Source organism: Nocardia lijiangensis NBRC 108240 (assembly GCF_001613045.1).
In the GTDB taxonomy this organism is placed as follows: Bacteria; Actinomycetota; Actinomycetes; order Mycobacteriales; family Mycobacteriaceae; genus Nocardia; species Nocardia lijiangensis.
In genome coordinates, this window is the sequence record NZ_BDBP01000090.1 from 1 (window position 1) to 43,262 (window position 43,262).

The 43,262-nt window shown below is 68.0% G+C and carries 41 protein-coding genes; 17 read left to right on the forward strand and 24 right to left on the reverse strand.

Features of this window, described 5'->3' with window-relative positions; genetic code table 11:
- The 7 genes from NL1_RS28400 to clpB form a co-directional block, all read right to left on the reverse strand.
- The coding region (locus tag NL1_RS28400) for a lysoplasmalogenase family protein (RefSeq protein ID WP_245673603.1) at positions 1-382 on the reverse strand (382 nt) is incomplete at its 3' end.
- A gap of 1 nt (position 383) precedes the next feature.
- Positions 384-1,442, reverse strand: a complete 1,059-nt coding sequence (locus NL1_RS28405; RefSeq protein ID WP_067845525.1) for a beta-ketoacyl-ACP synthase 3 — start codon at positions 1,440-1,442, stop codon at positions 384-386.
- A 50-nt stretch (positions 1,443-1,492) separates the two neighbouring features.
- A complete protein-coding gene (gene pyrE / locus NL1_RS28410) occupies positions 1,493-2,062 on the reverse strand; it encodes an orotate phosphoribosyltransferase (RefSeq protein ID WP_067845528.1) in 570 nt (189 codons plus the stop codon).
- Between the two features lie 2 nt (positions 2,063-2,064).
- On the reverse strand, positions 2,065-2,877 hold the full coding sequence (locus tag NL1_RS28415) for an SDR family NAD(P)-dependent oxidoreductase (RefSeq protein WP_067845531.1): 813 nt from the start codon (positions 2,875-2,877) through the stop codon (positions 2,065-2,067).
- 25 nt (positions 2,878-2,902) lie between these two features.
- The gene (locus NL1_RS28420; protein WP_245673604.1) at positions 2,903-3,952 is read right to left on the reverse strand and encodes a TtfA family protein; all 1,050 of its coding nucleotides are present in this window, start codon (positions 3,950-3,952) and stop codon (positions 2,903-2,905) included.
- 131 nt (positions 3,953-4,083) lie between these two features.
- Complete coding sequence (locus NL1_RS28425; RefSeq protein ID WP_067845536.1) at positions 4,084-4,866, reverse strand: DUF5666 domain-containing protein; 783 nt, start codon at positions 4,864-4,866, stop codon at positions 4,084-4,086.
- Positions 4,867-5,032: 166 nt separating this feature from the next.
- Positions 5,033-7,588, reverse strand: coding sequence for an ATP-dependent chaperone ClpB (gene clpB / locus NL1_RS28430; protein WP_067845537.1), 2,556 nt, complete (start codon positions 7,586-7,588; stop codon positions 5,033-5,035).
- Positions 7,589-7,876: 288 nt separating this feature from the next.
- On the opposite strand from clpB, the gene NL1_RS28435 reads away from it, so the two are divergent.
- The 4 genes from NL1_RS28435 (at position 7,877) to NL1_RS28450 (ending at position 12,090) form a co-directional block, all read left to right on the forward strand.
- Entirely contained in the window at positions 7,877-8,812 is a 936-nt protein-coding gene (locus tag NL1_RS28435) for an NADP-dependent oxidoreductase (protein WP_067845538.1), read from the forward strand.
- Between the two features lie 17 nt (positions 8,813-8,829).
- Positions 8,830-9,720, forward strand: a complete 891-nt coding sequence (locus tag NL1_RS28440) for an LLM class flavin-dependent oxidoreductase (protein ID WP_067845540.1) — start codon at positions 8,830-8,832, stop codon at positions 9,718-9,720.
- A 387-nt stretch (positions 9,721-10,107) separates the two neighbouring features.
- A complete protein-coding gene (locus tag NL1_RS28445; protein ID WP_067845543.1) occupies positions 10,108-11,265 on the forward strand; it encodes an FAD-binding oxidoreductase in 1,158 nt (385 codons plus the stop codon).
- A gap of 48 nt (positions 11,266-11,313) precedes the next feature.
- On the forward strand, positions 11,314-12,090 hold the full coding sequence (locus NL1_RS28450; RefSeq protein WP_067845544.1) for an FAD-binding oxidoreductase: 777 nt from the start codon (positions 11,314-11,316) through the stop codon (positions 12,088-12,090).
- Positions 12,091-12,188: 98 nt separating this feature from the next.
- On the opposite strand, the gene NL1_RS28455 is transcribed toward NL1_RS28450, so the two are convergent.
- The 5 genes from NL1_RS28455 to dnaK form a co-directional block, all read right to left on the reverse strand.
- Complete coding sequence (locus NL1_RS28455; protein ID WP_067845546.1) at positions 12,189-13,358, reverse strand: globin domain-containing protein; 1,170 nt, start codon at positions 13,356-13,358, stop codon at positions 12,189-12,191.
- Positions 13,359-13,866: 508 nt separating this feature from the next.
- Positions 13,867-14,298, reverse strand: a complete 432-nt coding sequence (locus NL1_RS28460; RefSeq protein ID WP_444980023.1) for a heat shock protein transcriptional repressor HspR — start codon at positions 14,296-14,298, stop codon at positions 13,867-13,869.
- Positions 14,265-15,422 (reverse strand): molecular chaperone DnaJ, encoded by a 1,158-nt coding sequence (dnaJ, locus tag NL1_RS28465; RefSeq protein ID WP_067845550.1) that lies wholly within the window; start codon positions 15,420-15,422, stop codon positions 14,265-14,267. The genes NL1_RS28460 and dnaJ overlap by 34 nt, the downstream gene beginning before the upstream one ends.
- A 102-nt stretch (positions 15,423-15,524) precedes the next feature.
- Positions 15,525-16,187: a nucleotide exchange factor GrpE gene (gene grpE, locus NL1_RS28470; protein ID WP_067845552.1), complete on the reverse strand. Its 663-nt coding sequence runs from the start codon at positions 16,185-16,187 to the stop codon at positions 15,525-15,527.
- Positions 16,184-18,031, reverse strand: a complete 1,848-nt coding sequence (dnaK, locus tag NL1_RS28475; RefSeq protein ID WP_067845554.1) for a molecular chaperone DnaK — start codon at positions 18,029-18,031, stop codon at positions 16,184-16,186. The genes grpE and dnaK overlap by 4 nt, the downstream gene beginning before the upstream one ends.
- 293 nt (positions 18,032-18,324) lie before the next feature.
- Between dnaK and NL1_RS28480 the strand changes: the two genes are divergently transcribed.
- From NL1_RS28480 to NL1_RS28490, 3 genes are all read left to right on the forward strand, one after another.
- Complete coding sequence (locus NL1_RS28480; protein ID WP_067845555.1) at positions 18,325-18,903, forward strand: TetR/AcrR family transcriptional regulator; 579 nt, start codon at positions 18,325-18,327, stop codon at positions 18,901-18,903.
- 70 nt (positions 18,904-18,973) lie between these two features.
- Complete coding sequence (locus NL1_RS28485) at positions 18,974-19,756, forward strand: SDR family oxidoreductase (protein WP_067845557.1); 783 nt, start codon at positions 18,974-18,976, stop codon at positions 19,754-19,756.
- Positions 19,757-19,905: 149 nt separating this feature from the next.
- A complete protein-coding gene (locus tag NL1_RS28490) occupies positions 19,906-20,160 on the forward strand; it encodes a hypothetical protein (protein WP_156095097.1) in 255 nt (84 codons plus the stop codon).
- 555 nt (positions 20,161-20,715) lie between these two features.
- On the opposite strand, the gene NL1_RS28495 is transcribed toward NL1_RS28490, so the two are convergent.
- Complete coding sequence (locus NL1_RS28495; protein WP_067845560.1) at positions 20,716-21,216, reverse strand: hypothetical protein; 501 nt, start codon at positions 21,214-21,216, stop codon at positions 20,716-20,718.
- Between the two features lie 251 nt (positions 21,217-21,467).
- Here NL1_RS28495 and NL1_RS28500 point away from each other — a divergent pair, with 251 nt between their 5' ends.
- The gene (locus NL1_RS28500; protein WP_067845561.1) at positions 21,468-22,199 is read left to right on the forward strand and encodes a dienelactone hydrolase family protein; all 732 of its coding nucleotides are present in this window, start codon (positions 21,468-21,470) and stop codon (positions 22,197-22,199) included.
- A 197-nt stretch (positions 22,200-22,396) separates the two neighbouring features.
- Here NL1_RS28500 and NL1_RS28505 read toward each other — a convergent pair whose 3' ends face one another.
- Genes NL1_RS28505 through NL1_RS28515 form a run of 3 tightly spaced genes read right to left on the reverse strand, consistent with a single transcriptional unit; the run spans position 22,397 to position 23,907 of the window.
- Entirely contained in the window at positions 22,397-23,317 is a 921-nt protein-coding gene (locus tag NL1_RS28505; protein WP_067845563.1) for an alpha/beta hydrolase, read from the reverse strand.
- Positions 23,318-23,626 carry a hypothetical protein gene (locus NL1_RS28510; RefSeq protein ID WP_156095098.1) on the reverse strand — a complete coding sequence of 103 codons (309 nt, stop codon included), beginning with the start codon at positions 23,624-23,626 and terminating at the stop codon, positions 23,318-23,320.
- Positions 23,623-23,907, reverse strand: coding sequence for a hypothetical protein (locus NL1_RS28515; RefSeq protein ID WP_245673605.1), 285 nt, complete (start codon positions 23,905-23,907; stop codon positions 23,623-23,625). The genes NL1_RS28510 and NL1_RS28515 overlap by 4 nt, the downstream gene beginning before the upstream one ends.
- A gap of 333 nt (positions 23,908-24,240) precedes the next feature.
- Between NL1_RS28515 and NL1_RS28520 the strand changes: the two genes are divergently transcribed.
- Complete coding sequence (locus NL1_RS28520) at positions 24,241-24,540, forward strand: hypothetical protein (RefSeq protein ID WP_067845566.1); 300 nt, start codon at positions 24,241-24,243, stop codon at positions 24,538-24,540.
- Positions 24,541-24,543: 3 nt separating this feature from the next.
- Positions 24,544-24,780: a hypothetical protein gene (locus NL1_RS28525; protein ID WP_067845568.1), complete on the forward strand. Its 237-nt coding sequence runs from the start codon at positions 24,544-24,546 to the stop codon at positions 24,778-24,780.
- Positions 24,781-24,901: 121 nt separating this feature from the next.
- Here NL1_RS28525 and NL1_RS28530 read toward each other — a convergent pair whose 3' ends face one another.
- The 3 genes from NL1_RS28530 to NL1_RS28540 form a co-directional block, all read right to left on the reverse strand.
- A complete protein-coding gene (locus NL1_RS28530; RefSeq protein ID WP_218024500.1) occupies positions 24,902-25,591 on the reverse strand; it encodes an esterase/lipase family protein in 690 nt (229 codons plus the stop codon).
- A gap of 122 nt (positions 25,592-25,713) precedes the next feature.
- Complete coding sequence (locus NL1_RS28535) at positions 25,714-26,496, reverse strand: DUF1963 domain-containing protein (protein WP_067845570.1); 783 nt, start codon at positions 26,494-26,496, stop codon at positions 25,714-25,716.
- A 111-nt stretch (positions 26,497-26,607) separates the two neighbouring features.
- Entirely contained in the window at positions 26,608-27,189 is a 582-nt protein-coding gene (locus NL1_RS28540) for a CGNR zinc finger domain-containing protein (RefSeq protein ID WP_245673607.1), read from the reverse strand.
- A gap of 101 nt (positions 27,190-27,290) precedes the next feature.
- Here NL1_RS28540 and NL1_RS28545 point away from each other — a divergent pair, with 101 nt between their 5' ends.
- From NL1_RS28545 to NL1_RS28555, 3 genes are all read left to right on the forward strand, one after another.
- Positions 27,291-28,154 carry an SDR family NAD(P)-dependent oxidoreductase gene (locus NL1_RS28545; RefSeq protein ID WP_067845574.1) on the forward strand — a complete coding sequence of 288 codons (864 nt, stop codon included), beginning with the start codon at positions 27,291-27,293 and terminating at the stop codon, positions 28,152-28,154.
- 373 nt (positions 28,155-28,527) lie between these two features.
- The gene (locus tag NL1_RS28550) at positions 28,528-28,950 is read left to right on the forward strand and encodes a hypothetical protein (protein ID WP_067845577.1); all 423 of its coding nucleotides are present in this window, start codon (positions 28,528-28,530) and stop codon (positions 28,948-28,950) included.
- 275 nt (positions 28,951-29,225) lie between these two features.
- A complete protein-coding gene (locus NL1_RS28555; protein WP_067845579.1) occupies positions 29,226-29,663 on the forward strand; it encodes a DoxX family protein in 438 nt (145 codons plus the stop codon).
- Positions 29,664-29,954: 291 nt separating this feature from the next.
- On the opposite strand, the gene NL1_RS28560 is transcribed toward NL1_RS28555, so the two are convergent.
- A complete protein-coding gene (locus NL1_RS28560) occupies positions 29,955-30,419 on the reverse strand; it encodes a PHP domain-containing protein (RefSeq protein WP_245673609.1) in 465 nt (154 codons plus the stop codon).
- 379 nt (positions 30,420-30,798) lie between these two features.
- Positions 30,799-31,422, reverse strand: a complete 624-nt coding sequence (locus NL1_RS28565) for a TetR family transcriptional regulator (RefSeq protein ID WP_067845581.1) — start codon at positions 31,420-31,422, stop codon at positions 30,799-30,801.
- Between the two features lie 129 nt (positions 31,423-31,551).
- On the opposite strand from NL1_RS28565, the gene NL1_RS28570 reads away from it, so the two are divergent.
- The 4 genes from NL1_RS28570 (at position 31,552) to NL1_RS28585 (ending at position 35,491) form a co-directional block, all read left to right on the forward strand.
- A complete protein-coding gene (locus NL1_RS28570) occupies positions 31,552-32,385 on the forward strand; it encodes an SDR family NAD(P)-dependent oxidoreductase (RefSeq protein WP_067845583.1) in 834 nt (277 codons plus the stop codon).
- 232 nt (positions 32,386-32,617) lie between these two features.
- Entirely contained in the window at positions 32,618-33,331 is a 714-nt protein-coding gene (locus NL1_RS28575; RefSeq protein ID WP_218024501.1) for a hypothetical protein, read from the forward strand.
- 223 nt (positions 33,332-33,554) lie between these two features.
- A complete protein-coding gene (locus NL1_RS28580) occupies positions 33,555-34,712 on the forward strand; it encodes a zinc-binding dehydrogenase (RefSeq protein ID WP_067845587.1) in 1,158 nt (385 codons plus the stop codon).
- Positions 34,713-34,855: 143 nt separating this feature from the next.
- On the forward strand, positions 34,856-35,491 hold the full coding sequence (locus NL1_RS28585; RefSeq protein ID WP_067845588.1) for an HhH-GDP family DNA glycosylase: 636 nt from the start codon (positions 34,856-34,858) through the stop codon (positions 35,489-35,491).
- A 127-nt stretch (positions 35,492-35,618) separates the two neighbouring features.
- Here NL1_RS28585 and NL1_RS28590 read toward each other — a convergent pair whose 3' ends face one another.
- The 3 genes from NL1_RS28590 to NL1_RS38285 all read right to left on the reverse strand — a co-directional run.
- Positions 35,619-37,199 carry a dynamin family protein gene (locus tag NL1_RS28590; protein ID WP_245673610.1) on the reverse strand — a complete coding sequence of 527 codons (1,581 nt, stop codon included), beginning with the start codon at positions 37,197-37,199 and terminating at the stop codon, positions 35,619-35,621.
- Positions 37,200-37,293: 94 nt separating this feature from the next.
- Positions 37,294-39,156 (reverse strand): dynamin family protein, encoded by a 1,863-nt coding sequence (locus NL1_RS28595; protein WP_067845590.1) that lies wholly within the window; start codon positions 39,154-39,156, stop codon positions 37,294-37,296.
- A 17-nt stretch (positions 39,157-39,173) separates the two neighbouring features.
- Positions 39,174-43,262 (reverse strand): beta strand repeat-containing protein (locus tag NL1_RS38285; RefSeq protein WP_373862605.1); only part of this gene is annotated, 4,089 nt, incomplete at its 5' end.

Genomic DNA, 43,262 nt, shown 5'->3' on the forward strand with positions numbered 1-43,262 from the left:
GCAGGGCGACCGCGGCGGCGGGCCGCGCGCCGCGCCGCCACCACAGCGTCGAGTAGCCCGCCTGCATGACCGCGAACGACGACGCGCCCGCGATGAGCCGGCGGTCATTGTCGGGTTCGATGAGCAGGATGTCGCCGACGGTCGCGGCACCGAGCGAGCCGAGCAGGATGGTGCGCTCGGTGGGCTCGATGTCGACGCCGCTGGTCGCCACGTCGGCGGCGAGCAGCGGCATCATCAGCGGTTTGGCGACCCACTGGAGCCGGTCGCGGCCGGTGACCGCGCCGAGCACGGTCACGGCCGCGGCGGCGAGGAATCCGGCGCGAAAGGGACGCCCCGAGCCGGGGAACGAGGTGGTCCGCGCCGGGGCTGCGGTGGAACTCATGTCAGAAGCTCGCCTCGGTCGGCGCGGGCGGCAGTGTCACGACCTGACCCGCGTAGCTGAGGCCCGCGCCGAAGCCGAGCAGCAGCGCCAGCTGGCCGCCCTTGGCCTTCCCCGTGACCAGCATTTCCTCCATGGCCAGCGGAATCGAGGCGGCGGAGGTGTTGCCGGTGTTCTCGATGTCGTTGGCCATCGGGATCTCGTCGGCGAGGCCGAGGTTCTTCTTCATCAGGTCGTTGATGCGGGCGTTGGCCTGGTGTGGGATGAAGACCTCGATGTCCTCCTTGGCCACCCCGGAGGCCTCGAGCGCGTCGGCCAGCGCGCGCGGCAGCGTGACGGCCGCCCAGCGGAACACGCGCGGGCCTTCCATGCGCAGCGACATCCGGCCGACCGGCTCGACCTCGGGGTCGGTGCCCTGCAGGGCCTGGGCCTTGTTCATGAACTCCAGGAAGTCGACGTCCTGGGCGATCGCTTCGGCGTTCTCGCCGTCGCTGCCCCACACCGTCGGGGAGATGCCGTTCTCCTCGCTCGGGCCGACGACGACCGCGCCGGCGCCGTCGCCGAAGATCATGGCGGTGCCGCGGTCGGTCGGGTCGAGTCCGACGGTCATCGTCTCGGCGCCGATCACCAGCACGTAGTCGGCCGAGCCCGCCCGGATCAGGTCGGCGGCGACGCCGAGGCCGTAGCCGAAGCCGCCGCAGCCGGACGTTAGGTCGAAGGCCGGGATCCCGTTGATGCCTAGATCGGAGGCGACGGTGGGGGCGCCGTGCGGGGTTAGCTTCAACCAGCTGGAGGTACACAGGATGAGCGCGCCGATCTTGGACCGGTCGATGCCGGTGTTCACCAGCGCGCGTTCACCCGCGGCCGCGGCGATCGACCGCAGCGTCTCGTCACCGCTGATCCAGCGCCGGTTACGGATGCCCGTGCGCTCGTAGATCCACTGGTCCGTCGAATCGAGAACCTCGCACACCTCGTCATTGCTGACGATGCGCTGCGGCCGGTAAGCACCGATTCCGAGCATCGCAACATTTTCGCGACTCTTGTTTACTGCAATGCCCACCACGGTGACTCACACGTCCTTCAACTTTCGGACAACTCGAACTGTCGTCCAGGCTAACCCAGCGCAAGATCCTTGAGACCGAGGATCGAGCGATACTCCAACCCCTCGGCGGCGATCACCTGGTCGGCGCCTGTCTCCCGATCCACGACGGTGGCGACACCGACCACGGTCGCACCCGCCTCGCGCAGTGCGCGCACCGCCGTGAGCGGGGAATTTCCGGTGGTGGTCGTGTCCTCGACGACGAGCACCCGCTTGCCGACGATGTCGGGCCCCTCGATCTGACGCTGCATGCCGTGGCTCTTGGCGACCTTGCGCACCACGAACGCGTCGATGGGGCGGCCCGGCGCGTGCAGCACCGCGAGCGCGACCGGGTCTGCGCCCATGGTGAGCCCGCCGACGGAGTCGAAATCCCAGTCCGCGACCAGCTCGCGGAGCAATTTGCCGATCAGTGGCCCCGCGCTGTGGTGCAGGGTCGCCCGGCGCAGGTCGACGTAGTAATCGGCCTCCTTGCCGGAGGACAGCGTCACCTTGCCGTGCACGACGGCGAGCTCGCGCACCAGCGCGGCCAATTTCTCACGGTCGGTGCCGAGCACGGAATCGCTGGTTGTCGCCTCGTCGATCATGTCTAAGTCCTTCCGCGTGAATTGAACAGGCCCCGATTCATTCGGACCTGCAGGGTTCGCGGGATGAGTCCGGCCATCGCCGTGATCGCTTTGTACTGCGCACCGGGCACGCTGATCACCCGGTCCTTGTCCAGATCACTCAGCGAACCGGCGACGACCTGCTCGACGGAAAGCCACAACGGTTTCGGCAGCGAGGACATCTCGATACCGGCTCGCTCATGGAATTCGGTGTGGACGAATCCGGGGCACAACGCCTGGATCCGGACCCCGGTTCCAGCGAGTCCGCCCGCCAACCCTTCCGTGAAGGATACGACGTACGACTTGGAGGCCGAGTAGGTCGATCCCCGACCCGGCACCAGGCCTGCGACGCTGGCCACATTGACGATCGACCCCTTGGCCGCGGCGATCATCGACGGCAGCGCCGCGTGAGTGAGCTGGAGCACGGAAGTGACGTTGACGTCCAGCTGCGCCTGCAACTTCTCGTAGGGCAGCGTCCAGAACTCCCCGGAGTGCGCGAATCCCGCGTTGTTGACCAGGAATTCGATGCCGTCGGCGGCGCGGGCGGCGACCCGCTCCCGGTCCGCGGCCTGCGCGAGATCGGCGGCGAGCACCTCGGAGCGGGTGGCGTATTTCCGTTCGACCTCGTCGGCCAGCGCCTCCAGCCGCTCGGCGTCCCTGGCGACGAGCACCAGGTCGTAGCCCAGCGACGCCAGCCGCAGCGCGAACCCGTGACCGATGCCGGAGGTCGGTCCGGTGATCAGCGCGACGGGTCGGGTGGCGCCGGGCAGGCGCGCGGGAACGGAGCTGTCGGTCATCGCGGCACAAATCCAATCGAGCGTGTCACTGCGGCACGGGGCCCTGGTACGGACGGAATCCGGGGTGGAAGGGGCCGCCGGGCCGGTCCGGCTCGTCGGCCGCGGGGCGCGGCTCCTCGTCCCAGTCGGCCTCGGGCTCGTCGCCGGCGGACCAGCGGTCCTCGCGCACCCTGGAATCAGGGACGACGGCCAGCGAGGGTCGGCGCGACTGCTCGCCCGCGGGCTCGGCGCGCAGTGACGCGCGCTCGTCCGGTTCCTCGAGGAAGTCCTCGTCGGCGAAGTCGCTGTCGGAGAAATCCCGATCGTCGCGGTCGTCGTAGCCGCGGTCCCGGTCGTCGCCGTCCGCACCGGGCGGAAGCACACGGGAGGAGCCGCGGGCTTGCCCGCGTGACTCCTCGGCGCGGCCGCGGGTCTTGGGGTGCGGACGGCCAGGGTCGTGATCGGCGTTGTCCCCCCCGCGCGGGTCGCTGACCGGTGGCAGCACGTGCAGCAGACCGGACAGCCGCAGCACCGAGTCGATCGCGGACTCCCAATCCTTCGCCGCCGTGCCGACATTCAGCATGCCGAGGGTCCAGTTGCCTTCGCTCCATAGCATCTGCACGGTGTCGGGCAGCGTCTCGATGAACGCGACCATCCGCTGATCGACCGCGTGCCTGGCGATCTCCGGGTTCGTCGCGAAGACGACCCGGTCGCCGATGGCACCGAGCAACTCCAGATCCGCGTCCTTCGGCGGGGACGCGGTCTTGAGCCGCATGTCGACATCGATGTCCGAACCGATCTGGCGGCGCACCGCGACCAGCGTCGCGGCGTCCTCCAGATCGAACAGAACGAACTTCTCGCCCTTGCGAATACCGGAGACCACGTCGACCGCCGACAGGTAGCCGAGTTTGGCCAGCGCGCCGCGCCGCCACGTCGACGGGAGTGCCGGTTCCACCGACACGTAGGTGTACCCCTGGGCCTTCGCCCAGACCTGGCGCGCGTGACCGGTCCGCTGTCGCTGGACCCGATCGAAATACAGCAGAACGATCGCGCCAACAAGCGCGATCGCCGCCAACCCGAACCACATAGCCGTCATCGCGGTCTACCCTAATAGGCCCGGCCGGTGGAACGCCTTCTTTGGTGCCGCGCCGGGCCGCGCATCTTGTGCCGCCGCACGATGGCCTGCCTCGATCCTCCGCCCGGACCGGGCGGAGGCGAGGGCGCCGCTCATCTTGTGCCGCCGGGCAGCGCGGTGCTGATGATGATCTTGGCGCGGATCGATCCGTCCTGGCCCTTGTCGCCCTGCACCATGACCATGTCGCCCACGGGCAGATCGGCGGGCTTGGCTCCGGACAGCGAGATCACCTGGGTGAGCTCGTCGGTCAGCACGTTCATCGTGTTGCCGGAGAGGGTGTCGATGATGAGCTGGCCTGCCTCGTTGGCGCTGATGGTGCCCATGGTCGCGCCGATGCCGTCGATTCCGGGCAGACCGGGCATCTCAGGCAGCTTGCTCGGGCCGGGCTGTCCGGGCGGGTGATGGGTCGTCGTGTGCGTGGCGGTCGCGGCTGCCGTCGTGGACGACGAGTCCCGCTCGCCGAGCACCAGCCCGGCGACCACTCCGGCCACCGCGACGAGCGCCACGACGCCCAGGGTGAGCGCGACCCACAGTCCTGTATTGCGTTTGGGCGGTTGCTGATCCATCGGTGGGCCGCCCGGCGGCACGGCGCCCGGCGGAACGCCCCCGGGCTGATTCATTCCCTGCGCACCGGGGAACTGGGGTCCTCCTGGATATTGATTGCCGTAGCCGCCTTCGTAGCCGCCCCACTGGCTCTCCATCGGCGGGAGCTGTTTGGTGGCGTTCTCGGGCGGCGGGCCCCACTCGAATTGTTCGGGCGTGGGGTACCGGGTGGTGTCTCCGGACGGGTCGTAGCCGGACGCACCCGGCGGACCGAGGTGTTCGGTCGGCGTATCCCCCGGCCGCTGCCCCCAGGGATCCTTAGGGTTCGTCATGCTTCCAGAGTAGGCGCACCCAGACCTCTGCTCCGGCCGTCCGCGAGCATTCGACGGACTCGATCCGACAAGCGCCCGCTGGGCCGCCGATCCCCCACGTCGAAGTAAGCCACCTGCCGAATACGCGAACGCCCCCGCCCACCTCGGGCGAGGGCGTCCTGCGCATTCAGCGGCCGACGATCAGGCCGTCGCCGTCCTTGCTCACGCCGACCTTGACGGTGTCGCCGTCGGCGACCTCGCCCGCGAGCAGTTCCTTGGCGAGGGTGTCGCCGATGGACTGCTGGATCAGCCTGCGCAGCGGGCGGGCGCCGTAGACCGGGTCGTAGCCGCGCACGGCGAGCCAGAACCTGGCCGAATCGCTGACGTCCAGCTTCAGCCTGCGCTGCGCCAGGCGCTTTTGCAGCTGGTCGAGCTGGATGTCGACGATCTGTTCCAGCTGCTCCTCGTCGAGCGCGTGGAACATGACCACGTCGTCGAGGCGGTTGAGGAACTCGGGCTTGAACGCCGAGCGCACCGCGTTCATGACGAAGTCCTTGTCACCGCCCGCACCCAGGTTCGAGGTGAGGATGAGGATGGTGTTGCGGAAGTCCACCGTGCGGCCCTGGCCGTCGGTGAGCCGTCCCTCGTCGAGCACGGCGAGCAGGATGTCGAACACATCCGGGTGCGCCTTCTCGATCTCGTCGAACAGCACCACGGTGTAGGGCCTGCGCCGCACCGCCTCGGTGAGCTGGCCGCCCTGGTCGTAGCCGATGTAGCCGGGAGGCGCGCCGACCAGGCGGGCCACCGAATGCTTCTCGCTGTACTCGCTCATGTCGATCCGAACCATGGCGCGTTCGTCGTCGAACAGGAAGTCCGCCAACGCCTTTGCCAGTTCGGTCTTGCCGACGCCGGTGGGGCCGACGAACATGAACGAGCCGGTCGGCCGGTTCGGATCGGCGACGCCCGCGCGCGCCCTGCGCACCGCGTCGGAGACGGCCTGCACGGCCTCCTTCTGGCCGACGACGCGACGCCCGAGCTCCTCCTCCATGCGGAGCAGCTTCTGGGTCTCGCCCTCCATCAGCCTGCCCACCGGGATTCCGGTCCACGCGGACACCACCTCGGCGATGTCATCGGGGCCGACCTCCTCCTTGAGCATCACCTCGCCGTCGGGCGCGGCGCCGTTGACCTTCTCGGCCTTGGCAAGCTCCTTCTCCAGCGTCGGGATCCGGCCGTACCGCAGTTCGGCCGCTTTACCGAGATCGCCGTCGCGCTCGGCGCGCTCGGACTCGCCGCGCAGGCTCTCCAGCTGCTCCTTGAGGGTGCGGACCTGGTCGATGGCGTTCTTCTCGTTCTGCCACCGGGTCATCAGCTGGTTGAGCTTCTCGCGGTCGTCGGCCAGTTCCTGGCGCAGCTTCTCCAGGCGCTGCTTGGAGGCCTCGTCGGTCTCCTTGCTCAGCGCCACCTCTTCGATCTCGAGTCGGCGCACCGCGCGCTCGACTTCATCGATCTCCACCGGGCGCGAGTCGATCTCCATGCGCAGCCGCGAGGCCGACTCGTCGACCAGGTCGATCGCCTTGTCCGGCAGGAACCGCGAGGTGATGTAGCGATCCGAGAGGGCGGCCGCGGCCACCAGCGCGGAGTCGGTGATGCGCACGCCGTGGTGCACCTCGTAGCGCTCCTTGATGCCGCGCAGGATGCCGACGGTGTCCTCCACCGAGGGCTCGCCGACCAGCACCTGCTGGAAGCGGCGCTCCAGGGCGGCGTCCTTCTCGACGTGCTTGCGGTACTCCTCCAGCGTGGTCGCGCCTACCAGGCGCAACTCGCCGCGGGCCAGCATCGGCTTGATCATGTTGCCCGCGTCCATCGCCGATTCGCCGGTCGCGCCCGCGCCGACGATGGTGTGCAGCTCATCGATGAAGGTGATGATCTGTCCCGCGCTGTTCTTGATGTCCTCGAGCACGGCCTTGAGCCGCTCCTCGAATTCACCGCGATACTTCGCGCCCGCCACCATCGCGCCGAGATCCAGTGACACGACGGACTTTCCGCGCAACGACTCCGGGACGTCGCCCGCGACGATGCGCTGGGCGAGCCCCTCGACGATCGCGGTCTTGCCGACGCCGGGCTCGCCGATCAGCACCGGGTTGTTCTTGGTGCGGCGGCTCAGCACCTGGACGACGCGCCGGATCTCGGTGTCGCGCCCGATGACCGGGTCGAGCTTGCCGGAGCGCGCGGCCTCGGTGAGGTTGGTGGAGTACTTCTCCAGCGCCTGGTAGGTGCCCTCCGGGTCGGGGCTGGTCACCCTGGCGCTGCCGCGCACGGTGGTGAACGCCTCGCGCAGCGCGTCGGCGGTCGCGCCGTACTTGGTGAGCAGCATGGTGACGTCCGTGTCGCCCTGGGCGAGGCCGACCACGACGTGCTCGGTGGAGACGTACTCGTCGCCGAGTTCGGTGGCCAGCCGCTGGGCCGCGGTGATGGCGGCCAGCGCCTCGCGCCCGAGTTGCGGCGTGGTGGTCGCGCCGGTCGCCCTGGGCAGCCGGTCGACGATGTCCTGTGCCTCGCGCCGAATCGTCGCGGGGTCGACGCCGACGGCCTTCAGCAGTGGGGCGGCGATGCCGTCGGTCTGATCCAGCAACGCCACCAGCAAGTGCGCCGGACGAATCTCCGGGTTGCCCGCGGCCGACGCCGCTTGGAGGGCTGCGGTCAGCGCCGCCTGGGTCTTGGTGGTGGGATTGAACGAGTCCACGAGTCACCTTCCTCTAGTCGATTCCACAGCATCGAGTGCCCTTCCCGCGCGAGATGACGCGCGGGCTCGTGCTGTTCCTATCGGTCCAACGTGGGAAAGGTTGAGTCTGTTCCGCTCAAGTTTAAAAACTTTCCGGCGGCCCGCCACCCGGCCGTTCCAGCGGCTCAACGCTACGCCGCGCCATCGTCGAATGCGATGAATCGCAGCGCCGGTGGTGTAGGGATGCATACAAGCACCATGACCGGTTAGTTGATGCATCACCCTTCAGCCGAACCGAGGAGCGAACCGATGCGCGCGATCGTGATACGGAAGTTCGGAGATCCCGTCGAGATGGCCGAGATGCCGGTGCCCGAGCCCGGCACGCAAGCGGTCAAGGTGCAACTCGACGCAGCGGGCGTCAACCCCTTCGACCTCAAGATGGCCAAGGGCATCCTGGAAGGCAAGCTGCCGCACGACTTTCCGGCGATCCTCGGCGTAGACGGCGCGGGCAGCATCGCCTCGGTCGGCCCTGGCGTCACGAAGTTCACGGTCGGCGACCGCGTCGTCGGCAAGTTCCTCGTCCCGCCCGTCGGCCACGGCAGCTTCGCCGAGTATTCGGTCCTACCCGAGGACGCGACGCTGGTGCCTATCCCGGAATCGGTCACCACGCTGGCCGCCGCTGCCCTGCCGACCGCGGGCGTCACCGCGCAGGACCTGGTCGACGCGGCCGAGATCCGGCCCGGCCAGAAGGTGCTCATCGTCGGCGCGACTGGCGGCGTCGGCTCGTTTCTTGTACAGCTGGCCAATATCGCGGGCGCGCACGTCATCGCGACCGCGCGCGGCGACACCGCCGATCGGATGGCCAGGCTCGGCGCGGCCGAGACGGTGGACTACAGCCAGGCGCCCGTCGCCGATTCGGTGCGCTTCACCAACCCCGACGGCGTCGACGTGCTCTTCGACCTGGTCAGCCCGCCCGAGGCGCTCGCGTCGCTGACCGAACTGGTGCGTGCGGGCGGCGCGGTGTACTCCATCGTCTTCTCGGCCGACGAGGCCGCGCTGCGCGACCGCGGCCTGCGCGGCGGCAACTTCGAATCCAAGGGCCGCGCACCGGAACTGACCAGGCTGCTGGCGCGCGTCGCGGCGGGCGACGTGGTGGTGCCGATCGACGCGACCGTTCCGCTGGAGCAGGCGCCCACCGTCCTCGGCACCGCGGGCGCGCGCGGCAAGACCGTGCTGGCCATCTGAGCGAGCGAGAGCGCGAAATGAGCACCCGCCCCGTCGAATTCGGCCTGTTCCTGATCCCCGACGCCGACGACTACGGTCAGCTCACCGAGGTGGCTGCCTACGCCGAATCCGCCGAACTCGACCTGATCGGCATCCAGGATCACCCCTATCAGCGCCGCTTCCTCGACACCTGGACGCTGATCACCGCGCTCGCCGTGCGGACCGAACGGATCACCTTCTTCCCCGACGTCGCGAACCTGCCGCTGCGCAATCCCGCGGTGCTCGCCAAATCCGTTGCCTCACTGGACATCATGACCGGCGGACGGATCCAGCTCGGGCTCGGCGCAGGCGCGTTCTGGGACGCCATCGCGGCCATGGGCGGCGAACGGCTGAGCAAGGGCGAGGCGGTGCAGGCGCTGGCCGAGGCGATCCACGTCATCCGCGCGATGTGGAGCGACGAGCGCGCGGTCCGGGTACCGGGCGCCTTCCACCGCCTCGCGGGCGCGCACCCGGGCCCTCCACCGCAGCACGCCCCGGGCATCTGGCTCGGCGCGATGGGACCGCGCATGCAGACGCTGACCGGCACGCTGGCCGACGGCTGGCTGCCCTCGGCGGCCTGGGCGCCGCCGGAGTTCCTCACCGAAGCGGGCAAGCGGATCGACGAGGCCGCGGCGAGCGCGGGCCGGGACCCGCTCGCGATCCGCCGGGTCTACAACGTCTCGGGCACCATCACCGACAACAGCGTGGACCGCGGCTTCCTGGAGGGGCCGGTGAGCCGCTGGGTGGACGATCTGACCGCGCTGCACGCCGCCCAGCGCATCGATGCCTTCGTCTTCTGGCCCACCGAGGGCGATCCGAGGCAGCAGATCCGCCGGTACGCCGAGCAGGTCGCGCCCGCCGTTCGCGCCGCCGTTGCCGGGGCATCCTGACATCGGGTCGCCGGTGATGCGGTCAACTTGTGCGTAGATGGCGCACGAGCGGCCCCTGTCCTCCCGTTGCGGGTACCCATTCAGAGAACCACACCGTGCGCAGGTTCACCTGCCCCCGCTATTCTGGTCGGAGGCCCAACCATGGGGCCGAGCGCAGCGAGGCAGCAGCGGGCGCGTGAGCGCCGTGAGCCAGCCGGGCGGACATCCCGAGCTGCCGACTTAGCCGAGGGATAACCCGGAGCGGTCGAGAGCATGCTGCGCATACCCACACGACCACGGACTTTTCGGGGATACTTGTCTCCGGAGGACCGCCGGTTACGGGCAAGTCCCTGCGCAGCAGTCGATAGCGGATGCGCAGCTATAAGCGGGAAGGAAGGACATCTCGTCGTGGATGCGCGTTCGGCAGCGCTGGTCCGCGCCAACTTCCGTTGGGTGAGCGAATCACCAGGCGGACCCGAGCGGTTGATCAGTGCGTTCTATGGTCATCTGTTCGCCGAGAACCCGCGCCTGCGCGAGCTGTTCCCGCCCGCGATGGACATGCAACCGAAGCGGCTGGCCACGGCCATCCAATTCGTGCTCGACCACTTGGAACATTGGGATCGCGCGCAGAGGTTTCTCGAGCAGCTGGCGCGCGACCATCGCAAATACGGTGTAGAGGCCGCCCATTATGACCAGGCGGGCCGTGCGCTGCTCGCCGCGTTCCGCGTGTACAACGGCGCGGCATGGACCCGTCAGCTCGAGGAGGGCTGGCGCGACATCACGATCTTGATCTCGGCCTCGATGGCCATCGGCGCCAACTCCGACAAGTCCCAGCCGTACTGGGAGGCGACGGTGGTCGGCCACCGCAGGGTGCTCGAAGACCTGGCCATCGTGCGCTTGCAGTCCGATAGCCCCGTGCCCTACCTAGCCGGGCAGTACGTCCCGGTCGCGGTGCCTCAGCGGCCCAAGATGTGGCGCTACTTCTCGCCGGCGATTCCGTCGAATCCCTACGGCGAGATCGAATTCCACGTGCGCAAGATCCGCGGCGGGTGGGTGAGCCCGGCCATCGTCAACGAGACGCAGGTGGGCGACCGCTGGCTGATCGGCGGCCCGCTCGGCGGGCTGCACGTGGAGCGCGACACCGGGCGCGACGTGCTGCTCATCGGCGCGGGCACCGGCATCGCTCCGCTGCGTGCCCAGCTCATCGAGATGAGCCAGCGCGGTATCAACCCGCGCGTGCACTTCTTCATCGGCGGCCGCTACCCCTGCGACCTCTACGACGTGGAGAACATGTGGCAGCTCTCGCAGAGCAATCCGTGGCTCACGGTGGTCCCGGTCTGCGAGCAGAAGACCAATCCGTGGTGGTACCCGCACCCGGCCACCGACGCGCCCTACGGCATGCACCGCACACTGGTCGGCAATCTGGGCGCGGTGGTGGCCAGCTTCGGCGCGTGGGCCGACCGCCAGATCCAGATCGCGGGCTCGGCGCGGATGATCGCCGACACCCGCAGGGCGCTCATCGCGGTCGGCACCCCGGAACACGTCATCAGCTGCGATCCCGTCTGATCCACCGCGGCCCCCGCCGCGATGCCCCACAACACCAGAGGAGTTCCCATGACGGAGCCGGGCGCGCTCGGCAACGGAGTCGCGCAATCGGAGTGGACCTCGACCGTCGTCGGTCACCACCGTTTGCGCCACGACCTGGCGGTGATCCGCCTGATCGGTGAGTTCGTTCCGTTCATCGCAGGCCAGTCCGTCGAGGTCCGGGTGCCGCAGCAACCCGGCGTGCACCGCAGGCTCTCCCCCGCGCTACCGCCCTCGCTGGACGGCAAGCTGGAATTCCACGTGCGCACCGTGCCGGGCGGCTGGCTCAGCGGCTCGTTGGTCGCCGACACCCAGCAGGGCGACGAGTGGCGCATCGCCGCGCCGCAGGGCGCGTTCACCGTCGATCCCGAGGGCGACGAGGTAGTGATGATCGCGGGCGGCACCGGCCTCGCGCCGATGCGCGCGCAGATCCTGGAACTGGCCAGGCAGCCCGAACCGCCGAACACCTACCTGTTCGTCGGCGGCAGCTCCCCGCGCGATCTGTACGCCTCCGACATGCTGTACCTGCTCGCCGAGGAGCTGGACTGGCTCACCGTCGTCCCGGTGGTGGAGAGCCTGGACGACCCGGGCTGGGAAGACGAGTGGTACGAGCAGACGCGCGTCGACATCGGATTCCCCGCCGACGAACTGCTGCAGGGCACCCTGGCCGATGTGGTCGGCTCGCACGGCGCGTTCGATCGTCATCAGGTGCTCGTGTGTGGTTCACCCGCGATGACGCGGGCCACGCTGGATCGGCTCGTCGAGACCGGCACGCCCGCCGAACGCATTCAGTACGAAGGGCTTTGACCGCCATCGTTCCGGCGAAGGCCGGGATCCAGTCGCAGACCCGCGGATAGTCGTCACCCGCTTGGATCCCGGCCTTCGCCGGAACGACGAGCGCCCGCCTAGAACAGCGGGTCGTGGCGGATGCTCTTGGTCTGGGTGCCCGCCGCCATCAGGCGGAACTTGGTGGTCTGCACCATCGAGGGCGAGCCGACGATCTGCACGTCACGATCGGCCCAGGGGCCGTAGCTGGCGACCACCTTGCCGATCTGGCCGGTCATGCGCGGCTCCAGCCCCGGCCATATTCGCTCGACTTCCCCGGATTCGTAATGCCACCACGGGTTTTCGTCGCTCTCGCTGACCGGCGTCACGGTCAGCCAGCGGTTGGCCATGGCCAGATTGCTCAGCGTCTCCAGATCGTAGAGATCGCACGGGTGGTGGCCGCCGATGAACAGGTGCACCTTCGGATTGGTTCGCCGCAACGCCATCTGCATGAGCTGCGCCCGCAGCGGTGCGATACCGGTACCGCAGCCCACCATGAGCATCTTGCGTTTGGTGTTGCGCGGCACGCCGAGCCCGCCGAGCGGCGAGCCGATCAACCACTGGTCTCCCACCTGCGTCTGGCCGACGATGGCCGGGCTGACCCAACCGCCGAGCACACCACGCACGTGGAATTCGATCTCGCCATTGGCATTCGCGGGCACGGCGGGCGAGAGATAGCGCCACATCCGCGGCCGCGACGGGATCTGCACGCTCATGTACTGACCGGCGGCGTACTGCATCGGCTGGTCCAGCTGTAATCGCACGATCGCCAGATTGCGCAGCACGAGCCGGTTCTCGAGCACACGGCCGGACCAGACGGCGGGCGTGGCCTCCTTCTCGGCGGCGCCCATCATCGTGTCGCTGATGACGGTCAACCCTTCGTCCCATGCCTTCTCGACCTCGTCGGTCCACATCTCGGTCCCGGCGAAGCGGCGCATCGCGGCCTTCAGCGAGGTGGCCACCGCGACATAGTGTTCGGCCTGCACACCGTACTTGCGGTGATCGCGGCCCAGCTGAGCGAGGAACGGCAACAACTTGTTCGGCTCCTCGAGCCGATCCAAGGCATAACCAATGGCTTTGACGAGACGGTCGCGCTGAGAATCCATTGCGGCGGGGAAGAAATCGCGGACCTGCGGATAGTCCGTGAACAGGATCGCGTAGAACGTCCTGGCTAGTCTTTCGGGCCCGCCCTCTTCCGCAGCAACCGCCTTGAACGTCGTTCTGATCAAAGCGACAGTCCGCGAATCCATTTGTCTCACAACCCCATTTCGCACGAGAACGCAACGCGCGCCGGCGAGTGAAGTGCTGCGGGACACTCGACAGCAGCCGATGCCAAGGAGTGTAGGCGAGGTTAGCCAGCAACGGAATGCAACGATTAAACATCACGCATGGAATTCCATGGAAACAAGAATCGGAAGCGAAAAAAGCCCAAATAACAGACCGAAAGACCGTACTAGAGTGGCTAATTCGGTCGCGCACTCACCGAATTCGCGTGCCCCGCTTTGCAAGACTCGTCCAGTTGACTTGGGCTGAGCGATCCTGTGGCAACACACCGGTCGGTACCGATTGCCGCGGTGGAGCAATCTTCGCGCATCCCACAGAGGGCAACAAAGCAGACTGGTCGGTTCTACGGAAGGTGACGCGCAGTCCGCGGAATGGACTGCGTCCCAGCAAACTCGGGTACTCGCGTAGCAAATAGTAAAGGGCCTCGCCGCCGACTCGAAATCGAGTCGGTGGCGAGGCCCGAATACCTTCTCGCTAGCGCTGGTTGCGCGGTTTCCACACCACCAACGCCGTACTGCGTTGCGGCGGAGTGAGATCCGGACGATAACCCGCCCGTAGTCGCTCCAACTCGACACGCATCTCGGCGAGCTGCTCCCGCAGTTCCTCGACCTGGTTGGTGAGTTCGATGATGCGTTTGATGCCCGCCAGGTTGACGCCCTCGTCCTGGGACAGCCGCTGCACCTCGCGCAGCAGCTCGACGTCCCGCGCCGAATAGCGTCGACCACCGCCCGAAGTGCGTTGCGGCGTCACCAGTCCCAGGCGGTCATAGGTGCGCAGCGTCTGCGCGTGCATGCCCGCCAGTTGAGCCGCCACCGAGATCATGAAGAACTCGGTTCGCGACCCACCGGACGCCTTCTTCGGATCAGCGGACATCACGCACCTGCCCATCCCGCACGAGGATCGAATCCGCTGGACCGCTCCGCCTCCTGGTAGCGCTTGAGCGCGTCGGTGGCATCGCTGTCCAATTTCTGTGGCACCGCGACCTTGACGGTGACCAGCAGGTCACCGGCGCCGCCGCCGCGCTTGGGGACGCCGCGGCCGCGCACCCGCAGGATCCGGCCATCGGCGGTGCCCGGCGGCACCTTGACGCCGACGCGCCCTTCCAACGTTGGCACGGAGACCGTTGTGCCGAGCACCAACTCAGCGTAACTGACCGGAAGCACCAGGGTCAGGTCGTCGCCGTTGCGGCCGAAGACCTTGTCCTGGCTGACGTGCACGCTGACAAACAGGTCGCCCGAAGGCGCACCGCGCAGTCCCGCCTCGCCCTGTCCGGCCAACCGGATCCGCTGGCCGTCACTGACGCCCGGCGGAATTCGCACCGTGATGGTGCGGGTGCGGTTCTGGATGCCGTTGCCGTGGCAATCGACGCACGGGTCGTCGATGATCGAGCCGGAACCCCGGCACTCGTCGCACGGTTCGCTGAACCCGAACGCACCCTGGTTGCGGCTGACCACCCCGGTTCCGTTGCAGCTGGCGCAGACTCGGGGACTGGTCCCCGGCTTGGCGCCGCTGCCGTGACACGTGGTGCACGGCGACGGACTCGTCATCCGCAGCGGAACGGTGACGCCCTGCGCGGCCTCGCGGAAGCCGAGCGTCGTCTCGGTCTCCACGTCGGCCCCGCGCCGCGGACGGCTGGAGGTGCGGGCGCCGCCCCGGTTGAACAAGCCACCGAGCAGGTCGCCGAGCCCGCCGTCGCCCGCGGATGCGCCGCCGAAGATGTCGCCGATGTTGAAGTCCTGCGAGAAGCCGCCCGCACCGCCGGGGGTGAACCCGCCGCGCGGATAACCGCCGCCCGCGAAGAGCTTTCGCGTGTCGTCGTACTCCTTGCGCTTGGCCGGATCCGACAGCACGGCATGCGCCTCGCTGACGGCCTTGAAGCGCTCCTCGGCTTTGGTGTCACCCGGATTGGCGTCCGGATGCAGATCGCGGGCGAGCTTGCGGTAGGCCTTCTTGATCTCGTCCTGCGAAGCGCCGGAGGAGATACCCAGCTCCTTGTAGAAGTCCTTTTCGATCCACTCCCGTTGGCTCACCGAGTATCTCCTCCTTCCGCTGTGTTGGATTTGCTGCGCTCCCGGGCCCCTACGTGGCCACGCTTCGCTACCGCCTCCGGGTCCGTCGCTCGCGCAGCGGCACTATTGATCTTCAGCATTGGCATCTGCATCCGATGCCTCGTTGTCGGCCAGATCGGCCACGCCATCGGTGACCCCGACAAGCGCGTGCCGAAGCACCCGATCGCCGAACCGATAGCCCTTGCGCATCACGACACCGAGCACAGGATCGGCGCCGGAACCCTCGTGCTGCACGGCCTCGTGCAGAGTCGGGTCGAAGGGCTCACCCTCCGTGCCGAACTCCTCGAGGCCTTGCTTGCGCAGCGCTTCGACCAGCTTGTCCGCCACCGACTTCAGCGGTCCGGACTCGAGGTCGCCGTGGGCCCTCGCGCGATCCAGATCGTCGAGAACGCCGAGCAGCTCGCTGACCACCGCCGCCTTGGCGCCGTCGATGGCAGTCTTGCGATCGCGCTCGACGCGGCGCCGGTAGTTGGCGTACTCGGCGGTCAGCCGCTGTAGGTCGGCGGTGCGCTCGGCGAGCTCGACACCGATCGTGTCGGCCAGCGCTTCGGCTCCCTCGGGAGTCACCACGCCATTGCCTTCCGCACCGTTCCCGCCCTCGGGGCCGGGCCCGGCCGCGGTGTCCGCGACCGGTTCCCGAACCTCACCGGTGGCCGGGTCGACCTTGCGCTTGTCGACGAAGGTGATCGGCTCCTGTGCCGATTCGCCCTGGTTGCCCTCTGTCACTTCTTCTCCGTGTCGACCGGCTCGTCAACGACCTCGGCATCGACGACCTGGTCGTCGTTCGCGGAGCTGGACGCGCCGTTGGGGGACGCGGCCTGCTCGGCGGCGGAGGCCTCGTAGATGGCCTGGCCGAGCGCCTGCGACTCGGTGGCGAGCTTCTCCACCGCGGACTTCACGGCCGCGATGTCGGTGCCCTTCAGCGCCTCGTTGGCCTCGGCGATGGCCGCCTCGACCTTGGACTTCACGTCCGCGGGCACCTTGTCCTCGTTCTCCTTGATGAACTTCTCGGTCTGGTGCACCAGCGACTCGGCCTGGTTGCGGGTCTCCGCCTCCTCGCGACGCGCCTTGTCCTCGGCCGCGTGCGCCTCGGCGTCCTTCACCATCCGGTCGATCTCCTCCTTGGACAGGCCGGAGCCGTCCTGGATCTTGATCGTGTTCTCCTTGCCGGTGCCCTTGTCCTTGGCGGTGACGTGGACGATGCCGTTGGCGTCGATGTCGAAGGTGACCTCGATCTGCGGCACGCCGCGCGGGGCCGGCGGGATGCCGGTCAGCTCGAAGGAGCCGAGCAGCTTGTTGTGCGAGGCGATCTCGCGCTCACCCTGGAACACCTGGATCTGCACCGACGGCTGGTTGTCGTCGGCCGTGGTGAAGGTCTCCGAGCGCTTGGTCGGGATGGTGGTGTTGCGCTCGATGAGCTTGGTCATCACGCCACCCTTGGTCTCGATGCCCAGCGACAGCGGGGTCACATCGAGCAGCAGGACGTCCTTGACCTCACCCTTGAGCACACCGGCCTGCAGGGCGGCGCCGACGGCGACGACCTCGTCCGGGTTCACGCCCTTGTTGGGCTCCTTGCCACCGGTCAGCTCGCGGACCAGGTCCGAGACGGCGGGCATACGGGTCGAGCCACCGACGAGGACCACGTGGTCGATGTCGGCGACGTTGATGCCCGCGTCCTTGATCACGGACTGGAACGGCGCGCGGGTGCGGTCCAGCAGGTCCGAGGTGATCTTCTGGAACTCGGCGCGGGTCAGCTGCTCGTCGAGGAACAGCGGATTCTTGTCCGCGTCGACGGTGATGTAGGGCAGGTTGATCGAGGTCGACTGCGACGAGGAGAGCTCGATCTTGGCCTTCTCGGAGGCCTCGCGCAGACGCTGCATGGCCATCTTGTCCTTGGTCAGGTCGATGCCCGAGGTGCCCTTGAACTTGTCGACCAGCCAGCCGACGACCCGCTCGTCCCAGTCGTCGCCACCGAGGTGGTTGTCACCGGAGGTCGCGCGGACCTCGACGACGCCCTCGCCGATTTCCAGCAGCGAGACGTCGAAGGTGCCGCCACCGAGGTCGAAGACCAGGATGGTCTGTTCCTTGTCGCCCTTGTCCAGGCCGTACGCGAGCGCGGCCGCGGTGGGCTCGTTGACGATGCGCAGCACGTTCAGGCCGGCGATCTGACCGGCTTCCTTGGTGGCCTGGCGCTGCGAGTCCTCGAAGTACGCGGGCACGGTGATGACCGCGTCGGTGATCTCCTCACCGAGGTAGGCCTCCGCGTCGCGCTTGAGCTTCATCAGCACGCGCGCGCTGATCTCCTGCGCGGTGTACTTCTTGTCGTCGATGCCGACGGACCAGTCCGTGCCGATGTGGCGCTTGACCGAGCGGATGGTGCGGTCGACGTTGGTGACGGCCTGGTTCTTCGCAGGCTGACCGACCAGCACCTCGCCGTTCTTCGCGAAAGCGACGATCGACGGGGTGGTGCGCGATCCTTCCGAGTTGGCGACGACCACCGGCTCGCCGCCTTCGAGAACGGCGACGACCGAGTTCGTGGTCCCGAGGTCGATTCCGACCGCACGAGCCATGTTGATTCCTCCTAGTTGACTTACTTATCTGTGTCGGTGCCGGGCGAGAAGCCCGCTCTGCGGGGTGTTCTGCACCGCCGCGAGACCTCGCCCCTAGCACCTCACGGAGCACGGTCCCAGCAACGCTGAGCGTGGTCGGCTCAATCCTGCACCCAATCCACACCGGGCGTCAACTGAAACTTGAGTCCGACACGCTCAATGTCGTCCGAAAAGCTCAACCTGCGACCCGCGTGCGGTATTCCCGGGGCCAAGAAATTGACCCGTGGGTACAAAACGGTGTTAGGCTCGGATCCGTGGGCAGGCCGAAACAGTTCGATCCGGACGCCGCCGTGGCGCGGGCGACCGAGGTGTTCTGGCGCAAGGGCTATGCCGATACCACTCCGCAAGACCTCGTGGACGCGCTCGGCATCGGAAAAGGCAGCCTGTACAACACCTTCGGCAGCAAGCGGGCGCTGTTCGAGCGGGCGCTCGAGCACTACCGGGACAATCAGTCCACGACCGTCACGGAGCTACTGGAGCAGCCGGGGCCGGTGAAAGAGCGGCTGCGCGCCGCACTGCTACTGGTCGCCGAGACCAATCTCGCCGATCCCGATCGGCGCGGCTGCTTCGCGGTGAACACCGCCGCGGCGCTCGGCGGGGCGGATGCGGAGGCCACCGAGCAGGTCCGGCGGATGTTCGACCGCACCGAGTCGGCATTCCAGTCCGCCATCGAGGAGGGGCAGCGTGCGGGCGAGATCGCCCGCGGACGCGATTCGCGAGCGACGGCGAGCATGCTGCTCAGCACATTGATCGGGATGCAGGTGCTGTCCAAGACCGCCGAAGGTCCCGAGCGTTCGATGCGCACGATCGATGCGGTGATCGACGCCCTCTGAGGCTTCCCTTTTCCGACCCACACCTTCGCTCACCCATATTTTGTACCTCTAGTTAAAGAATGGAAGGCACATGGATCTCCAGCTCAACGGCAAGACCGCGGTCGTCACCGGAGCCAGTCGCGGCATCGGGCTCGCGACGGTGCGCCGCTTGACCGCCGAGGGCGTGCGCGTCGTCGGCGCGGCGCGCAAACCCACCGCCGAACTCGAGGCGACGGGTGCGGCGGCGGTGGCGGTGGACCTCGCCGCGCCCGGAGGTGCGACCGAACTGGTCGAGCGCGCGGCGGCCGAACTCGGCGGCATCGATCTGCTGGTGAACAACGTCGGCGGCGGCGACGCGGTCGACGTCGGCGACTTCGCGACCATCGACGACGCGCGCTGGCGAGAGGTGTTCGACCTCAACTTCTTCGCGGCGGTGCGCGTCACCCGGGCGGCGCTGCCGTTCCTGACGTCGGGCGGCGGCGCGATCGTCAACGTGTCCTCGATCGGCGCACGGCGTCCGGCCGGACCGCCGCTGGCCTACCACGTCGCCAAGGCCGCGCTCACCGCGTTCGGCAAGGGGCTCGCCGAGGAACTCGGACCGCAGGGGGTCCGCGTCGCGACCGTCTCGCCCGGACCGGTGCGCACCGACATCTGGGAAGCGCCGGACGGTTTCGGCGGGAAGCTGGCCCAGGCCGTCGCCCTCGATCAGTCCGAATTTCTCACCCACGTCCCGGCGCGGATGGGCATGGTCACCGGCAGGTTCACCGAACCCGACGAGGTCGCGGCGCTGATCACCTTCCTGCTCTCGGATGTGGCAGGCAGCATCACGGGCTCCGATCACCTGATCGACGGTGGGATCATCAAGTCGATCTGAAATGCTGTAGAGCCCACGGCATTTCGTGCGGCGGGAAGCGAAAATTCCGACGCCACTCGGCGGTACATCTCATCGATTCCGCTGTGTAACAACCTTTTCCGCGTTGCCGATGCAGGGCAGGTCAGCGTCATGCTCGGGGAAGAGGACGAATGCAGATCGCAATCGGGATAGTGATGATGGCCGTGGTCGGCACGCTCGCCTACAAGAAGGGACTGCAGCCGTTGACCTGGCTGCTCGCGGCCGGTCCGCTCGGCTTCATCGTGTTGTTCTTCCTGCCTTCGGCCAAGGAGGAAGGGCTGGACAAAGCTACCCGCGCGTCCCGGATCAAACTGGGAAATACGACCGGACTTGCGCTCTCGGTTCTCGCCGTCCTCGCGACGTTGGTCGTCTTCGCCGTCAGCTAGCGCCGTCGGTTGGGCGAATTCATCTGCCACGGATGTGGATTCGGCATCGCGTCGGCCGAATTCGCCTCCACAGCAGCGTGATCGGACGAGCGGCGGCGTGATCCACTCACGCCGCCGCGGTCCGCTCCCCGCAAACGGGTCGCAATGTGTCCAAAGTCCAGGCGCCACGGTTCGCAGACCGGAGTGCCGACCCTGCCCGCGCCTGAGTAGACCTGAAGTAGGTCGACTAACCGTTGCACCATCCCGGAAGACGGGTGGTCATTCGGCTCACCTGACGGCACACCTCCCATGGAGGCGGGACGCTCCCATAGTAATCGAACATACGATCGAATCAAGTGCCTTCTAGCGCCATGCGCTCGCAGATTCGACGTTATCCACCTTCACCGTGGACGATCGCTCCGAGTTCGTTGTGCTGCAACGATGCTGCCGGTGTCACGAACCAGGCACAGGGGGGATGTCGCTGGAATCGCGAAGCGCGGACTGGCTCGGTAACCCCCTCACCAACGACAGCGAAAGCCATGTGTCGGTCTGGCGCAAACCGGCCGGGTTGTCGGATCAGTAGCTACGCGCGCTGGCTCCATCAGCGAAGCGCAGAGGCGTACTACGGCGATCTCTCATCCGAGACAAGAATTCCAGCAGTTCTGCCTCCTGATGGTCGTGCGCCCACCGGGACAGTTCCCCGATTTTGGCCTGCAGCAAGTCGTCCAACTCGGTCAATGCGCAAACGCAACTTGCTTCCACGGCGCCGCCCTCCTCAGGGTCGGCGCCTTCGTGCACCGCGAATACTTCGACATACCGCGCATCAGGAGCAACCGGTATGGGGACGAGCTTGACGAAGAAGTTCCCTTCCCAGAAGTAGAAGTCGGCTTCCTCGCCGCTGCGAGCCTCCCCGATCGCGGTACGTAGCGACCCCAGAAACGGCAGCACCTCGTCGGTCCAGCCGTGTCCGGGAAAGTCGTAGCCGTCGATGGTGATCCAGACTTTGCCGGAGACGTAGAGCTGTGGCCGGCGGGAGTCGACAACCACGTCTTCTATTGGGATGTTCAGTTCGAACATGAGCCCGATTATCGGTCACTTCGCCCAGTTTCTCTTCACTGAGAAGCAGGTCGACCCGATCAACCCCTTGCCTCCGTAAAACCTGATGGCAGACGGCGGCGACCACTGCTACGTTTCGAGAGACCGTGCCAGAGACCGAGGAGGTGGTACCCGTGAACGCAGTATCGACATGGGCGCTCCCCTCTGGGGTCGCGGTCGGGCGATAGGTCGTCCGGGAGTGCCCTTCAAGAGCACTCCCGAAAGGCACGACCATGCAATTCGTTTCCGAGCAGCGCCTCGACGACGGCGTCCTCGAACGCGCATTCACCCTCGGCGAGATCCCCGGCATCCTGTGGACGCCCGGATCCGCATCCGCACCGGCGCCGCTGATCCTGGTCGGCCACCCCGGCGGACTGCCCATGATGTACCCCCGACTGGTGGCCCGGGCCCGGCACGCCGCGGCGGAGGGCTTCGCCGCGGCCACCATCGAGCTCCCCGGGAGCGGTGACCGGCCCCGTTCCGCCGCCGCCGAGGAGGCCCGCGCCGACCTGCGCCGGGTGCTGGAGGCCGGCGAGCCGGTCACCGACGACATCGTCGACCGGCTCATACTTCCTTTGCTCGACCCGGCGGTCTCGGAATGGCAGACCGCTCTGGACGCCCTGCTCGCGCTGCCCGAGATCGGCGGCCCGGTCGGGTATTCGGGAGGGGTGATCTCCATCGGCACACGGCTGGCTGTGGTCGAACCGCGCATCACGGCCGCCGTCCTGTTCGCGGGAAGTTACGTGCCGCGCACCATCATCGAGGAGGCCCGGCAGGTCACCATTCCGCTGTATGTCCTGCTGCAGTGGGACGACGAAGGAAACGACCGGCAGATGGCGCTGGACCTGTTCGACGCCTTCGGCTCCAAGGAGAAGACGCTGAATGCCAATATGGGCGGGCACACCGGAGTCCCGCAGCACGCGGGTGAGGAGGCGAACCGGTTCTTCGCCCGGCACCTGAAGTGAGGCCGGCCCGTCAGGCCAGCGGCAGACAATAGAGCCGTCGGCCAGGACGCCGCTCATCGAGGACAGGTCCCGGCCCTCCTCTACGGCGGTGGCCAGCGGATGCACAACCGCCCCGGCCGCGGCGGTACCGCGGTACCCCCGGTCGGGGCGGTTGGCCACCAGCGCCTCCAGTCCCAGCCTCCAACAAAAGCTGGGAGCTATTTCCTGGCCAGACGGTGGGCAAGCCATGATTCGATATCCCGAAGGGCGGTGGCAGCCATACCGGTTGGGCGGTGGGTGAATGCGTGTGTGGACTCGGGGTACACGCGGATGTCCACATCGTTTCCCGCCGCGGAGAGCCGGGCGGCCATAGCCAGGTTGTCCTCGAGGAGAATATCGAGACGACCTACCACCAGCAGCGCAGGCGGTAGGCCACCGAGATCGCCGTAGAGGGGAGATATATCGGGGTCGGTCCGGTCGGCGACGTGCCCGGCATACGCCTGGATGAAGAACTCGTCGGCGTACAGCTTGCCGCCGGGAGATTGCCCGCTGAGGTCATAGGCGCCGAACTGAAGGACGACACCGGCGAACGGATCGGCCATGCCCTGGTCTCGTAGACGTAGCAGGGTGGTCATGGCCAGAGTGGATCCCGCCGATGCTCCGCCGATCGCCAGTTCCGTTGTCCCGAACAATGATTCCGCCTGTTCCAGGAGCCAGAGGGCAGCGGTTTCGCAGTCGTCGGGAGCCGCGGGCCATGGATGCTCGGGCGCCAGCCGATACTCGACGCTCACCACGGCCACTCCGAGGGAGTCGGCCAGCCGAGCATTGCGAGCATCCCCACTCGCCGCCGATCCGAGATAGAAGCCTCCAGGGTGGATGTCGAGATAGGCGCCCCGGATCTCGGTTTCGCGGGGAACGATGACCCGCACCGAGACTCGACGCCCACCGGCTTCGGCGGTGCACTCGACAGCCCTGTCGCCCAACGGCTGGAGGGACCTGGCCTGCCTTTCCCGAACCTGCCCTAGCTCCTCGACAGTGGCCGGGCCTGCAACAGCTTTCGAGGCCGCGTTGAACTGCCGACTCTCCTCGACGTAAGCGTGGAGCTCCTCATCGATCAGCCGCTTCAGTCCGATCTCCATTCAGGCGGGCTTGGCCAGACCGGACAGGGCGCGGATAGCGTCGGTCAGCGAGATCGGATGGTCGTGTTCGATCGCGGCGAGCCCGGTCTCGAGGAGCTGGCGCATCAGCATGGATTGGGTGATGCCTCGATCGGCGGCCGCGGCCTTGATCCGCGTGTCGAGCTCGGTCGGCATCTTCAGCGAGCGCGACACCATGATGCCCTCGGGGCCAGGAGTCGGGGGCAGCTCGACCGGTTCGTCGCTGTACTCCAGACGCGCGGCGAGAGCGGCCATCTCTTCGGGGGTGTCGGGCCATTCGGTGCTGCTCATCGCGTCTTCTCCCACTTGCTGAATTCCTGGAGTTGATCCGGCGTCATCATCTGGGCCGCGACGATCTGACGATCGAGGCCGTCCAACGCCCGCAGGGTGACGATCAACGGGCGCCCATCATCGGTGCGACCCCAGATCGTCAGCGCCGAGAGCCCGGTCACCGGGTCGACACCACGACGCGGCCAACGACGATCGGCATAGAGCACCTCGATCACCTCGTGGCGCTCGATCCCGGCCAACGCCAGGACCGTGACAATGCCGTACCACCATTCGTAGGCCACCACCCGATCCTACCGGTTGCGTACCACCCGCGTGGTACCTCACTCCGGACCCAGTCCACACCTTGGCTATGGCAGGTGGCCAATCCTGTGGCTCGACAGGTTGGTTGTCGCAGGGGAGGCCGTCAGATGCTGTTGCTGATCAACGAGGATGCCGAGCTGTCACCAGCCGAGCAGCGGTTCGCCGAGTGAATGGTGCAGTGGAGCCCCGCGCAGCCGGGCTTGGTGTTGGCGATCCAAGATTGTGGAAACCAAATCGCAAGGGCGTGCGTCGAATATGTGTGAGGAGCCGGACAAACGGACCCGGCCACAATGGGGAGGAACTCTCACATGCGTATGCGGAAGCTGATCGTCGCCCTCGCTCTGCCGATGGCAGTCGCTACCGGGTTGATCGGAGCGGCCAACGCATCGGCGGTGCCGACGAATACAGTGGAGTCGGTCGTTCAGGCAGATCCGATCGCTCGATTCACCGCCACTGTCAAGTGCCAGCTGGTCAAGCACGGTGGCGAGACACTCGGATACATCACAGGGACCGGAAGCGGAAAGACCAAGCCGGATGCGGTTGCTGCCGCGAAGAAGGATGCTGACCGCAGCGTTCCGCAGGGCCACTACAAGCGTCACTGCAAGGAGATCTGAGTTATGTCGGACGAGAAGCGATTGTGGGAGATCCGCCTGGGCGTGATTGCGTCCGAGGAGCAAGCACGCGCAGTCGCCGAGCAGGTCGAGCGACTCCTGTGCCCTGACCCCGACCACGCTCCTCCGTGCCCGATCCCGTGGAGCCTCGGCATCGATGCCGAGGAAGAGATGAGCGAGGACCGCCGACGGGAATACGACGACGTGGTGGAGCAACACCGGATCGAGTCCGGCACCGCCTGACAAAGACCGCCGAGCAGAGTCAGAACCCCCGGGGCACCTTCACCCCGGGGCACCTTCGAAGGGCCGCCGAGACAAGAGTCTCGGCGACCCTTCAGCAACTCCGTCGGCAGGGTTCAGCCGACTACTTCACGAAGTCGCGCACGCCCTCGAAAACCGTCGACGACGACAGCAGCGTGAGATGTCCGGGGCACAGCGTCTGAGTGTTGGTGGCACCGCTGAGAATGGTGCTCTGATCGGGGTTGATGATCTCGTCGCACGGTGACCACCAGGTGCCGTAGTTCACCAGGCCGGGGGTTTCGTCGCCGCTGTTGAGTTCGGCCAGGAAGGCTGAGCCGGGCCGCATCTCAACACAGGAGGCGTCGGCGCATCCGTTGGCGACTTCGGTGCCGTGGTTGGGGCCGCCGATGGAGACCCAGTCGTCGACGAAACCCAGGCCGTCGAGGTTCTTCAGGTACCAGCGACTGTTGAGACCGCCCATCGAGTGAGTGATGATGTCGACCTTGGCGGCACCGGTTTTCGCGCGTAGCGCATCGACCTGCGCTTTCACCTCCAGCGCGATGTCCGTGTTCGACTGTGAGCTGTCGTAGCTGAATCGCGCCAACTCTTTTGCGGGGTACCCCGCGGCCAGGAATCGGCCCCACATGTAATCCCAGTTCCACGCCCCTCCCTGCCATCCGTGGACGAAAAGGATCGGATCCCGTACCGGCGCAGCAGCGGCCGGTGGCGTGGCGATGCCGAGTGCAGCGGTGGCCGTCGTGACCAGGGTGATTGCGGCCATCCCGAGGCGGCGCATGGTCGATGTGATGTGCATGTGTTTTGACTCCGATCTGCTCGCTCCATTGCGAGTAGACAGAAAACTAGCGCCGCAAGGTTAATCCCGCGCACTGTGGAACTGAGCTATTTCAACTTGCCGCCGTATCCGGGGATCTCTTTTCATGTGCACTGGATGCGCAGCCCGGTGCGCCGGGTGTGCGTCCGGCACATGAACAGATACAGAGTTCCGACGTCACCCCATGTCGCATCGGTGAGCTCACTCGGCCGGATCTGAAGCAGCAGCTCCATCGGCCGTCTGCATTCTGTGCAGACCGGCGTCTCGTCCCCGCCGTTCGCCCAGTGCGGGTATCCGCCGATCGCCACCCCGGTATTGCGCATGTGCGGTTGCCGGGGGCGTTGCTGCGTCAGATGGAGTGCCGCACGGTCGACGACGTCCCAGTTCGCCCGCGCTTCCCGGGACCCGCCCTCACCCGGCACGAGGGCCCACAGCTCAGGGCAGTGCAGGTGCATTCCCACCCCGTCGGGCAGCGACTTCTCCAGGCGTGGCACCGCGTGGCGTTCCTCGAAGTCCGGCGCGGTGCCGTGCACGAGAACCTTGGGGCGCCGCAGTGCGGTGTAGGAGCGCACGAGCCATCCGCCCCGTTCACGTTCCCGTCCCCACGGGTAGCACCTCCAGCAGTAGAAGAACGTGAAGAACGAGATGGGGAGCCTGTCGTGCAGGCCGTCGCGGGAGTAGTCGACCTGCGCGACGAACGTGAGGTTCTCGGCACAGCCGTCGCACAGGGGCCAGGTCTCGCCCTCCTCCACCGTCGGGAACCCGCCGAACCGAGTGGCGGCGAATTCCCGTGTCTCGGGCGGGCTTTGGGCTGGCTCGAGTACGGTGCGCGTCCGCAGCAGCGGCCGCAGCAGCCGCACGACGTGTTCTTCCTGAAGTGCGGGCACGCACGCATCGTATGCGGCAGACCAGGCCCCTGGCTCCCATCCCGATCCGGCGGCTCTCGATGCTCTGGCGAGCATTGCCGCAGCGGTCGATGTTCTGGTGGACAGAGTTGTTCAGGAGCCGGCTTGCTTGCGGCGCTGCCGAAGAGCGCGCATCGACACCTGCGATCCGCATCCGGGGCTGCAGTAGCGCGCCGTCCGGTTGCGGGTGCGATCGATGAAGCCGAAGTGGCACGGCGGATTGCAGCATGCCTTGATCCGCATCCAGTCGCCGCGCTGCGCCGTTTCGGTCACCGCGGCGAGAACGGCACTCAAAGCGCCTGGGACGCCGGACGATCCGGCGAGGAGCTGCGCCGTTTTCGCAGTGACGACCGTTGCGAGCGGATAGCGAACACCGGCCTGCAGCAGATACCGTTCCGCCTCGGCGACCAGGGCGTCACCGATATCTGAATCACCCGCGTGTGTCAGCAGCATCGTGACCAGTGCGTCGCGAAGCTCACGCGCGGCCACCGCATCGGAGTCGGTCACCACGATGGTGGCGGCAAGCAGGCCCTGCTCGATCGCCCAGTCCGCGAATCCCGAAGCCGTGTCGAAGACCTCGACGCGCCCCGCGCCGTCGGCTCTGGTGTTGACGAACTGCAACACCAGAGCAGCGGCATCGTCGCTCCACTTCGGTGCCTCACGCGTCGCCTCCACTCCTCCACGATACCAACACTACAAGCGGCTAGCCCGTTTAGTCACAACGCCTACGCCGAAACCACTTGAAATGTTGTGAGCTAATCGATTACGGTCACAACATGACGAATGCAGGAAACACCCCACCGATCTGGTTCATCACCGGCGCCTCCTCGGGTATCGGACGCGAGCTCGCAGTTCAGGCGCTGACGGCCGGAGAAGCTGTGGTCGCTGTGGCTCGACGCGCCGAAACCCTCGGTGAACTGGGAGAACACGACCGACTGCTCACGATCGAGGCAGATGTGCGCGACGAGGCAGCCGTCGCGAAGGCGGTCGAGCAGAGCGTGGCTCGCTTCGGCCGCATCGACATCGTCGCCAACCTTGCCGGCTACGGACTCTTCGGGGCCGTCGAGGAAGCAGCAGACGTGCAGGCACGGGCGATCTTCGACACCAACGTCTTCGGCGTACTCAACGTGCTGCGCGCGACACTGCCGGTGCTGCGGGGCCAGCGGTCCGGGCGCATCCTGCAGGGCTCGTCCTACTACGGCCAGACCGCAGATCCCGGCGTCGGGCTGCTCGCAGCCACCAAGTATGCCGTCGAAGGACTCTCCGACGCGCTCGCGGCCGAAGTGGCGCCACTCGGGATCCACGTGACTCTCGTTCAGCCCGGCCTCACCGCAACACCTTTCCTGTCCAACCTCGACACGGCTGCAGCAACCCACGCCGACTACGACCAGACGGTGCGCGCCCTACAGCAGGCGATCCAAGCGCTGCCGGCATCGGCGTTCTCCGGCGTCGATCGCGTGGCCGCCGGCATCCGCACAGCCGTGGCCGGCGACAATCCGCCCCGCCGCCTCGCCCTGGGCATCGCCGGCGCCGACAGTATGCGCACCGCACTCACCGCACGCCTCGCCGAACTCGACGAATGGTCCACCGTCACCAACCTGGTCGACGCCGGGCCCAGCGTTCCTGTCCACACCGGATAGACAAGTGGGCAGTAGTGGCAGCGTGCAGGATCCGGCGCTACGCCGTTGGGGGCGAAAGTGTCGGTGTCCGGCAGTAGCGTTGACCGACAACGTCACTCGTGGCGAATGGGGGGGATAACGGCCAATTCCTCACCGAGGAACGGAAATTGGCCGAGTTCGACCGGCGACAGGGCTTCATAGGACTCGGTGTAGCTCCCCCAGCCTTCGATAGCGGACGGTGGCACCCAGATAACCTGTGCGGCATGCAGGTTCCGTCGGCCACCTCATCGGTCCGGCGTCTCGGAGTTGCTGCTCGAGCTGCCCTGCCGGAGGCGCTGCAGGAAGCGATCCAGGCCTGGTCAGCCATATGATCAACTTCTGATACATTTGCCCCGTGAACGGCTCGGTACCGGAGAAACAACCTGGTACCGGGCCGTCTTCGCGTCGCCGGTTCATCGCGTTCGCGGTCTGCCTGGTGCTGGCAGTAGCGGGTGCTCTGGTTTTCGCCGATACCTCGATGCGCGATACCGAGCAGCTGCAGCGATTCGAGCAGCCTGCCGATATCCGTTACGCCGACGGGTCGACCCACTACATCGGCCTGATCGAGGTTCGCAGTGCGCTGTTCCACCGGCAGCTGCCGTACGAGATCTACGCCGGTCGTTACCCGCACATGGGATACGGCCACTTCGTGGACGTCCCGAGCGACCATCGACTCGTCATCAGCGTCGTAGACTGGCAACCTGCAGGCGTGCGCGTGCATTTCGATTCCGCCCCCGCATTGTTCATCCCCGCAGAGAATTTCACCTTCGGTCGCTGACGCAGTATGGCGGCTCGCGCCGCCGGAGTGAGCAAGCCGGTCTCGAAGTCGATCGGCTCGATCGGCGGGGTGGCGGTCGATGGTTCTGCGGGACGCCCCTGCGGCTACAGCCCGGGGTGCGACCACTTCGGCATCCCGCGCAACCTCCGACGCGATCACTTCAGCCGATCCCGTCCGAAAAACTTTTCGCGGACAGCGATGACTTCTCGGACGGTGCTCCGTCATATCGGTTGAACGCGCTACCAACCCGGCGCGACCGACCAGGAGGACCAGAAATGACCACCGCCAACCCCACCACCAACTTCTCCAGCGACGTCACCAACCGTCCCGGCAAGATCCGCAACCGCGCGCTGTGGACCCTGCAGATCCTGCTCGGCCTGTTCTTCATCATCGCCTCCGGCGGACCGAAGCTCGTTATACCGAACACCCTGGCCGACAACGCCCCCGAGAATCTGACCATCCCCCTCGGGCTGCTCATCTTCATCGGAGTTGCAGAGGTCGCGGGCGGTATCGGCCTGATGGTGCCGCGGCTCAGTGCCCTTGCTGCCGCGGGTCTGTCCGTTCTCACCGTGCTCGCCGCCGGGACGCAGGCTTTCATCGCCGACAAGCCCTCGATGGCGATCTTCCCACTGGTGCTCGCCGCGATCTTCGCCTGGATCGCCTACGAGCGCCGCGCCACCATCTCCGATCTGCGCAACTCGCTCTCGCGATGACAAATCCATAAGTACGACCGGTGATCGGTGGCCCACCCACCGATCACCGGTCGCGCGTTCCCGGATCGATCGCCCGTCGGGTTGGCGGCGATCGATCCAGCGGCCATCTGGTCCACGGCGCCCCCGCCCGGGCGCCACACCAGGTGGCCGTTGTCGCGGCCGGGCGTAAACGACTCACCGAGCTCGTGCGCCGGCGTGCTGTTCGGTATTCGGTGCTGCGCTCAAAGGGTCAGTGCATCACTGCACTGCAGACGCGGCGTCAGTGCGCGTCTGCTGTCTTGGAAGCGGACTTTATCGGGTCCAGAAGTCTTCGGGTTGGCGTCCGGGGCGGAATCCGAAGTGCTCGATCATGGCGATGGCTTCGGGGAAGTTGTCGGCGAGCGCTTCGGGGACGTGGGCGTCGCTGCCGAATGTGACTGCGCGGCCGCCTTCTTCGGCCCACCATTGAGGTATCCAGGGCCGCAGGCAGCGGGTGTTCATCTCGAGTGCCCGTCCGCTGTCGGCGATGGCTCGCATCGCCGTGCGGAAGCCTTCTTCGAACCTGCGCGGGTCGAACGGACCGGCCGTGACGCTCGGCCAGGCGCGCACGGCGTAGTCGATGTGACAGAACACCGCGAACGTGTCCGATCCTGCGACGACGCGGAGGATCTCCTCGAGATAGGCCCACATCACCTGCTCGGCAGGCCAGAGACGAAACAGGGTGTTGGGTTCGCTGCGGTCATCGTGGATCTGCAGGGTGTGCAGGGAGCCGTTCACACGGTCCAGCGCCGCTAGGTCCAGCAGCCGGGCTGCCTGGTCGCCGAATAGATGCGGCTGTCCGCTCGGTCAAGCTCAGATGCACGCTGCGACGTCGCAGCGGCGGCTGTCGGACGCCACCAGTTTGGGCCAGAAACCGCCGCACATGATGCACCGGCACACCAGCAGATCGTGCAATGACGCTGAATGGCTCTCCAGCACGCCACTGCCGCCACACCTCTTCCTGCTGACCCGCCGACAACCCGTAATCCCGCAACACACCCTCCGCGCAACATGATCATCCACGCGGTGATGCATTGACCACTTGAGCCCAAGATCGTTTGACGACAGGCACGGAGGCCAGGGACATTCTGTGGACATGCCCTCGCGCATCGTCTCCTTACGAGGAGACGGCCTCCATGGCTTGGCGGAGGAGTTCGAGGAGGTCGTGCTTGCCGTCTGAGCCGGTCCAGGCGTCGAAGGCCACTCCCAGGCAGGCGAAGGCGGCGGCGGTCAGCGCGTTGGTCCGGGTGTCGTCGGCCTCGTCGCCGGCGAGGGCCAGGCGACGTGCGACTTCGGGGGCGAACAAGGGCCGCCAGTCGCGCTGTTTTTCCAGGTTGCGGGCGTGGATCTGCGGGTTGCCGCAGACGATGGCGACGACCGGCAGACCGACTTGGGGTGTGCCGGCGGCGGTCAGGGCGTCCTCGAAGGCGCGGGTGAACGCCTCCCAGGCGTGTTCGGTGTCGGGACGGGCGCACAGGGAGTCGAGGACTTGCGGGCCGAACCGTTCGTTCTGGAACAGCACGACGTCTTCCTTGGTCGGGAAGTACCGGAAGAACGTTGTCCGGGACAGGCCGGCCTCGGCGGTGATCTGCTCGACCGGTACCTGATCGAACCCATGCTCCAGGAACAGGCGCATTGCCACTGCGCTGATTTCCTCTCGGACCAGCTGCCGCTTGCGGTCGGCGATGGTCGGGTGGGCAGCCGGGGGCCGAGGCGGCGTGGTCGTCGACTTATCGCGCATGTCACACAGCGTACTCCATTCCTGTTTCGGTACTCAGTACCATCTACGTGTTAGCGTCCCTTGAATGGGGCTGCGACACGCATCCCTGCGGGTGTATGCCCGGCGAGATCACGAGAGCGAGAGCACGACATGAGCAAAATCTGGTTCATCACTGGTTCCTCGCGGGGCCTCGGCCGCGCGTTCACGGCCGCTGCTCTGGAGCGCGGCGACAAGGTGGCGGCCACCGCGCGCGACACCGGGGCCCTCGACGAGCTGCGGGATGCGTATGGCGACGCGGTCCTCCCGCTGGCCCTGGACGTCACCGACAAGGCGGCGGTGGACGTCGCCGTCAAGCGCGCCTACGAGCACTTCGGGCGCCTGGACGTGGTCGTGAACAACGCCGGCGCCGCGTTGTTCGGCGTTGCGGTCGAGGAACTGGCCGAGGAAGACCTGCGTGCCGTGATGGAGACCAACCTGTACGGGCCGCTGCGTGTGACCCAGGCGGTCCTGCCCTACCTGCGCACCCAGGGAAACGGCCACATCGTCCAGATCTCCAGCGCGTCCGGCCTGGTCGCGCACCCCACATTGGGCGGCTACAACGCGACCAAGTGGGCCCTGGAAGGCATGAGCGAGGCCCTGGCCGCGGAGGTCGCGCAGTACGGGGTGAAGGTCACGATCGTCGAACCGGCGCAGTACCGCACGGACATTGGCACCACGCCGCCCGCACACTTCGTCCCGAACCCTGCCTACGACGGCCTGCGCGCGGCGTTCGCGAACGCCGCCGCTCAGGCGACGGTCCCGGACCCGCTGCCCGAGGCCGCAGCCCCCGCGATGCTCAAGCTGGTCGACGCCGAACACCCGCCGCTGCGCGTGGTGTTCCGGTCCCAACCGCTCCCGATGATCCGCCAGGCGTACGCAGAGCGGCTCGCCACCTGGGCCGACTGGGAGCACCTGTCGAGGGAGGCCGAGGGCGTACCCGCCTGAGCCGGGCGTTCACGTGGCCTGCCCGCACCACGCCGCTTTCACCTCGCGCAAATAAGGGTGAAGGCACGCAAGATGGTCTCGGCTCGGAGAGGTGCAGGATGCACGCCTTCACCCTTCCGGCCGGACCGCCTCACCGAGCAACGAGAGAGATCCCGTGAGTTTTCCTGGCATCCAGCCGTCGGCTCTCCAGGCCATCGGTGGTTCTATCGGTGAATCACGAGACCGTCGATCGGTGAATGTCAGTACCGGTCCGGTTCGGAAGTTGTTGGTATCGGCGAATTTTGGCACCACTGACCGGTTGCGGTGGCAGGATCACCCTGCTATCAATCTGCAACGGCCCGTGACGTCGTTGGTACAGCAGCTCCCCGCCCTGATCGGAGTGCTGCTCGGAGTTGCCGCCACCTACTTTTCGACGTCGGCCGCTGAGCGAGCACGATGGCGCCGAGCCCAGGCGATCCGATGGGACGAGAAGAGACTCACCGCCTACACCGAGTACGCCCACGCGGTGAAGAAAGTGATCGGTGTTTCGGTCCGGATCGCAGCACACCAGGGGATGCACCCCGACATCGACAAACTCCCGCTCGATGAAGGGCTGATCGCCCTCGCCTCCGCGGAGGAAGAACGAACGATGAAGTGGGAGTCGGTCCTGATGTTGGGAAGCGAAGACGCGGTCGACGCCGCCCGCAAGTGGCACGAGAGCGCCTTCCGCCTCCAGCTGATAGCAACCGGCAGAATCTCCGATGTGCCATGGGTGCAAGCAGTCGAAGCGGCAAGCCGAGCGCGCCGTGGCTTCTATGAGGTGGTGCGGAAAGACATCGGGCTCGCTATCCGTGGTTCATCACAGAGCTACGAATGGCAACTGGCCCGGTTCATCCAGATCGCGAGCACGTCCGACGAAGCTGAGCGCCGAACGCCGGAAATCCCACCACCTGCGCCGAATCGCTAGCTGGATGGGCCACTTCCCGAGCTTTGGGCTGATAGGGCTCGAGCGGGCCGCCCGCAGAGGCGGCGAACGGATCGAAGGCCGAAGGTTCGGCGCGAGCCGCCGGGGTCAACCGCGCTTGCCAACGGACCCGATCACCCACCCGTAGTACACAGACGTCGTTCGGCCTCGGCAGTAGGCCGGGCGGTGATAGGTTCGGCGCGGGGTGTCCGAGAGGAGTTCCGTTATGCGCGCCGCTGTCGTGACGAAGACGAAGTTCCAGGTCGAGGAGTTGCCGACGCCGCGGCCCGGGCGCGGGCAGGTGCTGCTGAATGTGGTGCGGTGCGGGATCTGCGGGTCCGATCTGCACGCTCGCACGCATGCCGACGAGATGGCCGAGCTGGCGAGCGCGACCGGGTACGACGAGTTCATGCGGGCCGACCAGAGCGTGGTGCTCGGGCACGAATTCAGCGGGGAGATAGTCGAATACGGTGCCGGTTGCCGGAAACGGTGGAAGCCGGGGACGAAAGTGGTTGCGTTGCCGATCATCCGGCACGACGGGCAGCCGCATCTCACCGGTTTGTCGACGGCCGCGCCGGGCGGCTACGCCGAGCAGGTGGTGGTGCAGGAATCCATGACCATGCCGGTGCCGAACGGGCTTTCGGCCGAGCTCGCCGCGCTCACCGAACCGATGGCGGTGGCCTGGCACGCCGTCCGCAAGGGGCGAGTCGACAAGGGGCGCACCGCGTTCGTGATCGGTTGCGGGCCTATCGGTCTCGCGGTGATCAGCATGCTGAAAGCGGCGGGCGTTCGCACGGTGATCGCGAGCGATTTCTCGCCGCGCCGCCGCGAGCTGGCCGCCACGTGCGGTGCGGATCTGGTGGTGGATCCGGCTGCCGAATCGCCGTGGGAGGCGGCGCCCAAGAAGGGGATCGGCAGCGTCACGGAGCTGCTCGGTCTTGGATTCGACACTATGCAGCGACTGCGCCGGGTCCCGAAACTGCCGTGGTGGTACGTCTTTCGTCTCGCGCACAGGTTCGATGCGGGACCGGCCGGGCCGGTGATCTTCGAATGCGTCGGCGTGCCGGGCATCATCGACCAGATACTCACCGCGGCTCCCCCGCTCTCGCGGGTCGTGGTGGTCGGCGTCTGTATGGAGACCGACCGCTTTCACCCGGCGATGGCGATCAACAAGGAGATCGAGCTGCGCTTCGCGCTCGGCTACGACCCCGGCGAGTTCCGCGACACGCTGCACATGATCGCCGACGGCAAGGTCGACCCGGCGCCGCTCGTCACCGGCACCGTCGGACTGGAGGGCATCGACAACGCCTTCACCGCGTTGGGCAACCCGGAGCGGCACGCCAAGATCCTCATCGACCCGACCAGCTCGGCGGTCGCTCCCTGAGAGCCTGCTTTACGGGAGTCGAAGGGTTTCGACGGGAGAGATGGTGGTTCCACACCCGCCGAAGGGTTTCTCTCCGTCGATTCCGTCGTGCATCAACGCAGCGGGCCGGGGTACGCGTCCGGTAGTCGAGCGAGGAGGGTGCGATGAGTGATCGTGAAGTCGTGCGGGCCCTGCTGGATCGCGCGGGCACGGGGTACGCCGCCGAGGCGGGCATCAAGCTCGCGGACAAGCCCGCGCCGCTGTTCCAACTGCTGATGCTCGCGGAACTCATGAGCACGCGGATCTCCGCGGATATCGCGGTCGCCGCCGCCAAGGAACTGGTCGACAGCGGTTATCGGACACCGCAGAAGGTGGCCGACGCCGACTGGCAGGACCTGGTCGACGCCCTCGGCCGCGCTCACTACAAGCGCTACGACGAGAGCACCGCGACCCGGCTCGGCGCGAACGCCAACCGGGTACTCGAGCAGTACCACGGTGACCTGCGTGAACTGGCCGCCGCGGCGGAGGAGGATCCCGACCACGCCGCCGACCTGCTCCAGGAATTCGACGGCATCGGTCCCACGGGTAGCGACATCTTCCTGCGCGAGGTCCAGGACACCTGGTCCTGGGCGCGACCCCACTTCGACGACCGCGCCCTGCGTGGCGCCCGCCGCGTCGGCCTGCCCGCCGCCCCGGACAAGCTGGCCGATCTGGCTCCCAGGGACCACGCCGCCGACCTGGCCGCGGCGCTCGTCCGCGTCACCCTCGACGACAAGGTGGCCGAGGGCCTGCCCACCTGACCGGCCGATTGGCCCTACCGCATCGCTGCGTGAGGTCGCCCGGCTCCGAGCCACCGTTCGACTACCGCCAGCACCATATGACTCCCGTCGATAGAGAAATGGTTGGTGGGCCTGCCGACGAGGTGAGTCAGCGACGCCCCATGCGCATTTCGGGCGCCGGGGGCAACATGCTCAGGGTTCCCTCCGCGCTGCGCGCGGCGGTCAGGCAGGCGAGGGTGGTGAGTTGGTCGGCCAGCGGGTGGCGGGCGCGTTCGCGCCATTTGCGCACCGCGGCGACGGCCTGCGCTCGCTGCGCCTCGTGGCCCGCGTCCGCCGGGAGGCCGAGACGCAGGTGCGGTGCGATGCCGGAACCGCCGATCAGACGGTGCAGTTCGGCGAGATCGGCTGGGGGCAAAGTCAATTCGTCAGTGCGCAAGCGGCCGAGCAGACGCAGCTCGGCGAAACCGTGCACGTCGGCGAGCAGGGTGCGAACCCGGGGCAGGAGTTGGTCGGCGGAGGTGCCGGGATAGACGGTCAGCACCCGGGCCAGGGCGGTCAGCGCCGAATGCGCCTTGAGCTGGTCGGCGCGCTGGCCGAACTGCACGTCGAGCACGGAGCGCAGCTCGTCCACCCCGCTGCGACTGGTCAATTCGGCGGCGAGCGTTGCGGAATCGCGGACGCCGAGCCGAATCAGGGTGACCGCCATACGGATACCGAACATGCCGAAGCGCTCCGCCAGCTGGGCGCGCAGCTCCGGCGGCACGGGCAGCTGAATGTCGGGGCGCGCGAAGCGGTCCGCCGACAGCATCGCCGCGGTGAGCTCGTCGACCGGGACGCCGGCCAATGCCTGGAAGGCGGCGAACTCCTGCTGGCGCAGCGTCGCCGCGGCGAAGGCGAGCAGCCCCGCGACGGGAATGACGGCCTGGCACAAGCCGGTTCGCTCCAGCTCCGTGGCGAAGCGGGACGCGACATCGCGGGCCGAATCCAGTGCGTCGATGCGTCCCGCACCGATCTCGTCGGCCCGCGAGACCACGCCGACCACGCCGAGCGGACCGGCCAGGCCCGAACCGCCCTGTCGCGCACCGGTTCCCGCGCCGATCCGCTCGAGGAAGCGGACGTCGGTGGCGTCCAGCCTGCGCAGCAGGTAAACGACCGCGTCGGCGCCGGGAACGGCGACGTGCTCGGCGGCCGCAGCCTCGGCGTCCTCGTCGTCGGGCGTCAGCAGGCGGGCGGTGCGGCGGGACACCTCACGGGACAGCGATGACGTGCCGGGGGTGTCGATGATGGTGGTGTGCGCCAGCGCGGCCGCGGGCCATTCGACCTCGAGGTGGTCGACCTCGCGGGGGCCGGGCGCGTTCCAGTTCAGTCGTTGCAGGTCGAAGGTCAGGCCGTGGGTGCCGCCGCCGCGGCGCACCACCACGTTCGCGGCGGCACCGTCGGGGGCGTAGGCGGTGACGCTCGGGGTCGGGCCGTTGCGATACCAGGTGACGACCCTGGTGCACTCGGTCGCGTCGGTCGGCGCGATGTCCTGGCCGACCAGCGAGTTCAGCAGCGTGGACTTGCCCGCCTTCAGCGAACCCGCCAGCGCGACACGCAACGGCTGATCCAGCCTGCGCGCACAATCCGCGAGCAGGGCCCGTGGCCGCGGTTCACGCGCGAACGCCTGCCTGGCCGCGTCCACCAAGCCGTGCGCCTCGACGACGATGCCGGGCGCGACTCTCGTGGTCACCGGCGCCCCGCGGCGCGCACGCCGATTCGGGCCTCGACGGGCATGCACCGGAAGGAGGCGGCGCCCCTGGTCGAGCGCGAGTGGGGTGTCGTGATCACCCCGATACCGTACCGAGGGCTCCTCGCACGGGCGCGGCGATGGGCTGTTGCATGGTGTCGGCGTAGCGACGCAGCTCCGCGACGAAGCGCAGCTGTCGTTCCAGCACCGCGCACCGCTCCGTGCGGCGCGCGGTCTCCATATTGGCCGCCTCATGCGCGGCTCGCAGCGAATCCTCGATGGACCGCAGACTGCGCTCGGCGACGCCGCTGTAGTGGTCGCGCAGCGCGCGGTGGATGCGGTGCAGGCGGTCCTTGGACTCCTTGCCCGCCTGGAACGCGATGTCGTCGACGAAGCGGCGCACCGCGTTCTTGGCCTCCGCGCGGCGGCGCGCGAGGCGGGCCTGCTTGTCGTCGCGAAATGCCTTGCCGCCCACGATGACACCCGCGCCGATGGAGATCGGATTGAGCATGGCCAGCCCGGCGAAGGTGCTGGCCAGACCGACCATCAGCACGCCGCCGTAGGAGCCGCGCATGCCGACGAGCAGCTTGCTGGCGAAACCGATGTCCGGTTCCAGATCGGCGAGGGTGGCGGTGCCGGTCTGGCTGTCCTCGGCGTTCAGACCGCCCTTCACGTCGGGCAGATCGACAGCGCCGACGTGGGTGAAATGCTCGGCGACCTGCTCGGCCAAGTGCACCGCGCGCTTGTGGGTCCACAGCAGGTTGTCACCGAGCGCGCTGTCGACGGTGCCGGTGAGCCATTCGGAGATGGCGTCCCAGTGCCTGCCGGGGTCGTGGTCGTCGATCCACTCCTCGCCGGTTCGGGTCAGGCCGCGCAGGCGATCTCGCAGATCGTGGTCGACATCGCTTGCCAGATCGGTGATTCCGTCGGCGAGCGTCTGCTGCCAGGCGGCGGTGCGCCGATGCAGTTCTTCCGCAGCGGTTTTCGCGGCTTGGAGCTCCCTGATCGCTGCCGCGCCCTGGTTCGGGTCGCGCAGCGCGACGAGTTCGCTGCCCAGCGCGAGCGCCAGATGTTCCGCGACCGACTGGATGTCGCGGGCGACGGCGGCGCGGGTTGCGGCTTGGTCGCGAGCAACGACCTGCTCGCGCAGGAACTGGTACAGCACACCGAAACCCGACTCGCTACCGAGCTGGGCGTCCTGCAAGCGCATGGCGTGCTCGCGCAGCAGCGCTGAGACCGGGATGATCGGCACATCCAGGCCGGCACGGTGCAGGTGGCCGACGTTCGCTTCGTGGACCTGCCGCCAATGCGGGTACAGGTCGGTCTTGGTGAGCAACAACGCGACCGTCGGGCACAGCTCGCGCACCTGGCGCAGGAAGACCAGCTCGGGTTCGGTGAGCTCGGTGGAGGCGTCGGACAGCACGAACACCGCGTCGGCGGCCGGGACTATGCCGAGAACCGTTGTGGCGCCTGCAGTTCCGTGCCCTCCGACACCGGGGGTGTCGATCAGGACGATGCCGTCCGCGAGCAGCGGGTTCGGCAATTGGATCTCCACGCGCAGCACTCGCCTGCCCTCGGCGAGCGGGGTCCGGGCGTCGATCGCGGGGAGTTGTTCGATCGGCACCGGGATCCGCGTTTCGCCGCCGCCGTACGGGTCGGTGAGCAACAGCTCCGCGTGCGCCTGCTCGCCATTCGCGAGCGTGGCGGGGACGGCGGTGGTCGCGTCGTCGCCGACAGGGCAGATGTCGACGTTCAGCAGCGCGTTCACGAAACGGCTCTTGCCCTGGCCGAGCTGGCCCGCGATCACGATGCGACGCCGCGGGTCGCGGACCCGGTCGGCCGCCGTCTCCAGGCGGCCGACCAGATCGGTGCGACCCGCGGCGCGCGCCGCGGCGATGGTTTCACCCAGTACCGACAGCAGCGGTACCGCGGGCGCGGAAGCGGATACGGGTGTCCCCATCGCGTTGTCGACCTTTCTCAGTGCAGGAACGCATCACCCGACAGGTCCGTCGACCCGCCGACGTCGATGCTCGACTCGCCCTCGGCGAACAGCGAGGACTCGCCGGTCGCGCCGAGGCCGCCGTCGAAGCCGGAGCCGAATGCGCTCGAAACGTCCAGCGACGACCAGGTGTTCGCGGTGGTCTCCGCCGTGGACCCGATGCTGCCACCCAGGTCCGCACCGCCGCCCACCGCACCCTGCGCTCCGGCGCCGAGCGAGCCCGTGGTGTCCGCGCCGCCCGCGAACGCGCCGGAAGCTCCGGTGGACAGGCCGGTTTCCAGGCCGCCACCGGCGTTCGCAGCACCGCCCACGCCGGTCTCGAGACCGCTGCTCAGACCCGCACCAGCGTTCGCAGCACCGCCCACGCCGGTCTCGAGACCGCTGCTCAGACCCGCACCGGCATTCGCAGCACCGCCCACACCCGCTTCGAGACCACTGCTCAAACCAGCACCCGCGTTCGCCGCACCGCCCAGACCGGTCTCCAGGCCACTGCTCAGACCCGCGCCCGCATTCGCGGCACCGCCCACACCCGCTTCGAGACCACTGCTCAGGCCCGCACCGGCATTCGCCGCACCACCCAGGCCCGTCCCCAAACCGCCGCCGAAGCCCGCGCCTGCCGCACCACCCAGACCGGTCTCCAGGCCACCGCTCAGACCCGCACCCGCATTTCCTGCGGCGCCGAGTCCGGCCGAAAGACCCGATTCCAGTCCGGCCCCTGCCTGACCCGCCGCGCCGATGGCACCCTCGAGCCCGGCCGTGAGACCGGCGCCTGCCTGGGTGGCCGCGCCGATGCCCGCCGACAGGCCCGCTTCGAGTCCGGACACCGCGTGGCCGCCCGCGTCCAGTGCGCCGCCGAGGCCGCCCGTCAGATCCCCGCCTGCCGCCGCGCCGGATTCGATACCGCCGGAAAGCCCTGTCTCCAAACCGGTTCCGAACTCGCCGCCCGCCTCGACGACGGCCTCCGCGCCACCGGACAGGTCACCGCCGAACCCGGTCACGCCACCGACCAGACCCTGCAGACCCCCGCCCAGTTCGGCGCCGCCCTGCGCGCCGCTGGCGAGCACGCCGCCGAGTTCGCTGTTCAGCCCGGCACCGATCTCCTGCTCCGCACCGAGCACGGTGCCCAGCCCCGCCGACATGCTCGACTCCAGCCCGGTCACCGCCTGACCACCCACGTTCGCCCCGCCGGACACACCGGACCCGACACCCGCGGCAGCCTCCGCCGCCCCCTGCAACCCGCTCTCGAGACCGGCCCCCAACCCGGCCCCGGCTTCAACAGCACCGTCGATGCCACCGGCGAACTCCCCACCGAACTCCGCCGCCGTCCCGAGCCCAGCCGCCAATCCGGCCCCGGCCTCAGCCCCCGCACCGAGCGCACCGTCGACGCCACCGGCCAATTCACCACCGGCCCCGAGCGCACCTTCCAGCCCGGCACCCGCTTCGAGCGCACCATCCACAGCACCTTCCAGCCCACCGGCCAGACCGCCGCCGAAGCCAGCGCCCGCGTCTACCGCACCGCCGAGACCGGTCTCCAGGCCAGCGGCGAGGTTCGCACCCGCATCGACCGCACCACCAAGACCGGTCTCCAGACCACCGGCCAAACCACCGCCCGCCTCAGCACCCACACCCAGCGCACCACCGACACCAGCGGCCAGATCACCGCCGAGATTCACACCCGTGTCAACCGCGCCACCGACACCGGACTCCAGACCGCCAGCCAGGCTCGCACCCGCGTCCAGCGCACCGTCGAATCCGGTCTCGAAACCACCGGCCAGACCAGCACCGGCTTCCACACCCGCGCCGACCGCACCTTCCAGACCCGCGCCCAGACCCGCGCCCAGACCAGCACCTGCATCCAGCGCACCACCGACACCGGCAGCCAGGTCACCGCCGAGATTCACACCTGTGTCCACCGCACCACCGACACCGGACTCCAGACCGCCAGCCAGATTCGCGCCCGCGTCCACCGCGCCGTCAAGTCCAGTCTCGAAACCACCGGCCAGGTTCGCGCCCGCGTCGACAGCAGCACCAAAACCGGCAGCAAGATCACCGCCCAGGTTCGCACCCGCATCCAGCGCACCACCGACACCGGACTCCACACCGCCAGCCAGGTCCGCACCCGCATCCAGCGCGCCACCGACACCAGCAGCCAGATCACCGCCAAGGTTCACACCCGCGTCGAGCGCGCCACCGAGACCGGTCTCCAGACCACCAGCCAGTTCAGCGCCCGCCTCGGTGCCTGCACCGAACGCACCTTCGAGCCCACCGGCCACAGCACCACCCGCTCCGAGCGCACCCTCAACGCCCGCAGCAAGATTCGCGCCCGCCTCGGCTCCACCGTCCAGCGCGCCGCCGACGCCGGCAGCGAGGTCGCCGCCGAGTTCGGCACCCGCGCCGAACGCACCGTCGAGGCCCGCGGCCAGATCGCCGCCGAGCCCGGCGCCTACATCGACCGCGCCACCAAGCCCGGTCTCCAAGCTGCCGCCGAGACCAGCGCCTGCCTCGACGCCCGCGCCCACTGCGCCACCGAGACCGGCCGACAGGTCACCGCCGAGTCCGGCACCCGCGTCGACCGCACCTTCCAGACCGGCACCCAGGCCCGCGCCCGCATCAAAGCCCGCATCCAACGCACCGCCCAGACCAGCACTCACATCAGTAGCGAAGTCGCCTCCGACACCGAGAGCGCCACCAACACCGGCGGACAAGTCACCGCCGAGTTCAGCACCCGCCTCGACCGCACCTTCCAGACCGGCACCAAGGCCCGCGCCCGCACCAAGGCCTGCATCCAGCGCACCGTCCAGCCCCGCACCCAGACCGGCACCCACCTCGGCGCCCGTATCGACCGCGCCACCGATTCCGGCCGACAGATCGCCACCCAGCTCGGCACCCGCGCCGATCGCGCCATCCAGGCCCGCACCGACACCCGTGGCGAGGTCACCGCTCGCACCGATAGCGGAATCGATTCCGGCGGACAGGTCACCACCCAGCCCGGCACCGGCACCGGCACCGGCACCGATCCCACCTTCCAACCCGGTACCCAGACCGGCGCCCGCGCCGAGGCCCGCATCCAACGCACCTTCCAGACCACCGGCCACACTGCCGCCCAACTCGGCACCCGCACCCAGCGCACCGTCCAGCCCCGCACCCAGACCGGCGCCCGCCTCAGCGCCCGCACCCAACGCGCCCTCCAAGCCAGCGCCCAACGCACCTTCTAGCCCGGCACCAAGACCCGCGCCCGCACCGAGGCCCGCTTCCAGCGCACCCTCCAGACCACCGGCCACATCGCCGCCCAACTCGGCACCCGCACCCAGCGCACCGTCCAGGCCTGCGCCCACACCGGCGCCCAACTCGGCACCCGCGTCGATCGCGCCACCGAGACCGGCGGACAGGTCAGCGCCCAACTCGGTGCCCGCGCCGATCGCACCTTCCAACCCGGCGCCCACTTCGGCACCAGCACCCAAGGCGCCCTCCAAACCAGCACCGAGTCCAGCGCCGGCACCCAGCGTGCCGTCTACTGCGCCGCCGAGACCGGCGGTCAACCCACTGGTGAGGTCAGCGACGCCGTCCAATGCGCCACCGACGGCACCCGTCAGGCCCGCGCCCGCCCCGAGCGCACCTTCCAGCCCCGCGCCGACCGACGCATCCAGACCTCCACCGAGACCCGCGGCGACATCCGCGACACCATCCACCGCCCCGCCGACGGCACCCGTCAAACCCGCGCCCGCACCCAGCGCACCTTCCAGCCCCGCGCCGAGCGCACCGCCGACACCCGCGCCCGCACCGAGGACGCCGCCGACGCCCGCAGCAAGGCTGCCGCCGAGATCGGTGACAACCTGTGCGCCCGCGCCGAGGGTCGTGCCCAACGCGCCGCCCAGGTCGGCGGAGAGATCGGTGCCCGCGTTCACAGCGCCCTCCAGGCCCGCGCCGAGCGCGCCGCCCAGGTCGAGGCCAGCGCCGATGTCGCCTTTCAACCCGGTGTTCAGGCCGAGGCCGAGATCGATGTCGGTGTTCACGCCGGTGTTCACGCCGACGCCCAGGTCGACGCCCGCGTTCGCCGCCGCGTCGAC

Excerpts from the sequence above, each read along its gene's own strand:
- pyrE (WP_067845528.1), bottom strand. The coding sequence starts at position 2,062 with ATGATCGACGAGGCGACAACCAGCGATTCCGTGCTCGGCACCGACCGT.
- NL1_RS28415 (WP_067845531.1), bottom strand. The coding sequence starts at position 2,877 with ATGACCGACAGCTCCGTTCCCGCGCGCCTGCCCGGCGCCACCCGACCC.
- NL1_RS28420 (WP_245673604.1), bottom strand. The coding sequence starts at position 3,952 with ATGACGGCTATGTGGTTCGGGTTGGCGGCGATCGCGCTTGTTGGCGCG.
- NL1_RS28425 (WP_067845536.1), bottom strand. The coding sequence starts at position 4,866 with ATGACGAACCCTAAGGATCCCTGGGGGCAGCGGCCGGGGGATACGCCG.
- NL1_RS28435 (WP_067845538.1), top strand. The coding sequence starts at position 7,877 with ATGCGCGCGATCGTGATACGGAAGTTCGGAGATCCCGTCGAGATGGCC.
- NL1_RS28440 (WP_067845540.1), top strand. The coding sequence starts at position 8,830 with ATGAGCACCCGCCCCGTCGAATTCGGCCTGTTCCTGATCCCCGACGCC.
- NL1_RS28450 (WP_067845544.1), top strand. The coding sequence starts at position 11,314 with ATGACGGAGCCGGGCGCGCTCGGCAACGGAGTCGCGCAATCGGAGTGG.
- NL1_RS28455 (WP_067845546.1), bottom strand. The coding sequence starts at position 13,358 with ATGGATTCGCGGACTGTCGCTTTGATCAGAACGACGTTCAAGGCGGTT.
- dnaK (WP_067845554.1), bottom strand. The coding sequence starts at position 18,031 with ATGGCTCGTGCGGTCGGAATCGACCTCGGGACCACGAACTCGGTCGTC.
- NL1_RS28485 (WP_067845557.1), top strand. The coding sequence starts at position 18,974 with ATGGATCTCCAGCTCAACGGCAAGACCGCGGTCGTCACCGGAGCCAGT.
- NL1_RS28490 (WP_156095097.1), top strand. The coding sequence starts at position 19,906 with ATGCAGATCGCAATCGGGATAGTGATGATGGCCGTGGTCGGCACGCTC.
- NL1_RS28495 (WP_067845560.1), bottom strand. The coding sequence starts at position 21,216 with ATGTTCGAACTGAACATCCCAATAGAAGACGTGGTTGTCGACTCCCGC.
- NL1_RS28500 (WP_067845561.1), top strand. The coding sequence starts at position 21,468 with ATGCAATTCGTTTCCGAGCAGCGCCTCGACGACGGCGTCCTCGAACGC.
- NL1_RS28505 (WP_067845563.1), bottom strand. The coding sequence starts at position 23,317 with ATGGAGATCGGACTGAAGCGGCTGATCGATGAGGAGCTCCACGCTTAC.
- NL1_RS28510 (WP_156095098.1), bottom strand. The coding sequence starts at position 23,626 with ATGAGCAGCACCGAATGGCCCGACACCCCCGAAGAGATGGCCGCTCTC.
- NL1_RS28520 (WP_067845566.1), top strand. The coding sequence starts at position 24,241 with ATGCGGAAGCTGATCGTCGCCCTCGCTCTGCCGATGGCAGTCGCTACC.
- NL1_RS28525 (WP_067845568.1), top strand. The coding sequence starts at position 24,544 with ATGTCGGACGAGAAGCGATTGTGGGAGATCCGCCTGGGCGTGATTGCG.
- NL1_RS28530 (WP_218024500.1), bottom strand. The coding sequence starts at position 25,591 with ATGCACATCACATCGACCATGCGCCGCCTCGGGATGGCCGCAATCACC.
- NL1_RS28545 (WP_067845574.1), top strand. The coding sequence starts at position 27,291 with ATGACGAATGCAGGAAACACCCCACCGATCTGGTTCATCACCGGCGCC.
- NL1_RS28555 (WP_067845579.1), top strand. The coding sequence starts at position 29,226 with ATGACCACCGCCAACCCCACCACCAACTTCTCCAGCGACGTCACCAAC.
- NL1_RS28565 (WP_067845581.1), bottom strand. The coding sequence starts at position 31,422 with ATGCGCGATAAGTCGACGACCACGCCGCCTCGGCCCCCGGCTGCCCAC.
- NL1_RS28570 (WP_067845583.1), top strand. The coding sequence starts at position 31,552 with ATGAGCAAAATCTGGTTCATCACTGGTTCCTCGCGGGGCCTCGGCCGC.
- NL1_RS28580 (WP_067845587.1), top strand. The coding sequence starts at position 33,555 with ATGCGCGCCGCTGTCGTGACGAAGACGAAGTTCCAGGTCGAGGAGTTG.
- NL1_RS28585 (WP_067845588.1), top strand. The coding sequence starts at position 34,856 with ATGAGTGATCGTGAAGTCGTGCGGGCCCTGCTGGATCGCGCGGGCACG.
- NL1_RS28595 (WP_067845590.1), bottom strand. The coding sequence starts at position 39,156 with ATGGGGACACCCGTATCCGCTTCCGCGCCCGCGGTACCGCTGCTGTCG.